Raw genomic sequence first — 57671 nt, 5'->3', positions numbered from 1 at the left:
TGGACGCCCCGATCGTCACCACCTACGCCGCCAAGGGCCTGGTCGACCACCCGCACGTCGTCCACGGACCGGTCCACCTGCCCGAGATCGGCGCGCTCTGGGACGAGGCCGACCTGGTCATCGGCATCGGCAGCGACTTCGACGGCATGATGACCCAGAACTGGCTCCAACCACCCCCTCCCCGGCTCCTGTCCATCAACGTCGACACGGTCCGCAACTACCCGCCGGACGTGACCCTGCGCGGCGACGCCCGGGTCGTCACCGAAGCGCTCGCCGGAACCCTCGACGCCCGCCCGGCCAACGGCACCGCGCAGCGCGTCGCGGACCTCAACGACCTCGCCCGCCGGGCCGCCGAAGCCGACGAACCGCAGGTCGCGGGTCTGCTCGACGCGCTCGAAGGGCACCGGGTGGTCGCGGACATGTGCGTCGCCGGTTACTGGATCGGCGGCTTCCACCGGGTCACCGCGCCCCGGCACCTCGCCTACCCGGTCGGGTGGGGCACCCTCGGCTTCGGCTTCCCGGCGGCGCTGGGCGCGGCCCTCGCCGGGCGCACGGTGGCCGTGTGCGGGGACGGCGGGTTCCTCTTCGCGTGCGGCGACCTCGCCACCGCCGCCCAGGAGCGGCTGCCCGTCACGGTCGTGCTGGTCGACGACGGCGGCTACGGCATGCTCCGCTACGACCAGGTCCAAGCCGGCCACCCGACCCACGGCGTCGACCTGCACACCCCCGACTTCACCGCGCTGGCTCGCAGCTTCGGCGTCGAGTCATCCACTGTGGACGGTTTCGGCGACGACTTCCGGAGCACGCTCGACAAGTACACCGACGCCGAAGGCCCCAACGTCCTGGTCGTGAAAGCGGAGTTGAAGCCGCCGGTGAACACGTCCCCGCGCTGGTACCGTAAGGTTCGAACATGAGTTCGAACCGCGTGTGGCCGCAGGCGGCGGCCGACGACGAATTGCGCCTGCTCACCGACTTCCTGACCTTCCTGCGCCTGACCGCGGTGGGCAAGGTCGAGGGCCTGAGCCGCGAGCTGGCGACCACCGCGCCGATCCCGACCTCCCCCGTGGTCACGGCGCTGGGCGTGATCAAGCACCTGATCGCGGTCGAGCGGTACTGGCTGTCCATCGAGGCCGGTGGGCGGGACGTCCCGGCGTTGTGGGGCAAGGACGCCGACGCCTCCTGGCTCGTCGAGGACCACGAGACCGTGGAGTCCGTCCTGGCCGACTACCGCGCCGAGTGGGAGCGTTCGGCCGAGGCCATCGCGGGTCTGCACCCCGGCGACCGCACCCGCGGCGACCACGACGGCAACGGCCGGACGCTCCGCTGGGTGCTGGCCCACCTGGTCCAGGAGACCGGCCGGCACGTCGGCCACCTCGACTTCCTGCGCGAACTGGCCGACGGCGAGAAGGGCGAGTAACCACCCGAGGGGTTGGCACCCGTCGAGGCGGGCACCAGGCTGGTGGCCATGAGCTACGTGTCCACGAACCCCGCCGACCTCAAGGACGTCGTCACCACCGTCGACCTGGTCGACGCGCAGGCGTTCGCCGCCGCCGCGCGGCGCGCCAAGCAGGCCCAACGCGACTGGGCGCGGGTGCCCGCGCCGGTCCGGGGCCAGGTGGTCGCCAACATCGGCAGGCTGGTCGAGGCCAACGCGGAGGCGCTGGCCCGGCTGGTCACCCGCGAGATCGGCAAACCGCTGGCCGAGGCGCGTGGCGAGGTGCAGGAGATCGCGGACACGTGCGCGTTCTTCGCCGGCGAGGGTCGGCGGCTCTACGGCCAGACCGTGCCGTCGGAGATGCCGGACAAGCAGCTGTTCACCTTCCGCAACCCGGTCGGCGTGACGGCGTTCATCACCGCCGGCAACTTCCCGGTCGCCGTGCCGTCCTGGTACATCGTGCCCGCGCTGCTGTGCGGCAACACGGTGGTGTGGAAGCCCGCCGAGTACTCCGCCGCGTCCGCACAGGCCTTCTACGACATCTTCGCGGCCTCCGGTCTGCCCGAGGGCGTGCTGAACATCGTCTTCGCCGAAGGGTCGGAAACGTTCCGCGGCCTGGAAAGCGCCCTCCAGCAAGGACTGGTGGACAAGGTCGGGTTCACCGGGTCGTCCGAGGTGGGCACGCTGATCGGCGAGCTGTGCGGGCGGCACCTCCAGTCGCCGTGCCTGGAACTGGGCGGCAAGAACCCGATGGTGGTGACCGAGGACGCCGACCTCGACCTCGCGGTGCAGGGCGCGTTGTTCTCCGGGTTCGGCACCGGCGGGCAGCGCTGCACGTCGCTGGGCACGGCGATCGTGCACGAGTCGGTGCACGACGAGTTCCTGCGCCGGTTCACCGCCGCGACCGAGGAGGTCGTCGTGGGCGACCCGTTCGGCGACGTGCTCTACGGTCCGATGCTGGACGGCAAGTTCGCCGTCTCCTACGAGAAGTACCTGGGCTGGGTCCGCGACCACCACCGCGCCCACGGCTCGACCGGCGTCGGCCGGATCACGGGGTCCAACCCCCGCAAGGGTTTCCTCGGCGACCCAGACGCGGGCCTGTTCTACCACCCGGTGATCGTGTCCGGCGTCCGCCCCGACGACGAGCTGTTCCTGCACGAGACGTTCGGCCCGATCGTCGGCGTGACCAGCTACCGCACGATCGACGAGGCCGTCGAGCTGGCGAACCTGCCCGGCTACGGCCTGTCCAGCTCCATCTACACCACCGACCCGAACAAGGTCTTCGCGTTCCGCACCGGCGTCGGCGCGGGCATGGTGAGCGTCAACAACTCCACCTCGGGCGCGGAGGCGCACCTGCCGTTCGGCGGGAACGGCAAGTCCGGCAACGGTTCCCGGCAGTCGGGCGTGTGGGTGCTCGACCAGTTCACCCGCTGGCAGTCGGTCAACTGGGACTACTCGGGCGCGTTGCAGAAGGCGCAGATGGACACGCTGTCGGTCGAGGCCGACCTGGGCTTCCGGCTGGACGGCTGATGGGTGTGGGCTCCGCGGCCGAAGGGCCGGGCCGCGGGAACGCGCTCGACGGGGTCGTCATCGCCGACTTCGGCCGGGTGCTGGCCGCGCCCTACGCCACCATGATGCTGGCCGACCTGGGCGCAGAGGTGATCAAGATCGAGCACCCGCGCGGCGACGAGACCCGTGCGTGGGGACCGCCGCACGCGCACGGCCAGGCCACCTACTTCCTGTCCGTGAACCGGAACAAGGTGTCCCGCACGATCGACCTGGCCACACCGGAGGGCCTGGCCGAGGCCCGGGAACTGGCGCTGGGCGCGGACGTGCTGGTCGAGAACTTCCGGCCCGGCACCATGCAGAAGTTCGGCTTGGACTACGAGTCGTTGAGTTCAGTCCACAAAGGACTTGTGTACTGCTCGGTGACCGGTTTCGGTGCGGGCAAAGGTGCGGCGCTGCCCGGGTACGACCTGTTGGTGCAGGCGGTCGGCGGGCTGATGAGCGTCACCGGGACGACCGAGCCGACCAAGGTGGGCGTGGCGCTGGTGGACGTGCTGACCGGCCTGCACGCCGCCGTGGGCATCCTGGCCGCGCTGCGCCACCGTGACCGCACCGGGGAGGGCCAGTTGGTCGAGGTGGACCTGTTGTCGGTGCTGTTGTCCAGCATGGTCAACCAGTCCGCCGGGTACACGCTGGCCGGCGTCGTGCCGGGCCTGATGGGCAACCGGCACCCGTCCATCGCGCCCTACGAGGTGTTCCCCACCGCCGACCGCCCGATGGTGCTCGCTGTGGGCAACGACCGGCAGTTCGAACGCCTGTGGTCCGCGCTGGACCTCGACCCCGATCCCCGGTTCGCCACCAACCCCGACCGGGTCGCGCACGTGGACGTGCTGGCGGACCTGCTGTCCGCCCGCCTGCGCACCCGCCCGGCCGCCGACTGGTTCGCCCTGCTCACGCCGCTGGGCGTGCCGTGCGGGCCGGTCAACGACCTCGCGGGCGCGGTCGATCTCGCCCAGTCGCTGGGCCTGGGCCCGACCGTCGACGTGGGCGGCCTGAACCTGGTCGCCAACCCCATCCGCCTGTCCGAAACCCCGGCGACCTACCGGTTGCCGCCGCCCAACCTGGCGGGTTGACCCTGCCGGCCATCGGGATTCCCGCGTACCGGTGAATTGTTTCGCCCGGCGGTGGTGTTCCTTTGGTCGCCACCGCCGGGGGCCTGGTTTCATCGCCCGGGACTCCCGGGAGGTTTCGTGGCCAAGCGTGTGCCGGGCGCGGTGGCGGTCGCCGTGCTCACCCTGACCCTGACCGCCGCGCCGGCGCGGGCGGCGGCGGTCGACTTCACCGGCGCGGTGGCGTTGAACAACTGCTCGGGGTCGGTGGTCCGCACCTCGTCGGCCCAGCCCTCCGACCCGGCCCTGGTGCTGACCAACGGGCACTGCGTGCGGATGCTGGACGTGGACGAGGTGGTGGTGGACCAGCCGTCGTCGCGCACGGTCACCCTGATCAACCGCGAGGGCACCGGGTCACTGCGGTCCGTGCGGGCCAACCGCCTGCTGTACGCGACCATGACCAGCACCGACGCGGCCGTGTACCGGCTCGACCTGACCTACGCCGACGTCGAGGCGGCGGGCTCGCGCGCGCTCGAACTGTCGCCCACGCGCCCGGCGGCCGGCGCCGACCTCCGCGTCGTGTCCGGGTTTTGGAAGACGATCTACTCCTGCGGGCTCGACGGGTTCGTGCACCGGCTGCGCGAGGACAAGTGGTCGTGGCCCGACGCGATCCGCTACACGCCGGAGTGCCGGACCAAGGGCGGCACGTCGGGGTCGCCGATCGTGGACGCCGGGACCGGTGTGGTGGTCGGCGTCAACAACACCGCGAACGAGAACGGCGAGCACTGCACGCTGAACAACCCGTGCGAGGAGGACGAGTCCGGTGCCGTGACCGTCCGCCAGGGGATCGGCTACGGGCAGCACACCTACCCGATCGTCCCGTGCGTCAAGCCCGGCGCGATCGACCTGACCGCGCCGGGCTGCACGTTGCCGCGCCCCTAGAAGCGTTCGGTGGCAAGCGCTTGCGCGGCTGCCACCGGGTTGCCCAGGTGGTAGTGGTCGACCGCCAGGTAGTTCGGCGTCTTGCGAGCGGCGGGTTCGCAGAAGCGGCGGGCGCGGTCGGCGAGCTTGCCGTTGTCGGTCGTGGCGGTGCTCGTGAACGGGACGTCGCGGAAGTGGTTCATGACGAACAGCGGGGTGAAGCCGGGTTCCCGCCTGGTGAGCGGGGTGTTCCAGCGGCTGTAGCAGGACCAGTCGGAGCTGCCCAGGCCCGGTCCCATCGACCAGTAGTTCTCCACCGTCCACTCCGACTGGTACATCACGCCGAAGCTGTCGCGCTGCGGGGTGTCGCCGGAGCGGGCGTGGTCGGTGAAGATCATGAGCCGCTTGTTGGTGGCGCGCAGGGTGTTCAGGGTCGGCCAGCCGGTCGTGCGGACGCCTGCCTGGTCGGGGCGGAAGAGGAGGTCGTCCAGGCCGTTGACGCGGGCGAGTTCCCTCTGGAGGACCGGCGCGGAGACGTAGTCCTCCAGGAAGATCGTGACGAACTCGGACGGGTTGGCGCGCAGGAAGTCCACGACCTTCTGGACGTCCACCCAGAGGGCGACCGGGCGGCTGACCCAGGTGCAGCTGTTGTGGCACAGGATCGCGCCGTCGGGGGTCTGGTGGATGTCGAGTTGGAAGCCGCGGACGCCGTCGGCGAGTTGCTGGGCGATGCCGCGCTGCTGGTTCGGCGCGAGGTTGACGAACGGCGGCGCGAAACCGCCGTCCACGCCGTTGGCGTAGGCGTTGTGGGCGGTCAGGAAGGTGATTTGGTCGAGGCGGCGGGTGCCGTCCTGCGGTACCGGGGTGCGCGTCGGGTGGACCGGAGTGAGGTACCAGAGGTTGTCGCCGGTGCCGACTTTCACCTGGTCGCCTTCGTGGATGAGGTAGCGGTCGGTGGTGCCGGGGACGCGCAGGCGGTGGCGGTCGGCGTCGGGTAGGACGTCCCACCGGGCGTCGGGGCTGTCGCAGGCCAGCATGACGGCTTGGTCACCGGATCGACCGAGGCACAGGGTGCCCTCTTTGAGTGTTCGACCACTCAAGGTCCACTGCTGGTGGTCTTCGTCGCCTTTGGGGCGGTGCTGGACGACCGACGTCCCGGACACGGCTGCGTTGAGGCCCGTCGTGACGCTTTGCAGGTAGACGAGGGTGTCGGCGGCTGTGGCCGGGGTGGCGGTGGTGAGCAGGAGCAGCGTCGCGAGTGCAGGGATGGCTCGCATCGGGCGTTCCTCTCGCTGGTTCGCAGGGCTCCCAGGATCGCCCACGTCATCGGTAACGCGAAAGAGGTTCACGTAATCTCGCCCCGAACGTCCCGCGCCGGAACGTCCTACGCTGGAACCATGAGCGAACCCTGGGGCGACACCGAGAAGATCCGGCGCATCCTGGCCGACTGCGAGACGTGGGCGATCGTGGGCCTGGCCGACCACCCGCACCGGCCGGCGTACGGCGTGGCGCGGTTCCTGCAACAGCACGGCAAGCGGATCGTGCCGGTGCACCCCGACGCGGAGACCGTGCTGGGCGAGCAGGGTTACGCGAAGCTGGCGGACATCCCGTTCCCGGTCGACTGCGTGGACGTGTTCCGCCGCTCCGAGGCCGCCGGCGAGTTCGCGGACTCGGCGGTCGCGATCGGGGCGAAGGCGGTGTGGTTCCAGCTCGACGTCGTGGACGAGGAGGCGTACGAGCGCGCCACCGAGGCCGGCTTGGACATGGTGATGAACCGCTGCCCCGCGATCGAGTGGCCGGCCAACGGTCCACAGTGACGACGAACCCGGTGCCGCGGCGCCGGCGGGACGGCTAACCTCGCGGTCATGCCGGTCGCCAAGCTCAACGGGATCAACCTGAACTACGACGTCCAAGGCTCCGGGGACCTGGTGGTCCTGATCATGGGAACCGGCAGCCCGGGCCGCGTGTGGCACCCGCACCAGGTGCCTGCTTTGGTCGCGGCCGGCTTCCGGGCGGCGACGTTCGACAACAGGGGCATCCCGCCGACGGACGAGTGCGCGACAGGCATGAAGATCGAGGACCTGGTCGCCGACACCGCGGCCTTGATCGAGCACCTGGGCGGCCCGGCCCACGTGGTCGGTACCTCAATGGGTGCGAGGGTGGCCCAGGAGCTGGCCCTGTCCCGCCCGGACTTGGTGAGGAAGGCAGTCCTCCTGGCCACCGCCGGCCGCAACGACCCCCTCCAGATCGCCCTATCTGAGGGCGAACGCGCCCTGCACGACGAACAGATCACCTTGCCCGGCCGGTACCACGCGGCGATGACAGCGGTCCTGAACCTGTCCCCAGCCACACTCCGCGACCCGATGGCGATCCGGGATTGGCTGGACGTCTTGGAGTACACGGGTTCGGCGGTCGGTGCCGGCGTGCGCGCGCAGATGGAGTTGGACGAGTTCGACAGCCGCTTGGAGGCGTTCCGGGAGATCAAGGTCCCGTGCCTGGTGGTCGGCTTCGCAGACGACCGGGTCCTGCCGGCGCACCTGGGACGCGAGGTGGCGGAGTCCATCCCCGGTGCCGAGTATGCGGAGGTCAAGGACGCCGGCCACTTCGGCTTCCTGGAACAACCAGCCGAGGTGAACCGCCTCCTGACCACCTTCCTGACCAGCTGACCGCCCCCTGCGCGCGATTCACCCGATCGAGCGACATACAGAATCCGCGACCAACCACCGACTCGCGCGTCCCGTAGAGAGAAAGGAACGCGGGCAGACCGGCCACCCCCACACCACCACAACCCAACCCACACCCACCCGCAGCCCCACCCACCCACAACCCGCACCCGCCAGCAGCCACACCAAGGTCCGCACCCGCCCGGCAGCCACACCCGCAAGCAGCCAGGCGCCACGCACTCCCGCCGGGAGCCAGGCACCCAGCGCGCGCTCCCACACCCGCAGCGTGCCTGAACCCGCCGCGCCCCCGCCCACCGTGGGCCTGCACCCGCCGGACAGCAGAAGCCGCGCTCACCCACACCCGCCCGCCCGAGCCGCACACTCGCCGCGCCCATCCGCCCGAGCCCGCCCGCCGCGGTCCTCACCAGCACCCGCGCCCCGCTCGCCAGCAGCCGCCTCCGCCCGTCGCAGCCGCGCCACGCCAAGCGCAGCCGCGCCCCCGCCCGGTCCCATCGCGCCCACGCGCGCATTCGCGGCTCCCACCGGCAGCTGCACGCTCGCCGCACCCGCCGGAGCCGCTGCACCCGTCCGCTCGCCGGAGCCGCGCACCGACGCACCCCGCCCGCAGGCACCCGCGCACCCACCCCACCCCGCCCAGGCCGCTCGTCGACACCGCCGCGCCCGCCGCGCCGCTCGCCGCACCTGCCCGCCCCGCCGCCACGCGCCGCCGCGCCGACAGCCGCTCCCGACCCTCGGCCCCACCCTGTGCATCGCCCCCATCCCCTTCCGCCCCAGCGCCCCACCCCGCCCGGCCCGACCGTATCGCGCGTGTCCCACCGGCGGCCGTGTCGCGCGTGTCCCACCGGCAACAACGGCCCCACCTGCACCCCAGACGTCGGGAACCGGCCTACCACAGCGCCGCAAACGCCGTTACCGTCGTTGCGACCTGCGGAAGGGGCACATGGACCACAGACGACTCGCCCGCACCTCGCGCACGATCGCGTTGATCGGCGTGGGCGGTGTGACGTGTCTTGTGTTGTTGCCCGTTGCCATCAACGCGGTTACCGGTGGGTCCGCGTTGCGGGTGCTCGGGCCGTACGCCGGCTGGTTGTGGCCGTCGTTGGTGTTGCTTGTCCTCGTCACCGCCGGGTTGGCCGCGTGGGAGCCGTTGAGTGCTCGGCTGGTGCAGCGGCGGCCTGCTCATCCTGCCAACCGGGTTGCGGCGCTGGACCGGGTCGAACGGTACGTCCGGGCTCGGGTGGACGGGTCGTTGGCGGTTCAGGTTCGGCTCAAGCTCGGGGTGGTGCCGCGGGTTGGGCCTGCCTTGCCTACGCGGATCCGGGCGCCGTTGGTCGTGGCGGGCGAGAGCGGGTGTGGGAAGACCTCGTTGTTGCTCGACCTCGCCGGAAGGCTGCTGGAACGGGCGCGTGCCGATCTCGGTTGGCCCGTCCCTGTCGTGGTGGACCTCGGAACCTGGAGGCCTGAGGACGACTTCGGCGACTGGCTGCTGCACGCGATCAGACGGCGGTACCGGATCGGGGTTCGGCTCGGGCGCACGTGGTTGCGAGAGCAGCGACTCACGATCCTCTTCGACGGGCTGGACGACCTCCCCGCCGAACACCGCCCCGAGTGCCTGCGCTGGATCACCGCCCTGAAACTGCCGCAGGTCGTGCTGTGCAGCGCGACCGACGACTACGAGAACCTCCCCCGCTACGACGTCGTCCACGTGGAACCGTTGCGCCGCACCGACGTCCTCGACCTGATCGCCGCCTGCGAACCCCGCCTCGACGGCCTGCACGAAGCCCTCACCAAGGACCCTGACCTGTGGGACGAGGTCCGCACCCCGCTCGCCTTCGACCTCCTCGCCCTCGCCCACCGCGCCGGTCGCGCGGAGTACCGGGGTGGCGTGCTGGACACCTACCTGGTCGAGTCCACCGCCCGGAGTCCCGAACGCACCACACCGACCCGCACGCTCCGCGCACTGCGGTTCCTCGCCCGCATCGCCCGCCGCCGCAACGACCTCCGCGCCCGCCACCGCCTGCCCCACCGCCGCGTCTGGCTGGACTTCGTCGACGACCCCATCACCTGGCGCCTGTTCCGACGCGCGACCCCGGGCGCGCTGGCGGGCCTGCTGGCCGGCACGTGCCTCGTCACCGCCCTGGAACTGGGCCTGCCCACCGCCCTCGCCGCCGCAGCCGCCGCCACCGCCCTGCGTCGCGGCCGGTTCGACGCCACGACCACCGACCGCCGGCGCGGCCTGCGCTGGGCGGTCACGGGCTTCGTCGCCGGCACCGCCACCGGCGCGGGACTGTCCATTGTGGGCGGTTGGCTCGGCGCCCAGGCGGCGCGGTGGCCGGCGTTCGTGACCTTCGCCCTGGTCCTGCTCGTCGCCTTCGTGATCACCCTGGCCCTCACCGGGGACCGCTACTGGGCCGTCGCCGGCGCCCTCGCCCCCACCGCCGTGATGATCTGGACCGGCCCCTCCGCGGACCTCCTCAGCGGTCTGGGCATCGGGCTGCTCACCGGCACCGCCGCCGGCCTGGTCACCGCAGGCCTGGCGAAGGTCTGGCGGGACCTCGACCGGCCCGCGGCCCGCGCCCTGCACTGGCTGCCGCTCGCCGGCCTGCCCGCCACCGCCCTGGCCGCCGCGCTCGGCGCGCCCCTGACCCTCCACGCCGCCCCGATCACCGGCCTGCTGATCGGCCTCGCCGTCACCCCCACCCTCCGCCCGCTCGACCCGATCGCCGAACTGCTCGCGAAGGCCCTGGCGCTGGACGAGTTCCCGTTGCGCCGCAAGGCGATCATCCAGTCCGCCCGCGACCGGGTCCTGCTGGTCGACGACAACCGCTTCCCGCACGCCCTGGTCCGCGACCACCTCGCCGACTGCGACCCGGTCGAGCTGGCCGCCACCGTCGAGCGCCGCCGCGACACCCTCAGGCCCAGCGCGTCCGCCCCCAAGGCTTGAACACCGACAAAGCGGTGTTGACCAGGTACAACGTCAACGACACGCAGCACGCGACCAGCACGTCCGCGCCCGCACCGGCCACGCCGTCCGCCGCGTCGCGCACCCCGGACCGCAGCGAGAAGAACGTCGCCACCACCGCGACCACGGTCAGCACGAACTTCACCAGCACCCACCGGTGCTTCACCAGCCCCCACTTCGTGCCCAGCGACAGCACGAGCCCGGTCACCAGCGCCCCCAACCCCAGCGGCAGCACCACGTAGTCGGCCAGCACCACCATCGGCCGGTAGTACCCGGACAGGGCCAGCGCGAGGTCGCCCACGGTCACCCCCAACCACCCGACGGACGTGACGACGTGCAGCAGCAACCAGGACTTGCGCGCAACAGGCTTCATGCGGGTCACGCTCCCGGAACCGACCCGGTCACCACGTCCGCCCAGCAGCGGCAAACCCGGCTACGCCCGCCGACGTAGCTCCTCCACCGCCGACAGGTTGCCGTCCTGGTCCAACGACCCGCGCCGCCGCCCGCGCCACCGCAGGAACAGCAGCGCCAGCACCGCGACCAGCACCGGCAGCAGCACGGACGCCCCCGACACCACCAGCAGCAACAACACCCCGGCCAGCGCGAACACCGCCGTGTACCGGGCCTTGCTGCGCCGGGGCAGCAGCCGCACGGCCGCCGCCGCGCCCACCACGTACACCGCCACGAACTGCGCGGTCGTCAGCAGCACCAGCACCCGCAGGCCCAGCCCGGTCACGCTGACGAACACCAGCACCACCAGCGACAAGCCCACCAGCACCGCCAGACTGCGCCGCGGCACCTCCCCCGCCACACTGCCCCGAGACAACCGCCGCGGGAACGCCCCGTCCCGGCTCAACGCCGCCCCGAGCTTCGCCCCGCCCGCGTAGTAGGCGTTCATCGACCCCACGGTCAGCAGCACGGCGGCCACCGCCGCGCACACCTTGAGGTTGCCGCCCAACGCCCGCGCCAGCAGCTCACCCAGCGGCGCGGGCGAGTCTGACGCGCCCTGCACGGACACCGTCACGAACGCGACCGACAGGTACAGCAACGCGACCACCACCACCGCGTACCCGGCCGCGCGCGGCAGGTCGCGTTGCGGTTTCCCGAACTCCTGCGACAGGTGCGCGATGGCCTCCCACCCGGCGAAACTCCACACCAGCAGCGCCGCCGCCGGACCGATCGCCGTCCAGCCGTGCGGCGCGAAGGGCTCCAGGTTCGCCAAGTCGGCCGACGGGACCGAGACCGCGACGGCGGCGAGGACGAGCAGCACCAGCAGGCCCGCGAGCACGCACTGCACCCGTCCCGACGCCCGCAGACCCGCCCAGTTGGTCGAGAACACCAACGCCGTCAGCACCAGCGCGGTGACCAGCTGGGTCATCCGGCCGCCGCCGACCGCGTCGGCCACGTACGACCCGGCGAACAGCGCGGAGGCGGTCGTGCCCGGCGGGACGGCGAAGAAGAAACACCAGCCCACCACCGCCGCCGCGCGCTCGCCGAACGCCAGCCGCGCGTACGTGGACACCCCGCCGGCGTCCGGGTGGCGGGCGGCGAGGGCGGCGAACGTGGCCGCCAGCGGCGCGGAGACCATTACCAGACAGACCCAGGCGAGCAGCGACGCCGGTCCCGCGACCTCGGCGGCCAATGCGGGCACGGCGATGACGCCGGTGCCCAGCACGGCTCCCACGTACAACGCGGTGCCGTGCACGACGGTCAACGCGGGACGCGTGCTGCCCATGACGTGACAGCTTTCCAAATTCGCGGCGACAGCCCAAGGTCTCGACCGTTATCCGTGCGTGCACAAACGGCTACGCTGCGGTGACGTGGGCAGACCACGGGAGTTCGACGACGCGGCGGTCGTGGACGCCGCGATGGAGGTGTTCTGGTCGAAGGGGTACGAGTCCACTTCGACGGAGGACCTGTGCGCGCGCACGGGTCTGGGCCGCGGCAGCCTGTACAACGCGTTCGGCAGCAAGCACGGGCTGTACCAGCGGGCGCTGCGCCGGTACGCCGAGGTGGGGTTCGGGGCGCAGGCGGAGATCCTGGACGGTCCCGGCGGGGTGAAGCAGCGCTTGCGCGCCTTGATGGTGGCGGTGATCGACACCGACCTCGGCGACCCGTCCAAGCGCGGATGCCTCGCGGTCAACGCCGCCGTAGACGCCGGTGGCACGGACGACGTGGTGGCTGAGCAGGTGCTGCGGCAGTTCTCGCGCTTCGAAGCGGCGGTGTGCGAGGTGATCGCGTGCGGCCAGCGGGACGGCGAGGTCGCGGCGGACGTGGATCCGCTGGTGGCGGCCAGGGCGTTCGTCAGCGCGTACTACGGGTTGCGGGTGCTGGGCAAGGTCGTCCGCGACCGGCGGGTGCTGGAGGACGTGGTGGAGGGCGCGCTGGCGCGGTTATGACGTCCAGCGCGTGGGGCGGGTCAGGCCGTGCGGCAGCTTGGTCGTGGCGTCGCCCTTCGCCGCGTCGAGCTGGACCTGGGTGACGAACAGGGCGCCGGTGAGGTCGGCCCCGGACAGCTCCGCCCCGCGCAGGTCCGCGCCGATGAGGTCGGCTTCGCGCAGGTCGGCCCCGCGCAGGTTCGCGCCGATCAGGTAGGCCCCGCGCAGGTCCGCGCCGCGCAGGTCGGCCTTGACCAGCTTGCGGCCGATGAGGTCCGCGTTCCGCTTGGACTTGCGGCCCTTGACGTGCCGGCGGGCCTGGTCGCTGGCCTGTTCCAGCAGCGTGGCGACGGCACGCCAGCGGGGGCCGACGTCCAGGCGTGCCAAGGTTTCGGGCTCTCCGGCGGTGAGCTCTTCGATCTCCCGGCGCGCCTTGTCGAGCTGCGCGTGGAGGTTCTTCTGGTCCAACGCGATGGCCTGGGTGAGGTACCAGAGGAGTTCGTGCAGTTCCCGCATGATCGGGAAGACGTCGAACATCAGCTCGGCGGTCTCCGGCGCGTCGCGCCAGCTGCGGCCCCGGAAGGTCACCTGGGCGACCTGCTGGCCCGCGCCGAAGCAGTCGTAGACCGTGCAGCCGGGGAAACCGTTCTGCCGCAGGCTGGTGTGGATGCCGCAGCGGAAGTCGGCCTGGAGGTTGCGGCACGGGGTGCGGGCGGGCTTGTCGATGGCGAAGTCCGCGGACTTGGCGAACGCCGGGACCACGCAGCACAACCCGAAGCACCGAGCGCAGTCGGCGCGCAGCTCGGTCATGTCGCCAACGTGTCCAGGATGTGCTGGCCGTACTTGGCGAGCTTGTTCTCGCCGACGCCGTTGATGGTGCCCAGTTCGCCCAGGGTGGTGGGCATGAGCGTGGCGATCTGGCGCAGCGTGGCGTCGTGGAAGATCACGTAGGCGGGGACGCCCTGTTCCTTCGCGGTGGCCGCGCGCCACGCCCGGAGCTTCTCGAACACCGGCTCCGCCTCGGGCGGCATCTCGACGGCGGGCGCCTTGCCGGGCTTGGCGGCGGCGGTCTTGGCGGCCTTGGCCTTCTTCTCCGCCTCGCGCCGCATCATGACCTTGCGGCCCTTGTAGAGCACCTCTTCGCTGGCGGGCGTGAGGACCAGCGTGGAGTACTCGCCTTCCACGGACAGGTAGCCCTGGGCCAGCAGCTGCCGGACGACGCCACGCCAGCCGCTCTCGTTCAGCTCGGTGCCGATGCCGTAGACGGAGAGCGTGTCGTGGTCGAACTGGATGACCTTGGGGGTCTTGCGGCCCAGGAGGATGTCGATCGTCTGGCCGGCGCCGAACTTCTGGCGGCGCTCGTTGCGCAGGCGGTAGACCGTGGAGAGCACCTTCTGGGCGGGGATCGTGCCGTCCCACGTCTCCGGCGGGACCAGGCAGGTGTCGCAGTTGCCGCACGGCTCGCCGCTCTGGCCGAAGTAGTTGAGCAGCTGGACGCGGCGGCACTCGACGGTCTCGCACAGCGCGAGCATCGCGTCCAGGTGCTGGTTGAGCTTGCGGCGGTGGGCCTGGTCGCCCTCCGAGTCCTGGATCATCTTGCGCTGCTGCACGACGTCCTGGAGGCCGTAGGCGAGCCAGGCGGTGGAGGGCAGCCCGTCGCGGCCGGCGCGGCCGGTCTCCTGGTAGTAGCCCTCGACGGACTTCGGCAGGTCGAGGTGGGCGACGAAGCGGACGTCCGGTTTGTCGATGCCCATGCCGAACGCGATGGTCGCGACCATCACCAGTCCCTCTTCCCGAAGGAATCGGGATTGGTTCTCGGCGCGGGTGTTCGAGTCCAGTCCGGCGTGGTAGGGCAGCGCTTTGATGCCGTTCGCGTTGAGGAATTCCGAGATCTTCTCGACGGAATTGCGCGACAGGCAGTAGACGATCCCCGCGTCGCCCTGGTGCTCGGTGGTGAGCAGTTCCAGGAGCTGTTTCTTCGGTTCGTTCTTGGGGACGATCCGGTACTGGATGTTGGGCCGGTCGAAACTGGCCACGAAGTGCTTGGCGTCGCCGAGGTTGAGCCGCTCGGCGATCTCCGCGTGGGTGGCCTGGGTGGCGGTCGCGGTGAGCGCGATGCGGGGGACGTCGGGCCAGCGTTCGTGCAGGTGGGAGAGGGCGAGGTAGTCGGGCCGGAAGTCGTGGCCCCACTGCGACACGCAGTGCGCCTCGTCGATCGCGAACAACGCGATCTTGCCCCGCTCCAGGAGCCGAACGGTCTGCTCCACCCGCAGCCTCTCGGGCGCGAGGTAGAGCAGGTCGAGCTCCCCCGCGAGGAATTCCGCCTCCACCAGCGACCGCTCGTCGTAGTACTGGGTGGAATTGAGGAATCCGGCCTTGACGCCCAGATCGCGCAGCGCGTCCACCTGGTCCTGCATCAACGCGATGAGCGGCGACACCACAACCCCGACCCCGTCCCGCACGAGCGAGGGGATCTGGTAGCAGAGCGATTTACCGCCACCTGTGGGCATGAGGACCAGCGCGTCACCACCACCGATGACGTGCTCGACGATCTCCTGCTGGTCGCCGCGAAAGGAGTCGTACCCGAACACCCTCCGCAGAACCTCATGCGAACCCACGAACCGATCCTAACGACCCCCACCGACAGTCAGCCGCACGCCCCGCTCGAACACATGTTCCCGATGCCACGCGAAGTACCCCGCCGACCCCGGGTGGTGCGCCCCCGCCACCCGCCCCGCAAGCTGCGCCAACTGCTCCGCCAACGCCCCTTCGACCGGACTGGCCACCACCGTCCCGTCCGCTCCGACGGTCACGTAGCCCAGTTCGAAGAGCCGGTCGCATCCCAGCGAACAGGCCAACATCGCCACGTTCCGCAGGTCGTTGCGCTCCTCGTCGGAACACTCGGCCCGCTTCTTGATGTGCGCGGCCACGAGCAGATCGACCGGCAACTCCCGCCCGCACAGCGCGCAGGTGCCCACCGCCGCGTCCCCGATCAGAACGTGCCGCAACGCCCCTTGCTCAACCCGATACTTGGCCACCGCCGTCCGGTCCAACACACCAAACTGCGGATCTGGCGCGACCGGCGCGTACCCGAGCGACACAGCGGCCGGCTTCTTGGTCACCACAGCCCGCGGCAAGGTCGCCAACACCGCCGCCACAAACGCACTCCGGTACCGCAACTCCTCAACGGAGGCCAACACCCGCCCCCGCGCGAACAGCTTGTCCAGCCCTTCCTGCACCCAAGCGACCGGCACCAACTTCCCCTGCGGCGACCGCCCGGTAGCGACCAGAACGTTCCGGGCATCCACCTCCAACACCCGGTTGACACTCCCGTCCACCGTCACGAGCTCCCGCCCCACCAACCGCTGCAACACGTCCCCGGCCTCCGGCGCCACCGGCACCGGCAACCCGACCCGCCGCAACAACGCAGGCTGATCCACGACGTCAGCGAGGTAACTCCCCCGCACCACATCCACGGCCTGCGCCCGAACCGCCGGGTCCGCCAACAACCGCGCAGCCCCTTCGGTAAACCCGGCAACCGCGTCCACATCCGCTGAGGTGGGAACGTCCACCACCCCATGCCGCTCCCACAGATCAGCGTCCGCGCCGAGGTGCCAAAACGGGTACTGCGGCGTATTCCGAGACGCCCCGAACTCGGCCAACACAGCACCGACCCCGTCACGAAAGTCAGGCCACCTGAACAGCCGCCCCCGCCCCGCCGCCAGCTGCCCGATCGCCCACAGCAACGCCAACGGCTCGTGGACAGTGGGCGACTCATGCCGCTGGTGGCGGTCGAGCGACCCCAAAGTCACCATCAACTTCTCGACGCGATCGCCCCACACCCGGTCTACGTGGAAGCTCGGTTCGCCCGGCGCATCATCCGTCAAACGCACGCGTACACGGTGCCAGACTGGTAGTTCTGGATCATGCAGGTGTACCGAGGCACGGTCGCGAAAGCGGGCGAAGAGCTGCGGCCCGGGGGTGACGCGTTCGTCCGGCGATGCGCGGAGGACTTCCGCCGGCGACGGGGTGAACTGCCCGGTGAGGCGGAGCTGCGCAGTTGGCGCAACAGCTGGCCGGTCCTCGTCGACGCCCTCGTCCGAGCAGGGCTCGGTGACCTCGCCCTCCTGCTCGAGTACGAACTGCCCAGGTCCTCCGAGCGGATCGACGCGCTGGTCGTCGGAGCGCGACCGGACGGTGGCCTGACCGGCGTGGTGGTGGAGCTCAAGCAGTGGGACCAGGTCACGGCCGCGGACTCGACCGAGGCGGAGACCCGCGGTGAGCGACGGGGTCACCCGTGCCTGCAGGCGGCCGGGTACGTCAGCCACCTCGAGCAGTGGCTCGCCGACGAGGTCCTGCGGCTGGAGTTCCGGGGCGCCGCGGTCCTGCACAACGCCGACGACCGGTCGACCGCCTTGCTCAGCGGAGCCGTCAAGGGGCGTGTGGGCAGCGGTGACGTGCCGGTGCTGGGACGCCGTGAGCTGGCTGAGCTGGCCCCGCACGCCTTGGCGGAGCTGCTGCGGTGCGGCGACCTGGCACCACCAGCCGAGTCCCGGCTGGCCGAGTTCCTCGCGCTGCGACCACAGCCGTCGGCCAAGCTGCTCGACGAACTCGACACCGTGCTGCGGCAGGAATCGCGGTTCCGGCTGATCGGCGCGCAGCAGGAGGCCCAGTCGCTGGTCTGGAAGGCGGCGACTGACGTGACCGCCAAGCGCAAGCGGGTGATCGCGGTGTCCGGTGGCCCTGGTACGGGCAAGACGGTGATCGCCATGCGGCTGGTGGTGGACCTCTCACGCCGGCAGACCGAGCCGAAGACCGAAGCCAGGTTCCTCACCCCGTCCGGCACCCTGCTGGCGCAGCTGAAACGCGCCGTAAAGCACGTGGACGGGGCCAACGGGATGTTCGGCCACCCAAAATCGCACCCGCCGGTCACGCCGGTCGTGCCCGTGGTGGACGAGGCGCAACGGCTCACGCGCGAGGACTGGCAGATGGAGCGACTCATGACGTGTGCTCCGGTCAGCGTGTTCATGCTGGACGAGCGACAGGTGATCCTGCCGGACGAGGGCTACCGCGTCGCCGAGCTGCGCGAGCTCGCGCGGCGGGTGGGGGCCGAGTTCCACCACGTCGAGCTGACGAGCCAGTTCCGCTGCGGCGGTTCCCTGGCTACCTCAACTGGCTCGACCGCCTGTTGTCGCCGGACAAGACGCCCGAGCCGTGGACCGAGTCGGACTACGACTTCGACATCGCGCGCGACCCGGACGACCTGGACGCCTGGATCCGGCACAAGAACGCCCACGGGTTCACCGCGCGCATCGCGGCGGGCTACTGCTGGACGTGGACCGAAGTCGACGCCAAGCAACCGCTGGTGGACGACGTCGTGATCGACTGGACCGACCGGAACGGCGAACGGCGGACGTGGCGCCGCCCGTGGAATGCCCACGTAGAGCACAAGGACCCGGCGGGCACGGTGATCGCACCGGGCCGCAAGTTCTGGGCGACGGACGCGGGCGGCCAGAACCAGGTCGGCTGCGTGTACACCTGCCAGGGCCTCGAGTACGACCACGGCGGCGTGATCATGGGCCCGGACCTCGTGCGGCGTGGCGGCGAGTGGGTGGCCCACCCGAAGGAAAGCCACGACAGCTGGGTCAACGGGCTCACCGCCGAGCAGTACCTGCCGTTGGCGTTGAACATCTACCGGGTGCTTGCCAGCCGCGCGATGTTCGGGTGCCGCCTGTACTCGACCGACCCTGAAACCCAGGCTTTCCTGCTCTCCCTGCGCCCGTAGCCGCTAGTCCGGGAAGTCGTTGTTCCACACCGGCTCCATGTGGATCCGCCGGGCCGCCGGGGCCGGGAGCCGTTCGAACCGACCCGGCTCCAGCCGGTACACGCAGTCGATGCGCACGCTGTGCAGGAGTTCCACGCCGCCGTGGTCGGGACGGGCGGGGAACAGCGCCGTCAACCGCACGACCCTCTCGGGACAACGCGGCGCGTAGTGCAGGAGTTGGGCCACCGCCTGACGGACGCGTTCCCGCGCGATCCCGCCCTTGGCCTCGATGACTTCCGCACCCTCGGGCCGGACGGTGTACATGTCCGAGATGCCCGACTCGGACCTGATCCGCTTGAACTCCACCTCGGGTTGTGCCTCGACGTACTCGGTCATCAGCAGCGACTCCGTTCGCCGGACGGTGATGTCGCGCGCTGTGCGGCCGTACGTGACCTCGGCGGTGAGGTGGGCTTCCAGCGCGACGACCATCCCCCGCTCCAGCTGCGATTCGACGTACTGCTGAGCGGCTTCTTCCGCGGCACTCGCCCGCCTGCCGAGCCCTTCGAGGACTTGGCGCACGAGAACGTCGTCGCTGACGACGCGGCCCTGCCGGAACGGTCCCACGAGCTCGCCGCCCGACACCTCCTCGAGTTCCCGGTAGGGGATCCGCAGTCCGTCGTCCAGTGTGATCAGGCTGTACACGTTGACGAAGGTGTCCGTGTCGCCCGGCTCCTTCCACAACTCGACGGCGAACGCCTTGTTGCGGAAGCTCGCGCCGACCTCGCCGATGGCCCCGATCTTGTTGTCCCAGGTGAAAAGGGCGACATCACCCTGTCGCACCTGCTTCATGGCCTCGTCGTGGTAAGGACGGGTGCCCCAGAACCGGGCGCGCCCGTCCGGGTGGAGACGGTTCAGCGCGGTCCGTTCACCGTCGAGCAGCTTCGACAGGTACCGGGCCTCACTGAACACCACTTCGTTGTGCAACGTCTTCACCCGATTCCGCTTGGCCTCGGCGTTCCGCACGGGTTGGATCAGCAATCGGGTCATCGCGGCAGGGCTCTCGGTCGGGGGACGATGATCGGATCGTCGCACAACGGCGGCCGCTCCGCGTGCAGACCTCCAAGCCCTCACCGCCGGGCCGCAATTCTGCGGCCAGTCACCGAGTTGCGGCGAACACCGAAGCCGCGTGGCACCTCGACGGCTGTCCGCGCGCTCACCTCGGCCCATACGCCTTAGGGGTATCCGAGGGCAGACGGCGCCACCACGACGCGCAACGACATCGAGGGCAACCCGCACACGGCGGTGCAGGCTGGCGCCATCTCGGGCGGTGTTCACTTCCACGCGTCCGCCACCGCGAACCCCGTGGTGCCACAGCAACTGCCCGCCGCGCCTCGCTCGTTCTCCGGGCGCGAGCCGGAACTCACCTCGCTCACCGAGGCCGTCGACGACGATGACCGGCACGGCACGACCGTCGCGATCTCGGCGATCGGCGGCATGGGCGGTATCGGGAAGACGTCGCCGGCGCTGCACTGGGTCCACCTCAACCGGTCCCGCTTCCCCGGCGGCCAGCTCTACGTGAACCTGCGCGGGTTCGACCCGGATGGCAAGCCGCTGGACCCCGCGGTGGCCGTCCGGGGGTTCCTCGACGCGCTCGACGTCGCGCCCTGCTCCATCCCCGCCGACCTCGACGCGGAGGCGGCGCTGTAGCGGACGCTGTTGGCCGACCGCCGGGTGCTGGTCATGCTCGACAACGCCGTGGACGAGCACCAAATGCTGCCGCTCCTGTCCGGCACCGGCACGTCCGCCGTGCCGGTGACCAGCCGCAACACGTTGAGCGGCCTGGCAGGCGCGCATGGGGCCCGATTGCTGTCGCTGGACGTGCTGAGCGTCGAAGCCACGACCGCGATGCTCGAGGGCCACCTCGGCGCGGACCGGGTGGCCGGTGAGCCGGACGCGGTCCGGGCCGCTCCCCGCCAGCGCCGTTGGCTCCTGCTAACCAGACGACCCCAGCTTCATCCGCTTCATCCGCGAACGAGACTCACCGCCTACTGTTGTTCGAGGGAAATACCGGAGACAGGAGTTCCCTCCGGGAGGTCTTTGACTTGCTTGTAAAGCTGACCGGTCAAAGACCAGTACACCTCGACGTCGACCACTTCAAGGTTGTCGTCATCATCAGTGCCACCGAGGAATGGTGGCGTGCGATAACCGACGCATTCGGCAAAGCCGAGCCGACGATCGTCGTGCGACGCCCGCCACTCCTCGAACCAGTCGACGGCGAGAGCGTCGGACGCGTAGTCCACCAACTCGACCTCGTGGAACTCGCGCAGGCTGACCGGTATCTGGTAGCGCTGGACTTCGGCGAGGCCGATCAGCTTGATCATCGGCTGCTCGTCGGAGTACGCGTCCGGGTCGAGCACGAAGTTCCGCCCCAACCAGTCGAAGGCGAAGGCGATCACGTTGGCGTATTCACCCGGGAAGGTGGCGCGGATCGTCCGCGTGGCAGCGCGGGAACTGACCTCCGAGTGAACCCGGTAGACGCCCGAGCCGAAGCTGCCGCCGCCCCACGTCCGCATCACATCGGCAAAATCCGGGATATCACCGCCAACATGCGGTACCCAGGGCGCGATCGGGGAGTCGACCGGCCCGTACTTGTTCAGGAACTTCTCGAACACGACCCGGCCTCATTTCTCGCAGATGGAAATACCACAGATCCGGGTACCGGCGGGCAGATGCCTGATCCGAGCATGGATCTGCGCACCAAGCGACCGGTTGACCGAACGATCCAGCGGACTCATGTTGTTCACGGTGTCAGCACCACCGAGTTGCAGGTCGGTCATGTGATCGACATCGCTTCCGTCCGGTACCGCGTTGCCATCACCACGGTACCGGGTGGAAGCCGACCTCGACCCCCTCTGCGGTTTGGAGACAACCAGGTCGACACCGTTGAGGTGCTCGACCTTGGCATCAGCCGCCGCGATCTGCTCATCGCTCCATTCATCCATGTAGGTGAGGTCGAGGTGAACGTCGTCTCCATCGCCGCAATTGTGCACAAGGACCGACGCGGATGCCACGACCACGTGGTACGTGTGGACCCCGGCGACGGTGAGGTCGTAGACAGGCTCGAACTGTACGAATGTTCGAACATCGACGACCTTCGGCTTCGTGCCATCCGCCGCGACGAGGTCGTGCCCCGCTTCGAGATCACCAACGGCGACGAACCCGTTCTCGCTGCCAACCCACACCGGGTGCCAAGAGGTCGCGTCGATCGTGCCGGTGGCGCCATCCTCCGCCGTGACGGTCAGGCGGGTCATGTCGCCTTCGTCGTCGTGCACGATGGCGCGAACGACCTCGCGGTCCGTGGTCTCGCCGGTCGACGGATCCGTGGCCTTGACCTTCTCGCCGATCTCCACTTTCTCGATCGGCTTCGTCGACCCGTCCGCCATCAGAACGAGCGTTCCGGCGACGAAGCTGTGCTTGAACAGGCAATTCGCCGGAGGTCGGTCGGCGGTCAGCTTGTTGAACTTCTCCGTGATCGCCGCCGACACCTTCTCGGTGATCGCCTGGACCCGACGCAGCACACCCTTCGCCTTGTCGATGATCTTCGCTAGCCGATTGACCGCCTTCAGCGCGTTGTAACCCGCCTCCAGGATCTTCCCGACCTTGCCCCAAGGCACCAAGCCCGTGATAACGCCCGCACAACCCCAGATGTCGCCCTTGGTGAAGCAGTCGACGATGTCGTTCCAGCCCGAGATGTCCTTCAAGACCTCCCAGGCGACCTCCTTGATGACGTCCCACTTGGTCTTGTGGGCGTCGGTGAGGGCGCGCTGGTAGTCCTCCCAGCTGATGCCCGCCTCGGCCAGACCCGCCCGGGTCGCTGCGTCGGCGTCGTTGGAGGCCTGCTGCCACGCCCGTTCACGCCACCGGTAATAGTTGCGTTCCTGGTCGTACGTGTCGTTGTTGTCGTCGAACACCGCCGGGTTGCGGCCGCACAGGACGCCGTCGGGGCCGCAGTCGCGGATCATGCCCGTCGGGTCGCTGAAAGTCACTGGGCTGTTGTTGGCGTACGCGTATCCGTTGAGCTGCTGCGGGTCGTTGTTGTCCATCACCGGGTCGACCGACAGGAAGCGGCCCGAGGAGGAGTCGTACAGGCGGGCGCCCACGCTGGTCAGGCCCGATTCGTCGTTACGGCCGCCGACGAAGCCCAACTTGTCCGGCCACGGCGGCACGTCGCCGCGCAGCGCGCCGTACGGGGTCTGGCGGCGTTGGGCGATCTCCATCGAACCGGCGGTCACCGCCAACTGGTTGGTGCCCTGGTGGTCGCCGACCATGTACTTCAGGCCCGTGACGCTGTTGCGGACCGCCACCACGTGGCCGTTGTGGCTGTACTGCCGCGTCCACGACGGTGTCGTGGTGCCCGTGTCCAGGCGGATCTCCTGGCCGAACACGTGCAGCGTCGTCGCCGACGGTTCGCGTGAGATCAGCCGACCACCGTCGGCGTCGTAGAGGTAGCGGGACTCCTTGCCGTCCGGGTTGACGATGCGGGAGACGTTGCCCTCGGCGTCGTACTCCAGCTTCTGCTCGTCGCCTCCGATCTTGCGGGACTTGGTGCGGCCCGTGTTGTCGTAGTCGAAGGTGTCCAGCGAGGTGCCGTTGGGGCCGGTCGTGGTGACCGACCGCGCGGTGTGCGGCTGCGGTGCGCCGGCCGCGGGGTAGGTGGTGGTGCGGACCGTGTCGCCGGCCGCCTTGTGCTGGGTCTCGGTCAGGCGGTTGCCCGTCTTGTCGAACGTCCAGGAGTTCCAGTACGGGGCCGCGCCGCCCAACGCCGTGGCCGAGCGGGTCTGGGCGCAGTCTCCGGACGACGGGGTCCACGCCTCGTTCATCCGGCGCAGGTAGTCGTAGGCGAAGCACTGGATGTCCGCCGGCCGTCCCTGCGGCGTGTCGGCGATGCGGGTGATGTTGCCCGCCTGGTCGTAGGTGTAGTTCCGGTCGGCGATCCGGCTGTCGGTCTGGGTCTCGCGGTCGACCTGCGTGCGGGTCAGCCGGCGTGAGCCGGTCTCGTAGGTGTTGGTGACCCAGACGTTCTTCGCCGCCGCGTCCTCGCTGCCGTAGACCTCTTGCAACACCTCGCCGAAGCTGGAGTAGCCGGTGTGCGCGACGTACAGCTCGTTGCCCTGCGTGGTGTTCGGCAAGCCGATGTCGTTGTAGTACGTGCCGACGGCCTCACGCGGGACGATCGTCTTCCCGCCGGACACCACCGCGTTGTACTGGGTGACGAAGGGCTTGCCCGTCGGCGTGTACGTCTGGCGCAGGGTGTAGGTCGTGCCGAGCACACCCTCCACGGTCGGGATCGTCACCGTCTCGCCGGTCGGTCGCCCAGCCGGGTCGTAGCTGTAGACCTTGCGCTCGTAGGCGTGGCCGTCGACCAGGCGGCGCGACAGCGTCGGGAGGCCGACACCGCCGGTCAGCGTGTCGTACTCCCACTCCGCCACCTTCTTGCCCGCGGTCGAGCCTTCGTAGCGGGCGGTCTGCCGGCCCAGGTCGTCGTAGCGGTTGGCGATCGTCCGGCCCTGGCTGTCGGTCGTCGACGCGATCTGGCCGAGCACCGTGTAGGTGGTCGTGCTGTGACCGGTGTCCGGGTCGTCGGTGGCGATGACGCGACCGCGCAGGTCGTAGGTGTAGCGCCAGACGTTGCCCGCCGGGTCGGTCACGGTCTCCAACTGGCCCGCGGCGGTGTATGTGTACTTCGTGGCGTCGTAGGGGGTGCCGAGGCCGTCGGTGTACTGGCGCTTCTCCAGTGCCCGGCCCTGCGCGTCGGTGATCACGGTCGTGGCAGTGCCGCCGCGCGGCGGAGTGGTGTGGACGCGGTCGCCGCCGTAGGACGTGACAGTCGACCATTGCTCCACGCCGAGTTTGCGGAAGGTCGCCTTCACCGGGCGACCCATGCCGTCGTACTCGGTGATGGTCTGGCCCGGCACCTCGTTGTCGAACGCGCCGGTCAGGGCGCCACTGGGGGCACCGCTGTTCCAGTAGACGCCGTTGGCCTTGTAAGGCAGGCCACGCGAGTCGTAGTAGGTGTCCGACACCTGGCGACCGCCGTTGGGCGCGGGCGACTGGGTCTGCCGTTCCCGCAGCAAGCCGTCGTAGAGCGTGTACACGGACAGGTACTGGTTGTTGTCCTGCAACCGCTTGCTGACGACGACACTGGCCTTGTCGTTGTTGTAGTGGTACTCGAACTCGGCGTCGGCCTTGGTGGTCGCCGGGTCGCGGCCGGGCGTCCAGGCGGCAGTCAGCCTGCCCAGCGGGTCGTGCTTGAGCGTGGCACGGCGGTTGTTCACGTCCGATGACGCGACCGAGGTGCCCCACGCCGGATTGAGGAACTCCCTCGACACGTGGCCCAGGGGGTTCGTGCTCGACATCTCCGTCAGCGGACCGTCCGCGGGCGTGTAGGTCGTCGTGGTCTTCTTGTCGTCGGCGTTGTGGACGTCGAGCGGCCGGCCATACTTGTCGTACGTCGCGCGCGACGCCATCACCCAGGACTGACCGGAGGCGTCCCACTTGTCGAGCACCTCTGCCTTGGTGATCAACCCGCGGGTCGGGGGCGTGCCGAGCGGCTGGTCGTCGTAGTAGGACCTGGCCAGGGAGAGGATCGTGGTCGGCGAAGCCGCGACTGAGCAGTCGCCCTTGACCGTCTCCACCTGGTGCGCCAGCGTCAGCAGCCGCAAGTCCTCGTTGCGCGCGAACGTCGAGGTCGTGCACGACTCGTCGCCGGGCACCGCGGTGTCGCCGTGGTCCTCGACCCGCCAGGCGATTCCTTCGGCGGTGAACTGCTTGTCCACTCTTGTGCGTCGCCAGGTCCCGTCGGACAGCTTCGTGCGCCCGCGGACGGAAGCGTTCCCGGTCACGAACGCCTTGTTGCCCGCGGCGTCGGTGGCGGTGGGGGTGTCGGGCAGGTACGGGTCGTTGACCGAGGCGGACACGAGCTCCCCGGCGTTGTACTGCCGGGTCTCGCGGACGAACCCGCGGAGGCGCTCGACGTCCTCGACGCGCTCCTTCTCGCTGTTCTCGGTCCACACGTCGCGGACGGCACCACCGGGTAGCCGGTCGCCGTCCATGCCCCGCTGGTACTGGACCTCGGTGACCGTCTGCGGGCCGGGGGTCTCGCCCTTGGTGGTGCGGACCGTCTCGTAGCCCCGCCATTGCGACCACGTCCGGCGCTCCGGGTCGGCGAATTCGTTCTCGTCGAAGTGCCACATGGGGTCGCCGATGTACGTGTACCGGGTCTTGACCAGCTGCGAGGCCCCGGTGCGGTCGTCCTCGACAATCGAGGCGACGACGTACTTGTGGAACCAGTGCAGCTCCGGCTCGCGCGCGCCGTCGGGCGCCCACCAGGTCGGGTAGCACCGCAGGTTGTTCGACTCCGGTGACGCCGGCATCCGGGAGCCGATCGCGCAGTCCGCGTCGGCGTAGGTGATCTGCGTGTGACTGCCCGCCTCGCCGGTGATGGCCTCGATGCGGTACCGCGTGATCGGCGGCCGGTGGTCCCCGCCGATGTCCACGCGGTTGGCCAGGGACCGATGCGAGAAGACCGTCGCCGGGAGGGCGGCGCTGCCCCCGACCAGTCCGGTGTGGACGATCGAGCGGAGGTTCAGCGCGGGGGCCAGGCCGTCACCGGTGGCCAGGAACTGGTGCTCCAGCGTCCACGAGTCGACGTCCTGGTAGCCGCCGGAGGCCTGCGCGACCCGCGTCACGACCTTCGTCAGGCGTTTGGTGGAGAAGAACGACGGCGTGAGCCGGTGGGTGCAGGACTCGCCGTCCTTGCAGATCTGGTCGAACGGGACGTCCGGCCACGACGACTTGGTGCCGTCGCCCAGCTGCGCCGGGTCGCAGGTGACCGTCGCGGTCGGCAGGCACCGTTCCGCCGTCTCGAAGTTCACCTTCGCCGCGGGCGCGGCGTAGAAGTTCTCGTCGCGCAACCCGTACTCGACGCGGTCCAGCCAGCCGCCCCGCACGTACGGGGTGCCCTTGGCCGGGTCGGAGTTGCGGCCGTAGTTGTTGATTTCCTGGTTGTAGTAGTACGTCGTGACGTTGCCGTGCCGGTCGATCGAGTAGTCCAGGTTCCACCGGTACGCCTGCCGGCACCAGGAGCCGTCGAAGTTCCCGAGCTGGTGGCAGGGCTCGACATCGTGGTTGCCGAACACCGGCGTGGTCCACGTCGACCGCGTCTCCGGCTTGCCCTCGGTCCAGCCGGGGAGCCGGTTGGCGCCCAGGAAGTACTGGGTGCCGTCGGTGGTGGTGACCTTCCAGTGCTCGCCGTTGTCGTCGCCGTTGGCCGCGCCGAAGAGCCGTTCGACCCGCGCGCCGTCGTCGTTCTGCGCACGCCACTCCTGCGTGCCCGGGATGTTGACCAGCTTCCCGGACACGCCGGCGAGGCTGATCGTCGCGTTGTCGGTGGCCCAACACTGGTCACCGGTCTTGGTCTGTCCGTTGTTGCCGCCCAGGTCCAGGCTGCACGGCTTGTACTGCCGCTCGACGTACCCGCCGGGCGACATGTCCCAGCCGTCGCCGACCCAGGAAGCCTGGTTGTTCGTGGACGAGGTGCGCCCGTCGAGGCTCTGCGCGGAGTACCCGAGGGCCACCGATGGGGCCGCGCCACCGATCGCCGGCGGAACCCGCAGCGGGTAGCTGTAGGTGAAGTCACCGGACGCGCCGCCGGCGGTCCAGGAGCCCGCCGGCGCCAGGGAGGTGGCCGCGAAGCTGCCCGACGGTCCGGAGGCGGACGCCACCGCCGCGAACACCGTCGGCGTGGACCCCAGCGTGGTGCGTCCGGTCAGCGCCCCGGCGGTGGTGTTGTTGGCCGCCGCCTCGACCGGTGTCTGGACTTGGCAGGCGGCCAGTGCGGGCGTGGTCACGGCGCAGGCGGGCAACTGCACGAGGCGCAGGCGCGACCCGTAGTCACCGCCGAAAGCCTTGGCGATCGCCTTGTAGTCGACCGTGAAGACCAACGGCAGGCCGGTGGCGCCGCCACCGTCCGCGAGGGTGAACACCAACGCGGAACCGACCCGATCGCGCACCTGCCCCTTGACGATCTTGCTGCCCGGCGGTGCCGCCGCGGCCAACCCCACGGCGAGCGGGGTGCCGGGAATTCGCAGGGGCGTGCCCGCCGCCTGCGCGGCCACCTGCGCCGGCGTGGTCCCCGCCGCACCGAGGTCGACCTGGCCGGACGCGGCGGCGGGCCAGTAGGTGGCGGGTTCCACCGGCTTCTGCACGACCGCGTTCGCCGCGCTGTCGAGCGGCACCGAACCCACTGTCACGGTCTGCGCGGCGACCGGGTTCTCCTTCTGGAGCGCCGGTAGCTCCCAGGAGTACTGGTTACCCGGAGCCGCGACGGCTTGCGCCGTGGACATCACCATCATCGACACGACTGCGAGCGCGACGGCTCTCCTGCCCGCCTTCTTCGCGGCAGCACTCATCACAAGCCCCTCGTGGCAAAGTCGAAACAGGTCAGATGTGCTGCGTGCCGAGTGCGAGGTCACGAACGGCGTTCGTGTCGAGAACCCCGGAGTAGATCCGGACGTCGTCGATGTCGCCTGCCCACACGTGTGAGACCGTGGTCCCCGAGGTGGCGCCGCCGATCGACAGCGGCGCACTGGAGTCGGTGGCGCCGGTGACACCACTGCCGTCGGGCTGGAGGAAAACGTACGTGGACTGCCGGACACCGTTGACGTACAACGACATCCGCCCAGCCGGCGCGTCGAAGGTCGCGGCGAGGTGCACCCACTCGTCGGCGACCGCGGGGTGGTCGGAGCGCGCGTTCCACACGGTCCTGATCGACCCGATCGACGGCCGCGACATGGAGAACTCCCACCCGCCGCCGACCAGGCCCAGATCGAACGGCCGGAAGTTGGTGGAGTCCATGCTCACCACGGTCCGCGTCCCGGTGGTGGAGCCGCTGAGCCGCACCCACGCGGCGACCGAGAACGAACGGTCCACCCGCATGACCGCCGGCCGGGGCACGCCCACCCGACCGGTTCCCGAGGCGTCGTAGGCGAGCCACTTCTCTTCCGGCGGTGACGTCGGATCCGCGGCTCCGGCCCACGTCGTACCACCCGAGCGCGTCGCGGTCACCCCGGTCACCTCGTCCCGCGCGGTGGTCCCGGTCCGCTCGTCCAACTGGTAGCGGGCGCGCGGCACGACGAGGTTCGCCTCCCTCGCGGCTTCCTCGGCGGTCAGGACCCGGTCCCACACCCGGACGTGGTCGATCACACCGGGCAGGTGGTTGGTGCGCGCTCCCTGCCACCGCGCCGCGCCGACCACGAAGCTCCCGGTGACCTTCCACAGCGGCTGGGTGGTGGAACCCTGGAACCTGCCGTCGACGTAGAGCAAGACGGTGGCGCGGTCGGGCTCGTAGACGCCCAGGACGTGGGTCCACACACCCGCCTGCGACGGTGTCGTCGAGGTCGCTCGGACGAAACCCAGTCCGTCCTGCCTCGCCGCGGTCATGGTCCACCGACCTTCGGCGTGCTGGAGGTAGAACGGGCTGTGCGACGAGTTGTCCTGGCCCGCGACCGTGTACGCGCCGGTGGTGTTGGCGAGCTTTACCCACGCGCCCACCGAGAAGGACCTCGACGTGTCGACCACCGCGCTGGAAGTCCCGGCGACAGCTGTCGTGCCGTTGCCCACGAAACCGTTGCCGGCGTAGCCCGCCCCAAACGTCCCGCCGCCGCTCAACGTCAGGGGGCGGTTGCGCCCACTGGTGTCCGCCGCGATCGTGCCGGTGGTCTCGTCCAGCTTCCACTCGCCGACGGGACCCGTGGGCGGCGCGACCTTGAACGTGTACGCCGCACTGGTCGCCGACCGGTTGTTCGCCTTGTCGTACGCCGCCACGTGCAGCACGTTCACGCCTTCGCGGTTCGGCGTGACCGGTACCGTCACCGTGCCGTCGGCCGTGGTGACGCCGGCGAACGTCGCGGCGGCGGTGTCGTCGTTGAGCGACCAGCCGTAGCGCGCCACGTCCATCGAACCGCCGAAGCCGGTGTTGCCGTTGACCCTGAAGGTGAACATGCCGGTCTTGCCGACAGTTCCGTTGAACCCCGTGGTCGGGTAGTCCGCGGAAGACACCAGTGGCGTGTTCGGCGCGACGGTGTCCACGATGAATTCGCAGTCACCCGACCGCGGCGATCGGACGCTGCCGTCGCCGGTGTACACCGACCAGTGGTAGAGACCGTTCTCGACCAACGTGCCCGCCGCGACCGGGACTTCCGCGAAGGAACCGGACGGCACGTCGTTGCGGACGAACTCGGTCAGCGGGTCATGGCCTCCGGACGGACCCCTCTCCACGAGGAACCCCGTGTCGGTGAGGATCCCCTTGTCCGGGTCCGTCACCTTCGCCCGCAGGCGCGGCGTCAGCGTGGCCACGTACGGGCGGTTCGCCCCGACTGCGCAGGCCAAGTGGTCGGTGGCGTTCGGCCCCCACGCCTCCATGCCGAGGTCGGTGGGGGTGTTCGGGTAGCTGTTGTAGTGGACCTGGAGGTAGGGGTTGAGGTCGAACCTGCGCCAAGACTCGTTCAATTCACCCTCGTACTTGGCCCGCAACCCGAAGGTGGTGAGGCCCCAACCGTAGTGCGCCGCGTCGCTCACGGCCCGGGTGACGACGACCTCCGCGCCTGGGGCCTCCGGGCAGAAGGTCGCGTTGTTGCGGTGGTTGAGCTCGCCCAGCGTGTAGACCCACCCGGGCTGTGCGGTCCACCTCGTGTCGGGGCCGATGGTCTCGGTGAGCCCGATCTCGGTCTCCGACGGCGAGCACGAGTAGGTGTGGATGACGTTCAGGCCCAGGGTCGCGCCGTGGATCTGCTTGCCGATCATGTGGGTGGTGTTCATCTGCACGTACGAACGGGCGACGCCGTTGTTGTTCGTATCCAGTTCGGCGGCGTTGATGAAACCGGCTTTGAGATCGGCGAACGCGCCATCGGTGCGGTCGAGGTCCCGCGCCTCGGGCCACTGGTCGATGACCACTACGTGGTGCGCTTTACCGCAGGTGTCGCACGAGTAGGAGGGGTCGATCACGACCGGGTAGGTGGTGGCCGGGTCCAGCAGGAACCGCTGGTCGGGCCGGACGGCCAGGGTGTCGCTCCCGACGTCTACGCCCAGTTCGGCGCGCCGGTCACCCGGTGCCGGGCCGTCGGTGTGGTTCGTGCCCGACCCACCCGTGGAGTCCCACATCGTCGAGGCGTCACCGCTGAACACGGTCGTGCCCTGAGAATCGGTAGCGACCAGCCGGCCGGCCTCGGTCTCGGGGCTCGACACCGTCACGTTCTTCGCGTGGTTCCGGAACGCGATGGCCACCAGGTCCGGATTCCGCGCCGCTTCGCGGGTCTTCACCACCAGGACCTGGCTGAAGCCGCGGATGCCTGCCTCGACCTTCAGGTCGACGTCCGGCAGCACGTCCGGGTAGGTCAGGGTGGCCCCGTCGGCTGTGGGGACGGGCAGGTCGCGCTGCCACCCCAAGCCGATCTCCCGCTCACCGTCGACGACCTTCGCCAGCAGCGAGGCGCTCGACCCGGTCCCGCCCGGCGAGAACACGGTCTCTACCGGGGCGGCCTTCGGCGCGAAGGTCCCGTCCGGACGCCGTTCCAACGTCAGGTCAACGGGGACCCAGCCGCCATCCCGCCTCACCCGCACCGGTTGTGCGTGCTGGGTGTAGGTCATGGTCCCGTCGGGGTTGGCCGTCAACTCCTCGGTCTCCGTGGTGGCCGAATCCACCCGAACCGGCTTCCCGGCAGCCTTCGCGTACCCGGCGGCCGTCGCCTCATCGGGCGCGGAATCCGGGACGACGGGTGCCGACCGCGCCACCCCGGGCGCGACGACGACGCTGAGGAAAAGCGCAGCAACAAACGCGCGCAGGGCAAAACCCCGCGCGACGACGCGCGATCTCACTAAAGCCCCCCAAGGCCGACGCAGTGCGGCCCACCGAAACGAGATTCCCGACCCCGTTGAGGACTATGACGGGCTGCACTCGGTTCTGCAGCGACCGAACGGGTCAATCACGCTCCGTGCTGGGTACCGGCGGACGTCGGCGCTATAGACGTGTACTTCCACCTCTGGGCGGTGGGGTCGGTCGAACGGCCGGTCGGGGTGGAGTCATCCGCGGAGAACAAGCTGCGGACTTCACCAGGTGCTTCCATGATCAAGGCAGGCTCGTCGCCGGCCGTGATCTCGAAGGTGCTCGGCACGGCGACATCGTCGACCCCAACCGCCCGGAGGAATCGGCTTGCAGCAGCGGTCGTCGTGTTCCGTGTTGGGTGTCAGCGGACGTCGGCGCCGTAGACGTGTTGCACCCTCAGGGTGATCAGGACGCGGCGGTCGGAGACCATCACCGAGCGGTATTCGGACCAGTCCGGGTGTTCGCCTGCTGCTGAGCGGTAGTAGGCGACCAGGGCGTCCACCTCTGGGCCGTGGGGGTCGGTGGACGGGCCGGTCAGGGTGGCCGTTCCTTCCGCCGTGGCCCAGGACCAGCCGTCGGCGCTGGTGACCTCCAGGGCTGCCCTTGGGTCTCGGCGGAGGTTGGTGGTCTTGGCCAGGCCCTCTCGGGTGGAGATGAGGATCGTGCCGGCCTCGCGGTCGTAGAACGGGGTTACCGGGGACAGTTGTGGGCGGCCGTCGGATTTGAGGGTTGCCAGGACGCCCAGGCGGCTTTCCGACAGGAGGGCGTGCGGGTCGAAAGAGGTCATGGACCGATCTTGGACGCTGACACCGGGGGTGACGCAAGTGTTCCGCTGAGGGCGAAGGGGTAGCCGGAGGGGTGGATGTCGGACTCTAGGAGGGTGACATGCAGCCGTTTCCGTTCGTGCCCTTTGTGTGGCGGGACCCGTCCTGGCTGGGTGAGCGGGACGCCGGGGCCGACACGACCGACGCGACCGACCCCGCCGAGCGGCCCGACACCGGGCTCATCGGGTACGAGGTGGAGGCCACCGACGGTGGGATCGGCAAGGTGGACGAGGACAACGCCCTCGTGCCCGCCGACTGCCTGATGGTCGACACCGGACCGTGGATCTTCGGGCACAAGGTCGTCCTGCCGGTGGGCACGGTGCACCGCGTGGACCACGACGAGCGCAAGGTCTACGTCGACCGCACCAAGGAGCAGATCAAGAACGCACCGGAGTACGAGCCGGACACCGACCCCGACGACTACCGCCGCCGCACTGGCGACTACTACACCGAAAGCTACCGACTGCTACCGCCGATGTTGTGACCCAACGAAGGACGTTCCGGCTCAGGCGAGTGCCCTTGCGAGAACTTGGGGGGGCGACGTTCTCCCGGTAGAAGCCGATGCGAGAACACCGGCCACCTCCACGACCCCGCGCGGGCCGGTGCCGCGGTCCTCACCAACGACAAAGTCCATCGTGGACGCGACTCCGCCGCGGCAGCCGGTGGAAAGCCCACGCCTGCCCGCCACGGCACGCGCAACGAGCTGTTCGGGATTTGCGCAAATGGCTCAGAGCCGAGAAGGGGCGCACGTGGCGCGGAACAAGATCAGCCCCTGACCGCACGGGGTGGGTCAGGGGCTGGTCGGCTGGAGTGCCCCCGGTGCGACTCGAACGCACACTGGACGGATTTTGAGTCCGCTGCCTCTGCCGATTGGGCTACGGGGGCCGGCGGTGTGCACTCTACTGGATCAGGGTGGTGGGGCCGGCGGGTGGGTTCAGGAACGGACCAGGCGGGTGATTGCGGCTGTTGCTTCGGCCAGCTTCTCCTCCGCCACCTCGCCGCCCTCGGCCACCGCCTGGGCCACGCAGTGCTTCAGGTGCTCGTCGAGCAGGCCCAGGGAGACCGCCTGGAGGGCCTTGGTGGCCGCCGAGATCTGGGTGAGCACGTCGATGCAGTACTCGTCGTTCTCCACCATCCGCTGGAGACCGCGGACCTGGCCCTCGATGCGGCGCAGGCGCTTGAGGAACGCGTCCTTGTCCGCTGTGTAACCGTGCATCGCTCCCGGCCTTCCCTACCCTGGGCGGGTACCTCGCCCTCCAGGATAGGCCACTCGACCGGGTGTGACGGGCACCACGCGGACCTCCGAAGGGTGGCCTCACATTTCGCGGGTGGTGGTTAACGGCTCGAAATGACCCGTCCGGGGGCATCAGTCACATTTTCGGTACGAAAGGTTAGGCGATATTCCTTCCGTGCACTATGGTGTCGACCGGAGCGTGTGGCGCAGAACAAGTCGACGGCAACACGCGCTATGCGAGCACACACGGAGGAACAGTGGCACAGCAGACCGTCGTCCAACTCATCGACGACCTCGACGGCAGCGAAGCCGCCGAGACCGTGACCTTCGCGCTGGACGGTGTGGAGTACTCCATCGACCTGTCCAAGGACAATGCGGAGAAGCTGCGCGAGTCCCTGGCGGACTTCGTCGCCAAGGCGCGTCGCGCCGGTGGCCGCAAGCAGCGCAAGGGCAGCGGCAAGAGCACGGTAAAGGCTGGTGACAAGGCCCAGGCCCAGGCCATTCGGGACTGGGCGCGCGCGCAGGGCCACCAGATCTCCGACCGCGGTCGGATTCCCCAGGGCCTGGTGGTGCAGTTCCAGGAAGCCCACGCGTCCTGAACGGCTCCGGTGTTTCCCCTGCGGTCGCCCACGGGTGGGCCGCAGGGGGAAACCGCTGGTCAGAGGCTTGACGAGGGATTCGCGCGGCCCGGAAAGGCCGTGTCGAGCAGCCGCAGGAGCGCGGTCGCCTTGACGGCCGTCTCCTCGAATTCCTCCGCCGGGTCGGACAGGGCGATGACCGCGCCGCCGACCCCGAAACTCACCTTGTCCCGGTCCACCACCAGCGTCCTGATGACGATGCTGAAGTCGGCCGTTCCGGACAGTGAGAAGTAACCGAGCGCACCCGAGTAGACACCCCTCGGTCCCGCTTCCAGCCCGTCGATGATCTGCATTGTCCGGATCTTGGGCGCACCCGTCATGGACCCGCCGGGGAACGCCGCCCTAACCGCCGCGACCGCCGAACTGCCCGGCCGAAGTGTCGCCCGAACGGTGCTGACGAGCTGGTGCACGGTCGCGTAGGTCTCCACCGCGAAGATCCTGGGCACCTCGACGCTGCCGACTTCCGCGCAATGGCCCAGATCATTGCGCACCAAGTCCACGATCATCAGGTTCTCGGCGCGGTCCTTCGGGCTGGTCGCCAAGGCTGTGCGCAAAGCTTCGTCGTGCGCGGGCGTCGTGCCGCGCGGGCGGGTGCCCTTGATTGGTTCGGATTCCACGACACCGCGCCGGTCCACCCGGATGAACCGCTCGGGTGAAGTGCTGAGCACCGAGAGTGCACCGAAACGGAGCAACGCCCCGAACGGCGCGGGGCTTTCCGCGCGCAGGAACCGGTAGGCGTCCCACGGGTCCACCGCGCCCCGCCAGGTCACCATGTTGGTCAGGCACACCTCGTAGCTTTCGCCCGCGGTGATGGCTTCCTGGCAGGCGTCGACCAACTTCAAGTAGTGCGCACGGCCGTGCCTGAGCTGGACGGATTCCGCGCGCGCCCGCACCGGCGGCACGACCGGCGGCTCGGTGAAACCGCCCAGGAACGCCGCTGTGCGGTCCAGCCAGCCATCCTCGTCGGACAGCGCCAGCAAGTACACGCGTCGCTCAAGGTGGTCGAAAACGACGGCCCGGTCGGCGAACACGAACGCCGCATCCGGCTGCTCCGAACGGTGGGTCGCCTCGCCACCGCACTCGGCCTTCAGCTCGTACCCCAGGTACCCGACCCAGCCCAGGGCGAAGTCGAACGGCACGTCCGGCGGCGCCACCCGCCACGCCGCCAGGTCGTCCTCCAGCCACGACAGGAACGGCCCGGTGTACTCGGCGTCGCCCACGCGCACCCGGCCGGTCCACACGTCGTAGGTCGCCACGCGCGCGAGCGGCCCGCCGGCGTCCCCCATGACCGAGAACCGGCCCCGCTCCCCCGCCAGGCTGCTGTCCAGCCAGAACGCGTCCCCGGAGGCCCCGTAGAGGGCCTGGAACACCGCTTCGGGGGACGGGTGGACGTCCAGCCGCCGCACCAGCACCTCGTGCGCCACGGGCGGCGCGGCCGGCGGTGGCGGCGGCTCGGGCGTGGCGGCGGAGAAGCCGCCGGTGAGATCGCGGAAGTTGGCCAGCAGGTCGTGGCCGTGCGCGGTGCAGATGGACTCGGGGTGGAACTGCACACCCCAGCTCGGCCGGGACCGGTGCCGCACGCCCATCAGGACGTCCTCGGAGTCCGACCAGGCGATCCGCTCCAGCTCCGGCGGCAGGTCCGTGACGGCCAGCGAGTGGTAGCGGACCACGGGCAGCGGCGACGGGAGCCCGGCGAAGACGTCCACCCCGGTGTGCCGGACGAGGTCCACGACGCCGTGCCGGGGGGTCACCAGCCCCACCGTGGCCCCGTGGGCCAGGCACAGCCCCTGGTGGCCCAGGCACACGCCCAGCAGCGGCAGGTCACCGTGGTCGACCACCGCGCGGCACAGGCCGAAGTCGGCGGGGTTCTGCGGGCGCCCGGGACCGGGCGAGATCACCACGTTGTCGAACCGGCGCAGGTCGGACAGCCGGAACCCCGGGTCGTCGTTGGTGATGACGACCGGCTCCCGCCCGTTCACCCGTGCCAGGTACTGGAACAGGTTGAAGGTGAACGAGTCGTAGTTGTCGATGAGCAGGGTCCGCATGGCAGAACGAGACGGTACCTGCCCGAACACCCGGATGGAGTACCCCCGGGGGGCCGGTCACCGGACCGGCCCCCCGGGTCCTCCCCGACTCAGTCCAGGTGGAACTTCGGGTCGGTGACCAGCGCCGAGAGCTGGTCGGCGGTGAACGGCTGCCCGGACAGCGCCGGGTGGCCGGTCCGGTAGAACTCCTTGGCCTGGCCGATCACGACCAGCGTGCCGTCGTCGTGCCGGTGGATCGCGACCTCGTCGAGGTCGTTGCGGTCCATCGGGCCGCCGCTGGTGGGCGTCGCCGTCACGTAACCGACCTGCTTGCCGCCGACGGTCCGCACCGCGCACTCACCGCTGCGGATCGCCCACGCCGCCTCGGCCGCCTTGCACGGCGAGTCGACGTCGGCGAACCGGTTGCCCTTGGTGAGCACCATGATCCACAGCTTGCCGACGCCGGACGTGCCCTGCTGGGTCACCGGGGTGGTGCCCAGGTACTCCCAGATCTCCTTGCCGCCGTCGTAGTAGTCCTCGAACTGCGACTGCGTGTAGCGCATCGGCCCGTACCAGGTCTCGCCCGGGTCGCCCGGGGGCGTCAGTGGCGTCTTGTCCACCGCCTGGAAGGTCGCCGGCAGCGACGCGCCCAGGTCGTTGAGCGCCTGGACGGACTTGTCCGCGCGCGGTCCGGAGCGGGCCGTGCGGTCGGTCTGCCCGTCGGGCCACTCCGGCTTGGTCTGCGACGGGTCCAGCGGGACGCTGGACGGCATCTGGGTCAGCGTCACCGACGGCCCCGTCACCGACGGCGGGGCCGGCGGCGCCGACGTGGTCAGCGGCGGCGCGCCGCCCGCCTCGGTGTTCGCACCACCGGTGAGCTGCGGCACCAGCACCGCACCGACGGCGATCGCCACCACGGCGAGCCCCGCCACCCCACCACCCCAGGCGGCCTTGCGGCGGCGCTGGGCCGCCCGTCCCGCCGCCACGGCCTCGGCCGGGCTCATCGGGGGCGGCGGGCTGCTCGCCACCACCGCGTCCTGCAACGCGCTCTTCAGCTCGTGCTCGTTCATCGCACCATTTCTCCCTGCTGCGGGGTGATCAGGCCGCGCAGCGTCTGCAGCCCCCGCGCGGCCTGGCTTTTCACGGTTCCCTCGGAACAGCGGAGAGCCCTGGCGGTCTCCTCCACCGACAGGTCCTCCCAGTACCTGAGGACGAGGACGGCGCGCTGCCGCGGCGGCACCTTGGCCAGTGCGTCCAACAGCACCAACCGGTCCTCCGCGGACCCACGACCGACGCTCGCGGCCTCCGGCGTCGTGTCGCTCACGCGCTCCTTGCGGAACCACCCGCGGCGCAGGTCGGACACGAACGTCCGGACCAGCGTCTGCCGGGTGTAGGCGTCGAGTGCCTCGTGCCGGTCCACCCGGTTCCACGCCACGTAGAGCTTCGCGAACGCGGTTTGCACCAGGTCTTCCGCACGGTGCCAGTCGCCGCACAGCAGGTACGCCGTGCCGCGCATGGCCTCGGACCGCGCCGCGAAGTACTCCGCGAACGCGGTGTCCCGATCACCCATCTGTCCTCCCCATCCCGCGGTACCGGGTTAGTCACGCGTCCGGAGGCCCGGCGGGTTGCATGCCGTTCACGAGTTTCGTGGAGACTGGTTTCGCAAGGGACACTGGGAGGCCGGGCGTTGTTGTTCTTGTTGATGTTCACGGTCGTCATGGGCGCCGCCCACTACTACGTGTGGCGGAAGGCCGTGCGGAACACGACCCGGCCCGGACGGGCGCGGCGGATCGGCACCGGCGTGGTCGTCGGCTTGTTCGTGCTGCTGATCGTCACGATGGTGGTCGAGTCGCCGCTGCTGGCGTGGCCGGGGTACTTGTGGCTGGCCAGCGTGTTCTACCTGGCCGTGCTCTTCGGTGTGCTGGAGGTCCCGCAGCTGCTGCTCAACCGGGCGGCGCGGCGGAAGGTGCCGGTCGCGGTGAGCGCGCCGGCGGCCGAACCGGTCGACGCTCCGGCCGAGCCGGTGGAAACGCCCGAGGACCCCGATCGCCGGTTGTTCATCGCGCGGTCACTCGCCGTGGCGGCCGGAGCCGTGACGGTGGGGACGATCGGCTACGGCATGACCCAGGCGCTGGGCGCGCCCCAGCTGAAGACGATCCCCGTGCACCTGACGAAGTTGGACCGGAGGTTTGCGGGATACCGCATCGCCGTCGTCAGCGACATCCACCTCGGCCCGCTGCTCGGCCGCGCGCACACCGAGCGGATCGTGCGGATGATCAACGAGCAGCAGCCCGACCTCGTGGCCATCGTCGGCGACCTCGTGGACGGCACCGTCGAGGAGCTCGGCGAGGCGGCGGCGCCGCTGCGCGACCTGGTGAGCACGCACGGTGCGTTCTTCGTCACCGGCAACCACGAGTACTACTCCGGTTTCGAACCGTGGCTGACCGAACTGGACCGGCTGGGCGTGCACCCGTTGCGCAACGAGCGGATCCGCGTCGAACGCGCGGGCGCGTCGTTCGACCTGGCCGGTGTGAACGACGTCACCGGCGCGACTTTCGAGGACGGCCCGAACTTCGCGCGGGCGCTGGAGGGGCGCGACCAGAGCACCCCCGTGGTGCTGCTGGCGCACCAGCCGGTGCAGGCCTACGAAGCCGCCAAGCACGGCGTGGACCTCCAGCTGTCGGGCCACACGCACGGCGGGCAGATGTTCCCGTTCCACCTCGCAGTGGGACTCCAGCAGCCCGTGCGGACGGGTCTGGAGGTGGTCGACGGGGTGCAGGTCTACACCACCAACGGCGCCGGTTTCTGGGGTCCGCCGGTCCGCGTCGGGGCCCCGCCGGACATCTCGTTGGTGGAGCTGCATCACAACTTCGCGTCCTGATAGGGCGATCTTCACCGAAACCGCTTAGAGTGGACGGCCGTGCCAACGTGCGGTTGCGGTTGCGGAGGGGGACCCCTAGCGAGATGAACACGAGCTTTGCCGGCCAACGGCTCGATCACGAGGCAACAGCTCGTATTCGTCGTTTCCTGGACCATGAGCAACCCGGCACGCCCTGCCTGGTCATCGACCTCCCCACGGTGCGCGAACGCTTCACCGCCATCCGAGACGCCCTGCCCGGGGTCGGGATCTTCTACGCCGTCAAGGCGAACCCGACGCCCGAGGTGGTCGAGCTGCTCGCGGCGGAGGGGTGCAGCTTCGACGTGGCGAGCCCCAACGAGATCGACCTGTGCCTGGAGCGCGGGGCGGCTGCGGGGACGATCTCCTACAGCAACCCCATCAAGAAGGCCCGTGACATCGCGTACGCGTTCGGTCGCGGAGTGCGGATCTTCGTGTCCGACAGCGAACAGGACGTGCGCGCGCTGGCCGAGCACGCGCCCGGTTCGTCGGTGATGCTGCGCATCCAGGTCGACAGCAGGGGTTCGACGTACCCGTTCGGGAAGAAGTTCGGCTGTTCGCCCGAGATGGCGACGGATCTCCTGCGGTTGGCGGGCGAACTGGGCCTGGTGCCGCTGGGCGTGGCCTTCCACGCCGGTTCCCAGCAGCTCTCCGTCGACGGCTGGGACGGCGCGATCGCCGACGCCGCCGAGATCACCGCGAAGCTGCGCGCCGAGGGCGTCGAGCTGAGCACGGTGAACCTGGGCGGCGGCCTGCCCGCCGGCTACCTGGACCCGTTGCCGCCGCTGGCCGAGTACGCCGCCGGCATCAAGGCCTCCCTGGCCCGCCACTTCGGCGAGTTCGCGCCGAAGGTGATGGTCGAGCCCGGCCGCGCGGTGGTCGCCGAGTCCGGTGTCCTGCGGTCCGAAGTGGTGCTGGTGTCGCACAAGTCCTATTCGGACGAACGCCGTTGGGTGTTCCTCGACATCGGCCGCTACGGTGGTCTGGCGGAGACGGAAGGCGAAGCGATCGCCTACCCGTTGCGAACCAGCCGCGGTGGTGTTTCCCTGGATGAGGGTCCCCGTGGCCCCGTGGTGATCGCCGGTCCGACGTGTGACGCGGACGACGTGCTGTACCAGAACACCTGCTACGAGCTACCCCTGGAGCTCAGGGCGGGCGATCACGTCGACCTGCTGTGCGCCGGCGCGTACACGGCGAGCTACTCCTCGGTGGCGTTCAACGGCTTCGAGCCGTTGGCCACGTACTGCGTGCGGTGAGCGCGCTCAAGGTTTGTTCGAAGCTTCACCCTCTTCTGAAGATGTTTGGAGTGATTGATGTCCGGACTCCCGTGCGAATCCGAGCCGGTTGGCTTGTTCGCAGGACAGCACGTGCTCGCCGAGCTGGAAGGTGTCAGCCCGGAGCTCCTCGACGACGAGAAGTTCCTGCGACACGCCCTCGGCGAAGCGCTCACCCAGGCTGATGCCACGGTGTTGGAGGTGGTCTCCAAGCAGTTCGAGCCGCAGGGGGTCACCGTGCTGGCCCTGCTGTCGGAGTCGCACGCGTCCATCCACACCTATCCGGAAGTCGGAGCGGTGTTCGTGGACGTGTTCACTTGCGGCACACGTGCCAAGCCCGCGCTCGCGGTGCAGCTCCTCGCCGAAGCGCTGGGCGCCCGCTCCGCACGCACGGACATGATCAGCCGGGGCACCCAGGTCCCCGCGCTCGTCGGTGAGGAGAAGGCGTGATCCGCGAACCGCTCGCGGCCGGTTTGACCCGCATCTGGGACGTCGACGAGGTCGTGGTCGACACCCAGACGAAGTTCCAGCACCTGGTGATCGCGCGCACCAGCCAGGGCCTGTCGCTGTTCTGCGACGACGACCGGCAGAGCACCGAGTTCAGCCAGCTGACCTACCACGAGGCCCTGATGGTCCCGGCCCTCCTGCTCGCGGACCGCGTGGACCGCGTGCTGGTCATCGGGTCCAGCGAGGGCGTGGTGTGCCAGATGGCCGTGGCCGCGGGCGCGTCGGTGGTCGACCACATCGACATCGACGAAGAAGCCGTGAAGCTGTGCGCCGAACACCTGCCCTACGGCTACACGCTGGAGGAGCTGGCGGCGGCGGAACAGGGTGACGGCCCGATCCGCGTGCAGTACATCGACGGCTACGAGTACATCCGGACGACGTCGGAGCGCTACGACATCGTCCTGGTGGACCTGCCGGACGAGCGCGAGGAGGAGGCGCAGCACAACCGCCTGTACGGCGAGGAGTTCCTGGCCATGTGCAAGGCCCTCCTCACGCCGGGCGGCGTGGTGGTCTCCCAGGCCGGCTGCCAGACGATGTGGCGCAACACCACGCTGAAGCGCATGTGGCAGCGCTTCAACGACGTGTTCGCGACGGTGGCGTACTACGGCTCCGACGAGCACGAGTGGGCTTACCTGTTCGGCCGCGCGGACGAGGTCACCGACCCGACCGCGCTGATGACCGAGCGCCTGAAGGAGTGCGGCTACCAGCCGGAGACGATCGACGACCTGGCCCTGCTGGGCAACTCGATCCCTCCGTACCAGGTCCGCAACGCCTGACCTGTTCTACCGCGAAGGGCCGCTTCCCGTTGGAGTGCAACGGGAAGCGGCCCTTCGTGCACTCCGCTCCACATCGCCGCCGCGCATCCATCGCCCGCCGCAAGCCCCGCACCACCCGCAAGCCCGCACCACCCGCAAGCCCGCAAGCCCGCTGGACCACCCACACACTCGCCGCGTGCTTTTCGCCGAAGGCGCTACGCCAAGCGCAGCGACCACGGGAAGGGCCTCGTGCTCTCCCCGTACGGCCTGGGCGCAGCCCAACCACAGATTTTCGGGTTGTGCAAGGGAAATGCGCGACGAAGGAGCTCCTTTCCCTTGCACAACCCGGGAATCTGTGGTTGCCTCCGGCAGGTCGTACGGGGAGAGCACGACGCCCTTCCCCCCGGGGGCCTGCCGCGCGGCGAGCGCCGCTTTTGATCTTTCGAGCGCTTCGCGCGTTGCGCGGAGCGCTCCCAAGCGCGAAGCGCGTTCGAGCTTGCGAGCGCGGAGCGCGTCCTGTTTGGACCCGCGAAGCGTGGGCTTGGGAAGCGAAGCGCGAGTCTAAAGATTAAAAGAGCCTCGCCGGCGGGCAGGCCGCCAAGGATGGACGGAAAAGAAAGGGCGGGGGCTTCTTCCGTCATCCCCGTATGGCCTGGCAAAGCCAACCACACTTTCCAGGGGTTGCCGCTAAAAATTTTGCTCGTCCCTCACAAAATTTTCGGCTGCAACCCCTGGAAAGTGTGGTAGCCCTTCGGGCAGGCCATACGGGGATGACGGAAGAAGCCCAGGTAGGAGTGTTGCTGCGCGAGCTACTTCGGGCGCCCTGCGGGCGCTGGTTAGGCCAGGGATCGCTTGAGGAAGTCGACCTGGAGGAGCAGGAGGTTTTCTGCTACCTGCTCTTGGGGGGTCATGTGCGTAACTCCGGAGAGGGGCAGTACTGTGTGCGGCCTTCCTGCTGCCAGTAGTGCTGAGGAAAGGCGCAGGGTGTGGGCGGCTACTACGTTGTCGTCTGCCAGGCCGTGCACGATCATGAGAGGGCGTTCTAGTTTTGGGGCGTCTGCGATCAGGGAGTTGGTGTCGTAGGTTTCCGGATTCTCGTCCGGGTGGCCCAGGTAGCGTTCGGTGTAGTGGGTGTCGTAGAGGCGCCAGTCGGTTACCGGGGCTCCTGCGATGCCGGCGTGGAAGACGTCGGGCCTGCGTAGGACTGCGAGTGCGGACAGGTAGCCGCCGTAGGACCAACCACGGATCGCGACTCGGCTCAAGTCCAAGTCCTCTTCTTGCGCTGCCACGGCGTGCAGGGCGTCTACCTGGTCCTCCAGGGTGGCGCCGGCGAAGTCGAAGGCGATGGAGCGTTCCCAGTTCGGGCCTCGGCCTGGGGTGCCTCGGCCGTCTACTACCAGGACTGCGAAGCCCTGGTCTGCCAGCCATTGCGAAGCCAGGTAAGCGTTTCGGGCGTACAGCACTCGCTGGGCGTGGGGGCCGCCGTACGGGTCCAGGAGGACTGGGAGCTTGGTGCCCTTTGTGTGGTCGCGGGGGTAGAGGAGGGCTGCTCGGAGGTTGCGTTCGCCTACTGTCAGGAGGCGGACTTCCGGGGTCAGTACCGGGGTTTCGGCGTGGGACGGGATTTCGTGAGTGCCTACCGTGACCTTCGGGCCGAAGTGGTCCAGGGTGCTGGAGGACAGGACCAGGGTGTTGCCGCCTCGGGCTGCTGCGTGCACGCCTGGTTCTTGGGTCAGGCGTTCGATCTTTTCCGCCGTTGCGCGGTAGACGTGGATCTGGGTTGGGTCGTCTGCGGATGCGGTGAGGAGGATGTCCTCGCCCACCTCGACGATCGAGCGGACCTGGATGTCCGTGGCCGTCCAGGGCTCGCCGTCTACCACCAAGGTGTTGGCGCCGTCTCGGGGGAGCACCTGGACCAGCTTGCCGTCCGGGGTCCACGCGGGGGTGCCTGGCACTAGTTCCAGCCACACGGGGTCGGTGTTGTCGGCCACGAGCTCCACGCCGTTGGCGTTCACGGCCAGGACCTGTACGTGGCGCTGGTCGCGGCTTTGGACCTGGAGGAGTGGGCGGCCGTGGGAGGACCAGCTTGCCGTGGTCAGGTACGGGAAAGTCTCGCGGTCCCACTCGACGGGGACGGTCGTGCCGTCCACGCCCAGGATGAAGACCTCGACCGTCGCGTTCGGGGTGCCGGCCGCTGGGTAGGCGATCTCGGTGGCCGAGGTGGCGGGGTTGGCCGGGTCGGCGATGTGCCAGCGCAGGACCGGGCTGTTGTCCACGCGGGTTGTCAGGACGTGTTCGCCGTCCGGGGAGAACCAGTAGCCCCGGTAGCGGCCCATCTCCTCCGCGGCCACGAACTCCGCCAAGCCCCACGTCACGTCCGGAGCATCGGGCTCGGCCAGTACGCGGTCCTCGCCCGACTCCAGGTCCACCACGTGCAGCGCGCCCGCGGTGACGTACGCGACGCGGCGACCCGTCGGGTCCAGGCGGGGGTCGATGACGCTGCCGGGCACCGGTAGTTCGCGCACCGCGCCGCCGGAGAGTTCGACCACGAACAGGCGGCCGGACAGGGCGAACACCGCCTGTCGGAAGTCGGCGTCGGTCGCGTAGGCCACGATGCCCGCGGCCTGTTCGCGGCTGCGTTCGCGGCGGGCCCGCTCCTCCGGGGACAGGTCCTCCGGGTCGGTCAGCAGGTCGTTCGGGTCGACCAGGAGCCGCTCGGTCCCGGTGGCGGTGTCGAACTCCCACAGGCCGTTCGCGCGACTCGTGGCCGCCGCGGTGCGCAGGAAGTACACGTGGCTGCCGTCGGGTGCGACGGTGAAGTTCCGCGGAGCGCCAAGGGTGAACCGCTGGGTGCGCGCTTGCTGGCGCGGGAAGGAGGTCTCGTTGCCCACTCCGACACCCTATTCCGGGCCGGGCGGCTAGTCTGCGGGCCATGCGTCTGGTGTGGCTCGCGGCGGCCCTCGTGGTGGCCGGTTGTTCGTCGCCCGACCGGTCGGACGACCGGTTCCTGCCGGACTCCACCAGTCCGCAGTCGGCGGCCGAGCTGGAGGCCAACGCCGGTGTCCGGCTGCCGTCGGGGACCGTGCTGCTCTCGGCGGCGCGCACGTCGCTCAGCGGCGGGCTGGAGAGCCGGGTGATGGCGCAGCTGCGGATGCCCGCCACCGCCGTGCCCCGGTTCCTCGCCGACAGCGGGTTCGGCGAGGCCGTGCCGGACCAGCGGACGGTCACCGACAAGGACTTCCCGGACAGCGGCACGTGGCACCCGGACAAGGCCGAGAAGGTCGCCGGGGTGACCGCGGGCAACCGCAAGGTCATGATCGACCTCGGCCACCCCGACGACGTGACCGTCTACGTGGTCACCTTTCAGCTCTAGGCGGCAAGGGGAAGAACCCGCTCGTCCGCTCGACGTACTCCCGGTAACCGGGCCGTCGCTGCACGATGTCCTTCTCCAGCAACGGTTTCCCGCTGCCCTTGGCCAGCAGCAACGTCATCACGACCGGGCTGACCACCAGCAGGAACCCCTCGGGCAGGGCGAACAGGAACAGGCCCCACCACACGCACGCGTCGCCGAAGTAGTTGGGGTGCCGGGTGTAGCGCCACAACCCCTGGTCCATCACCCGCCCCCGGTTCGCCGGATCAGCCTTGAACCGCGCCAACTGCCGGTCCCCCACCGCCTCGAACACGAACCCGACCGCCCACACCTTCTGCTGCGCGGGGATCGTCACGCCGGTCGCGCGCAGGCCCACGGGCGGGCTCGTGCCCAGGACGCGTTCGACGACGTCGGCGAGTCGACCGGCGGTGGTGACGACCACGGGCTCCTCCTCAAGGGGCTGGTGTCCGGACGTTCGCCGGCGACCCCTGTCTTGGTTCGGCGCTGAACCGCGGTCGTGACCGGGCCGTAATCGTCGGTGAGCGACCGACGCCACCGAGGAGGAGTTGAGTGTGATCCGACGAAACCGCATCGCCATCGCCGCAGCGGGTGGGATGGCGGCCGTGCTCGCGCTGGTCATGTGGAGTTCGAACGCCGCCGGTTTGCAGGGCACGAACGTCGCGCAGACCGAGCAGGTGGGCGCCGCCGCGCAAGCCGACTACGGGGACGTCCCACCGGCGCCTCCGGCCGAGGAGAACCCCGCCGAGACCCCCGCCGAGGTCGCCGCGGAGACGACCACCGAGGAGGCCCCGGCGGGCCAGGCCGCGCCCGCGCCGGCCGGCGTCACGCTGGTGGCCAAGAGCGTGCCGAAGATGGGCGACGTCGTGCAGGACGGCGACGGCCGCACGCTGTACCGGTTCGACAAGGACACGCCGAACCCGCCGAAGTCCAACTGCGAGGGCAAGTGCGCGGAGACCTGGCCGCCGCTGCTGGCCAACGGCGCGCCGAAGCTGGAGGGCGTCGACCCGGCGCTGGTCGGCACGGTCAAGCGGGCCGACGGGACCGAGCAGGTGACCCTGGCCGGCTGGGCGCTCTACACGTACTCCAAGGACGAGGCCCCGGGCCAGTGGAAGGGCCAGGGCGTGGGCGGCACGTGGTTCGTGGTGCAGCCCAACGGCAAGCGCAACGTGGAGTGCCTGCCGCCCGGCGTCCAGGCCCCCGCCGGTTCCTGAAGTCCACCCCTCGAAGAACAGGACCCCGGGCCTGGGGTTGGGCCGGGGGTCCTGTCGCGCGCGGAAACCCTTACAGGTTCGGGTAGAGCGGGTGCTTGGCGGCCAGCACCTCGACGCGCGAACGCAGCTCGGACAGGTCCGCCGAAGGCTGCAACGCGGTCGCGATGACGTCCGCCACCTCCGCGAAGTCCGCCGCGCCGAAGCCACGCGTGGCCAGGGCCGGGGTGCCGATGCGCAGGCCCGAGGTGACCATCGGCGGACGGGGGTCGTTCGGGACGGCGTTGCGGTTGACCGTGATGCCGACCTCGTGCAGGCGGTCCTCGGCCTGCTTGCCGTCCAGCTCCGAGTCCACCAGGTCCACCAGCACCAGGTGCACGTCCGTGCCGCCGGTCAGCACCTTCACGCCGGCCGCCGCCGCGTCGGGCTGGGACAGGCGCTCGGCGAGGATCTTCGCGCCCTCGACCGTGCGGCGCTGGCGGTCGGCGAACTCCGGGGACGCGGCGTGCTTGAACGCCACCGCCTTGCCCGCGATGACGTGCTCCAGCGGACCGCCCTGCTGGCCCGGGAACACCGCCGAGTTGATCTTCTTGGCGAGGTCGGCCTCGTTGGTCAGGATCACGCCGCCGCGCGGGCCGCCCAGGGTCTTGTGCGTGGTCGTGGTGACGACGTGCGCGTGCGGCACCGGGCTCGGGTGCAGGCCCGCCGCGACCAGGCCCGCGAAGTGGGCCATGTCCACCATCAGGTACGCGCCCACCGAGTCGGCGATCCGGCGGAACTCGGCGAAGTCCAGCTGCCGCGGGTAGGCCGACCAGCCGGCCACGATCAGCTTCGGCTTGTGCTCGGCGGCCAGCGCCTCGACCTCGGCCATGTCCACCCGACCGTCCACATCGGACACGTGGTAGGGCACGACGTTGTACAGCTTGCCGGAGAAGTTGATCCGCATGCCGTGGGTCAGGTGGCCGCCGTGCGCCAGGTCCAGGCCCAGGATCGTGTCACCGGGCTGGAGCAGCGCGAACATCGCGCACGCGTTGGCCTGCGCGCCCGAGTGCGGCTGCACGTTGGCGAACCCCGCGCCGAACAGCTCCTTGACCCGCGCGATGGCCAGCCGCTCGACCACGTCGACGTTCTCGCAGCCGCCGTAGTAGCGGCGGCCCGGGTAGCCCTCGGCGTACTTGTTGGTCAGCACCGAGCCCTGCGCCTCGAGCACCGACACCGGCGTGAAGTTCTCCGAGGCGATCATCTCCAGCGTGCCCTGCTGCCGGCGCAGCTCGGCGGCGACCGCCTCGGCCACCTCCGGGTCGAACTCCGCGAGGGAGGTGTTGAAGTGCTCGGACATGGTGGGGTTTCTCCCTACGAGTTGCGCTTGTAGAACGGCAGGGCGACGACCTCGACGGGCTCCTGCCTGCCCCGGACGTCGACGGACAGCTTGGTGCCGGGCTCGGCCTGCGCGGGCGGCACGTAGGCCATCGCCACGGAGTAGCCCAGCGTCGGCGACAGCGCGCCGCTGGTGACCTCGCCGATCGGGGCGCCCTCGGCGTCCAGCACGGCGTACCCGTGGCGCGGGGCGCGGCGGGACTCGGTCTTCAAGCCCACCAGCTTGGCCTCGACGCCCGCGCCGGCGACCTCGGCCAGCGGCTCGCGGCCGACGAAGTCGCCGGGCTTGTCCAGCTTGACCACGCGGCCCAGGTTGGCGTGGTAGGGCGTGCGGGAGGTGCTCAGCTCGTTGCCGTACAGCGGCATCCCGGCCTCCAGGCGCAGGGTGTCGCGGCAGCCCAGGCCGGCGGGCCGCAGGTCGTGCGGCTTGCCCGCGTCGAGGAGCGCCTGCCACACGTGCGGGGCGTCGGCCGGGTCCAGGAACAGCTCGAAGCCGTCCTCGCCGGTGTAGCCGGTGCGGGCCAGCAGCGCGGGCTTCCCGGCCACCTCGGTCGGGTAGGAGGCGTAGTACTTGACCGTGCCCAGGTCGGTCTCGGTGAGGCCTTCGAGGATGGCGACCGCGTTCGGCCCCTGCACGGCCAGCAGCGCGTAGTCGGTGGACTTGTCCTCGACGGTCGTGTCGAAGCCCTCGGCGCGCTCCTGGAGGGCGGCGAAGACCACCGCCGCGTTGGACGCGTTCGCCACGACCAGGTACTCCTGGTCACCCGTCCGGTACACGATCAGGTCGTCGATCACGCCGCCGTCGGCCTGGCAGATCATCGTGTAGCGGGCGCGGCCGACGCCGATCGCGCTCGCGTGGCCGACCAGCGCGAAGTCCAGCGCGGCGCCCGCCTGCGGGCCGGTCAGGACGATCTCGCCCATGTGGGTCAGGTCGAACAGGCCCGCCGACGTGCGCACGGCGTGGTGCTCGGCCAGCTCGCTGTCGTAGCGCAGCGGCATCCGCCAGCCCGCGAAGTCGGTGAACTGGGCGCCCAGCGCCTCGTGCTCGGCGTGCAGCGGCGTCCGGCGGGTTTCCACGGGGTCCTCCCTGGGGGCGGGCACGGCAGGGTCGCCGACCGGGTCGGTCGGCCTGCCGCTACGAAGGATGACACGGTCCATCGAGACTCCTCGTTCCGAGTGAGCCTCCCCCTCTGTCATGAGCCTGAGAGCTTCGCCGCGGTCCCGCACGTCGGCGGGTGCGCGGCTTGCACCGTGGGCGAGGCGCGGTGCGCCTGCTTTCCAGAGTTGCCTTCGTCGGGCGGTAGCTGTGCCTGAGAGATTCCGGGGAGGAGTTGCTCCTTCGGCGCCCCTGGGACGGGGACTCTCCCGCGCGACATCGACGGCCGTGTTCAGTTGGTACCGCCAGACGCTAGTTGTGCCTGGTAGGGCCAGTCAACACGGGCACGGTCAGAGCGCCCGCTCCAGGCGGACGCTCTCCACGACCTTGCGCTCGGCGTAGAAGGACACGAACGGGATCGTGCCCGCGAGCAGCACCAGGGCCGTGCCCTTGAGCGACCAGCGCGCCTTGAGCGCCAGGTCGACCGTGATGACGAGGTAGATCGCGTACAGGAAGCCGTGGACCGGGCCGACGACCTTCATCATCCCGTCGGCGTCGCCCACGTACTTGACCAGCATCGCGGCCACGAGCAGGAGCAGGCCCACACCGACCACGTAAGCCATGAACCGGAACCGGCCCAACGCACCGCTCATCGCCCTACCGACCGCCTTCGCTCTAGCGCTGGTCCCGCGCGTTCAGCTCCCGGAGGTAGCGGTTGTAGGCCGCCAGCTCGTCGTCCTCGTCGTCGTGCGCGGGTGTCCTGACGGGGTCCACGGTAACGACCGGCTCCGACGGCGCGGCCACCGGCTCCTGACGAGCGTCTTCGGCCTTGCGCTGAGCCGCGAGCCTGCGCATCCGCCACACCATGAAGGCGGGGAACAGGCCGAACAGGGGCCACTGGAAGACGTAGCCGAGGTTCTGGAACGTGCCACCGGCCTCGGAGAACCGCTCCCACTGCCAGTAGGCGAGACCGCAGCAGACCACCAGCGAGAGCAAGCACACAACGGCGATCGCCACACGTTGGGGGGTGATGAGACCGCTGCGCACGGCTCCAGGGTACTTCGAGCCACCGACGAGGCGGCGCTCAGCCGGAATGGGCTCCCCGCACAGGAGCCCGCCCTCCCGGTTCGCGCTGGTCCCGACCACGCCGCGCCCTCACCGCGCGACGCCCTTGCGCCGCGCCACGCTCGCGCGTGGCGCGCCCGACATCACGCAACGCCGTCCCGGCGCTGCCGCTGCAACCTGGCGACACACCAGGCCGCCGCACTGCCCCGACGCAGGTGCTGGAGCACCGTCATCGGTCCGAGCCGACGTCCCAGGTCGGCGGGCGTGAGCCCGGCGGCCCGGTAGTCGAGGGCCCGCTGGTCCAACGGGCTGATGCCCGCGTCCCACCACGCCTCCGCCTCGGACAGGTCGCCCACGAGCTGCCAGTAGCTCGCTGCCGCGGCGAGCAGGACCTCGGGCACCTCGGGCGCCCGCTTCCGCATCGCCGCGACGTAGGCCGGGTCCGCGGACTCGACCTTCACCAGGCCGCGCGGTCCGCCGTTCGCCCGCTGCACGGGGATGCCCGGCGCGGACGGCGGGGCCTCGGCCAGCCACTCGTCCTTGATCCGGTTCACCTCGCGCAGCTCGGCGTCGTCCGAGCGCTCGGCCGCCCACTGCCGCAGCAGCTCGTCGACTCCGGAGTCCTCGACCATTCTGCCTCCTCGTCGGTCGAAGATCAGCCAATGCAGCGCACCGTATTAGCGGGTACCGACAACCGCTAGACCCCGGTTTGTCGAAAACCCTGTTACCAGCACGTTATAGCCCTCATTCCACCCAGACGGTCCAACGGAGGAGACCGGCCATCACGGATGGTGAGCAGACCACGGGCACTACGTGAGGTGGACTAGTTGAACAGGCTCCGCACGAACGTGATGATCGACTCGGCGCCCTGGCGGAGCCACCCGAGGGCGGTCTTCACCGCCTCGGCGGACTGGTCGGGCTGGGTGATCAGGAGGAACAGCAGCAGCGCGACGGCCGCCAGCGTGACCACCTTCTTGACGTTCACTGGTGCCTCTCCGTCCGTTCACAGGTGCGCGGCGACGGGCCGCGTGCCCGCCGTGTTCGCCCACATGGTCCCTCATTCACCCGGACGATGAGCCCACAACGCGCCGCGATCCCACGACCGGGCGTCATGGAGGCCCACTGCCACGCCTGACCGGTGACCCACATCACCCGAACGGCCGATCAAGAGCCCCTCGGCACCCGCCGATGACCAGGGTGCGGGCCACTCGCCCCACACCCCCAGGCACGGACTACCGAGGTTCCGCACATCGTCGGCACATCCCCAGCACATCCTGAGCACATCACCCGCTTGCGCGACGCACGCACGGTGTGTCATTAGGCCGAGGTACGGCCGTCCCATTTTCCGGCACCACTCCCGGCGATTTGTCGCACCCTTTTCGCGTTAACCCACGACACCGGATCGTCGTAGTTCCGCAATATCGGCTTCACCCAGTCCGAGGGACCCCAGCACCTCGTCCGTGTGGCGCCCCGCCGAGGGCGGCGCGGCGGGCGTCCCGGCCGGCGTGCGGTCGAAGCGCGGCGCGGGTCCGGGCTGGGCCAAGCCCCCGACCTCGACGAACGTGCCCCGCGCGCGGTTGTGCGCGTGCCCCGGGGCCTCCTCGGGCGCCAGGACGGGCGCCAGGCACGCGTCGGTGCCCTCCGCCAGCGCCGCCCATTCGTCCCTCGTCCGGGTGGCCACCGCCGCGGCGATCCGCGCCCGCAGGGCGGGCCACTGGGCCGGGTCGTGCCGGCTCGGCACGTCGGACTCGGTCAACCCCAGCAACGCCAGCAGATCCGCGTAGAACTTCTCCTCCAGCGCGCCGACGCTGACAAACTTTCCATCCGCTGTGGCATAAACGTCGTAGAACGGCGCGCCGCCGTCGAGCAGGTTGGCGCCCCGCGGCCCGCTCCACGCCCCGGCGGCCTTCATGCCGTGCAGGAACGTCGTCAGCAGCGCCGCGCCGTCCACCATCGCCGCGTCCACCACCTGCCCGCGCCCGGACCGCTCCCGCTCGTACAGGGCCGCGAGGACGCCCAGCGCGAGCAGCAGCCCACCGCCGCCGAAGTCGCCGACGACGTTGAGCGGCACGGTCGGCGGCTGGTCGGCCCGCCCGATCGGCTCCAGCGCGCCCGCGAGGGCGATGTAGTTGATGTCGTGGCCCGCCCGGTCGGCCAGCGGCCCGTCCTGGCCCCAGCCGGTCATCCGGCCGTAGACCAACCGCTGGTTGCGCGCCAGGCACTGGGCCGGCCCGATGCCCAGCCGCTCGGTCACGCCCGGCCGGAAGCCCTCCACCAGGACGTCGGAGCGCTCCACCAGCTTGAGCACCACCTCGGCGCCCTCCGGCCGCCGGATGTCCACGCCGATGGACCGCCGCCCGCGCCCGAGCACGTCGCCGGGCACCCCCGGCCCGCCGGACACCCGGTCCACGCGGACGACGTCCGCGCCCAGGTCCGCGAGCACCATGCAGCCGAACGGCGCGGGCGCGAGCCCGGCCAGCTCGACGACCTTCAACCCCGCCAGCGGCCCGCCCACTAGAGCGACCTCGCGATGATTTCCTTCATGATCTCGTTCGTCCCGCCGTAGATCTTCTGCACGCGGGCGTCCGCCCAGGCGCGGGCGATGGGGTACTCGGTCATGTACCCGTACCCGCCGAACAGCTGCACGCACTCGTCCACGACCCGGCACAGCCGCTCGGTGGACCACCACTTGGCCATCGCCGCGGTGGGCACGTCGAGCTCGCCCGCGAGGTGCGCCTCGATGCACTGGTCCACGAACGCCCTGGTCACGCGGGCCTCGGTGGCGCACTCGGCGAGCGTGAACCGGGTGTTCTGGAACTTGATCAGCTCCCGGCCGAACGCCGTGCGGTCCTTGACGTAGTCCACGGTCAGGTCCACGGCGGCCTCGATGCCCGCGATGGACGCCACGGCGATGATCAGCCGTTCCTGCGGCAGCTGCTGCATGAGCTGGATGAAGCCCTGCCCCTCGGAGCTGCCGAGCAGGTTGGCGGCGGGCACGCGGACGTCGTCGAAGAACAGCTCGGCGGTGTCCTGGCCCTTCAGCCCGATCTTGTCCAGCACCCGGCCGCGCCGGAACCCGGTCGCCTCGGCGGTCTCCACCACGAGCAGGGAGATACCGGTCGCGCCCTGGCCGGGGTCGGTCTTGGCGACCACGATGACCAGGTCGCACTGGGCGCCGTTGGTGATGAAGGTCTTCGAGCCGCTGATGACGTACTCGTCGCCGCGCCGGGGGGCCCGCGTCTTGATGTTCTGGAGGTCCGACCCGCCGCCGGGCTCGGTCATCGCGATGGCGCCCACGGACTCACCGCTGGCGAGCTTGGGCAGCCAGCGGTGCTTCTGCTCCTCGGTGCCGTAGGAGTTGATGTAGTGGGCCACGATGCCGCTGTGCACGCTGTTGCCCCACGCGCTGTCCCCGACCCGGGCCTGCTCCTCCAGCAGCACGGCCTCGTGCGCGAAGGTGCCGCCGCCACCGCCGTACTCCTCCGGGATGGACAGGCACAGCAGGCCCAGTTCGCCCGCCTTGGTCCAGAACTCCCGGTCCACGTGCTTCTGCGCGGCCCAGCGCTCGTGGTTCGGGACCGATTCCTTCTCGAAGAACGTCCTGGCGAGCCGGCGGAGCTGGTCCAGGTCGTCCGTCATCCACGGTGAACGGCGAGTAGGCATGCCTCGACGGTCCCACCGCGGGCGGCCACCCGCCATGACCGCCGCACCCACAGTCACCGCAAGATCGTGAGCGCAAATGTCACAGCCCGTGCGCGACACTGCGGGCATGAAGCTCCGCAGGCTGTCCCCGCGGGACTGGGCCACCTGGCGCGACTTGCGGCTCACCGCGCTGGCCAGCGACCCGCAGGCGTTCGGCTCGACCCTGTCCCGGGAGCGGGACTACGACGAGGACCGGTGGCGCGAGCTGCTGCACCCGAAGTGGGGTGTGAAAGTGGTGGCCGAAGCGCCGGATCCGGTGGGACTCGTCGCGGGCGTGCCCCACGAGGACCACGACGATGTGCTCTACCTGTACTCCATGTGGGTGAAACCGTCGTTCCGGAAGAGGGGTGTCGGCGAGGCCCTCGTCCGGGACGTGGTGGCCTGGGCGCGGGAGCACGGGTGGCGGCGGGTGCAGCTGCGGGTGTTCCGCGGCAACCTCGCCGCGCGCCGGCTCTACGAGCGGCTCGGGTTCTCCCGCGTCGGCTCCCCGGACGGCTCCTCGGACGGCTCCGGCGGCGAGGTGATGCAGCTGGCCGTGAGCTAATAAGTCACTCCGCGCGGTCATGGGCTTGGGCGTCCGCGCTGCCTACCGTGGGAGCATGAGCGAAGCCTTGATCTTCGACGCGGTGCGCACACCGCGTGGCAGGGGAAAGCGCGGTTCGCTGCACAGCGTCAAGCCGATCACCCTGGCCTCCGGGGTGCTCGACGCGCTGGCGCGGCGCAACGACCTGGACACGTCGGCGGTCGACGACGTCGTGCTGGGGGTCGTGTCGCCGGTCGGTGAGCAGGGCTCGGACATCGCCCGGACCGCCGTGCTGGCGGCCGGGTGGGACCTGCGGCCCGCGGGTGTGCAGCTCAACCGCTTCTGCGCGTCCGGCCTGGAGGCGGTGAACCTGGCCGCGGCGAAGGTGGCGTCCGGGTTCGAGGACCTCGTGGTCGCGGGCGGCGTGGAGTCGATGTCGCGCGTGCCGATGGGTTCCGACGGCGGCGCGTGGGCGGCCGACCCGGAGACCAACCTGCGCACGAGCTTCGTGCCGCAGGGCATCAGCGCGGACCTGATCGCCACCCTGGAGGGCTTCAGCCGCGAGGACGTGGACGCGTGGGCGCTGCGGTCCCACCAGCGGGCCACGTTGGCGCGGGACAAGGGGTACTTCGAGAAGTCCCTGGTGCCGGTGGTCGACCAGAACGGGACGGTGGTGCTCGACTACGACGAGGCCATCCGGCCGGAGACCACGCTGGAGGGCCTGGGCGGGCTGAAGCCGTCCTTCCAGTTCCACGGCGACCTGGGCTTCGACGCCGTGGCGATCGACCGGTACCCGACCGTCGAGCGCATCCGGCACGTCCACACGCCCGGCAACTCGTCGCAGATCGTGGACGGCGCGGCGGCCATGCTGATCGGCAACGAGCGCGCCGGCCGCGACCTCGGCCTGACCCCGCGCGCCCGGATCGTGTCGGTCGCGGTGGTCGGCACCGAGCCGACGATCATGCTCACCGGTCCCGCCCCGGCCACCCGCAAGGCGCTGGAGAAGGCGCGGCTGTCGGTGGAGGACATCGACCTGTTCGAGATCAACGAGGCGTTCTCGTCGGTGGTGCTGAAGTTCCAGCGCGAGCTGGACCTGCCCGACGAGAAGGTCAACGTCAACGGCGGCGCCATCGCGATGGGCCACCCGTTGGGCGCGACCGGCTGCATGATCCTGGGCACCCTGCTCGACGAGCTGGAGCGCCGGGACCTGCGCCGGGGCCTGGCCACGCTGTGCGTGGGCGGCGGCATGGGCATCGCGACGATCATCGAGAGGGTCTGACGGTCTGATGGCTATCCACTTCGAGCGCGACGACGAGGGCATCGTCACGCTGACTATGGACATGTCCGGCTCGGCGAACGTCATGAACGCCGAGTACCACCAGGCTATGGGCGAGGCCGTGGCGGCGGTCGAGGCGGTGAAGGACGAGATCGCCGGCGTGGTGCTGACGTCGGCCAAGAAGACGTTCTTCGCCGGCGGTGACCTGAACCTGCTGGTGCGGGTGACGCCGGACAACGCAGCGGAGGCGCTGGGCTTCCTGGAGGACATGAAGGGGCAGCTGCGCCGGCTGGAGAAGCTGGGCAAGCCGGTCGTGGCCGCCATCAACGGCAGCGCGCTGGGTGGCGGGTTCGAGATCGCCCTCGCGTGCCACCACCGGGTGGTGCTGAACGACGACCGCATCAAGCTTGGACTACCCGAGGCGACTTTGGGTCTGCTGCCCGGTGGTGGTGGCGTGACGCGGATGGTGCGGCTGCTGGGCGTGCAGCCCGCGTTGCCGTTGTTGATGGAGGGCAAGCAGCTCCGGCCGGAGCGGGCTTTGCAGGCCGGGATCGTGCACGCGCTGGCGTCGTCGAAGGAAGACCTGATCGCCCAGGCGCGGGCGTGGATCAAGGCCAACCCGGCGCCCGTGCAGCCGTGGGACCAGCCCGGGTACGTCGTGCCGGACGTGAAGTTCGGCGACCCGAACGTCTACAGCTTGTTGGCGGCTGCGCCGGCGGTGTTGCGCAAGAAGACGCACGGCGTTTATCCGGCCCCGGAGAAAATCCTGGCGGCGGCCGTCGAGGGTGCGCTGGTCGACTTCGACACGGCGTTGAAGATCGAGGGCCGGTACTTCGTGGAGCTGGTCACCGGGCAGGTGGCCAAGAACATGATCGGGACTTTCTGGTTCCAGCTCAACGAGATCGGGGCCGGCGGGTCACGTCCGTCCGGTGTGGACGCTTCCAAGGTGACCAAGGTCGGTGTGCTGGGCGCGGGCATGATGGGCGCCGGGATCGCGGAGGTGTCGGCCAAGGCCGGCATCGAGGTGGTCCTGAAGGACGTGACCCTGGAGGCGGCGACGCGTGGGGCGGCCGGGAACCCCGGGATCACGCCGACCGATTCGGACGACGACCTCGCCGGGTGCGACCTGGTCATCGAAGCGGTCTTCGAGAACCGCGAGCTGAAGAACAAGGTGCTGCCGGCGGCCGAGGCGGCGGCGCTGCCGGACGCGGTGATCGCGTCGAACACGTCGACGCTGCCCATCACCGGGCTTGCCGGGGCGGTGAAGGACCCGACGAAGTTCATCGGCCTGCACTTCTTCTCGCCGGTGCCGAAGATGCGCTTGGTGGAGATCATCGTCGGCGAGCAGACGTCCGACGAGACGCTGGCACGGGCGTTCGACTACGTGTTGCAGATCGGCAAGACACCGATCGTGGTGAACGACAGCCGGGGCTTCTACACGTCCCGGACGTTCGGGACGTACGTGACCGAGGCCGTGTCGATGGTGGCGGAGGGCGTGCAGCCGGCACTGATCGAGAACGTGGCCAAGCGGTCGGGCATGGCGGTCGGCCCGTTGGCGGTGTCCGACGAGGTGACGCTGACGTTGCAGCTGAAGATCCGGGACCAGACGCTGGCCGATGATGCTGCGGGGGCTGGGATCCTGGGCGACCACCCGGCGTTCAAGGTGCTGGAGGAACTGGTCGCCGAGGGGCGGACCGGGAAGTCCGGCGGGGCCGGGTTCTACGAGTACCCGGAGGGCGGCAAGAAGTTCCTGTGGCCGGGACTGGCGCGGTACGGGCGGCCGGACGCGGGGGTGACCGAACAGGACGTCGAGGACCGGTTGCTGTTCATCCAGTCGCTGGAGACCGTGCGGTGCTTGGACGAGGGTGTGCTGCGGTCGGTGGGTGATGCGAACGTGGGCAGCGTGTTCGGGTTCGGGTTCGCGCCTTGGAGTGGGGGGACGTTGCAGTTCATCAACTCGTATGGGTTGAGTGAGTTCGTGGAACGGGCGGACTACCTGGCTGACACGTATGGGGAGCGGTTCCGGCCTACTGCTTCGTTGAGGGAGCGGGCGGCCAAGGGCGAGAAGTTCTGACAGACGCCTTCGCTTTTCGCGCTCCGCGCGCTCTTCGCGCGCGGAGCGCGCGGTAGGTGTTACCTACAAGTGGAGGGCCTCGGTTCCCCCACCGTATGGCCTGCCCGA

45 protein-coding genes, 1 tRNA gene, 2 pseudogenes and 2 riboswitches (1 of these 50 running past the window's edge) are annotated in these 57671 nt (G+C 70.0%); of the genes and pseudogenes, 22 read left to right on the top strand and 26 right to left on the bottom strand.

What is annotated here, in order from left to right:
- The 5 genes from WBN91_RS19805 to WBN91_RS19785 all read left to right on the top strand — a co-directional run.
- A protein-coding gene (locus WBN91_RS19805; protein WP_337725285.1) for a thiamine pyrophosphate-binding protein crosses the window boundary here: on the top strand, nucleotides 1-914 show its 3' portion. 673 nt of this gene lie to the left of the window's left edge; the window shows 914 of its 1587 coding nt (coding positions 674-1587); its start codon lies off the left edge, out of view; the stop codon is at nucleotides 912-914.
- Nucleotides 911-1417, top strand: a complete 507-nt coding sequence (locus WBN91_RS19800; RefSeq protein WP_337725286.1) for a DinB family protein — start codon at nucleotides 911-913, stop codon at nucleotides 1415-1417. The genes WBN91_RS19805 and WBN91_RS19800 overlap by 4 nt, the downstream gene beginning before the upstream one ends.
- A 48-nt stretch (nucleotides 1418-1465) precedes the next feature.
- The gene (locus WBN91_RS19795; RefSeq protein WP_337725287.1) at nucleotides 1466-2965 is read left to right on the top strand and encodes an aldehyde dehydrogenase family protein; all 1500 of its coding nucleotides are present in this window, start codon (nucleotides 1466-1468) and stop codon (nucleotides 2963-2965) included.
- Nucleotides 2965-4074: a CaiB/BaiF CoA transferase family protein gene (locus tag WBN91_RS19790; RefSeq protein ID WP_337725288.1), complete on the top strand. Its 1110-nt coding sequence runs from the start codon at nucleotides 2965-2967 to the stop codon at nucleotides 4072-4074. Before WBN91_RS19795 ends, WBN91_RS19790 begins: the two co-directional genes overlap by 1 nt.
- 117 nt (nucleotides 4075-4191) lie before the next feature.
- Nucleotides 4192-4992, top strand: coding sequence for a S1 family peptidase (locus WBN91_RS19785; RefSeq protein WP_337725289.1), 801 nt, complete (start codon nucleotides 4192-4194; stop codon nucleotides 4990-4992).
- On the opposite strand, the gene WBN91_RS19780 is transcribed toward WBN91_RS19785, so the two are convergent.
- Entirely contained in the window at nucleotides 4989-6248 is a 1260-nt protein-coding gene (locus WBN91_RS19780) for a PI-PLC domain-containing protein (RefSeq protein ID WP_337725290.1), read from the bottom strand. The two genes, WBN91_RS19785 and WBN91_RS19780, sit on opposite strands and share 4 nt — an antisense overlap.
- Before the next feature lie 120 nt (nucleotides 6249-6368).
- Here WBN91_RS19780 and WBN91_RS19775 point away from each other — a divergent pair, with 120 nt between their 5' ends.
- The 3 genes from WBN91_RS19775 to WBN91_RS19765 all read left to right on the top strand — a co-directional run bounded on the left by WBN91_RS19775 (nucleotide 6369) and on the right by WBN91_RS19765 (nucleotide 10599).
- A complete protein-coding gene (locus WBN91_RS19775) occupies nucleotides 6369-6788 on the top strand; it encodes a CoA-binding protein (RefSeq protein ID WP_337725291.1) in 420 nt (139 codons plus the stop codon).
- A 48-nt stretch (nucleotides 6789-6836) separates the two neighbouring features.
- On the top strand, nucleotides 6837-7637 hold the full coding sequence (locus tag WBN91_RS19770) for an alpha/beta fold hydrolase (protein WP_337725292.1): 801 nt from the start codon (nucleotides 6837-6839) through the stop codon (nucleotides 7635-7637).
- A 958-nt stretch (nucleotides 7638-8595) separates the two neighbouring features.
- Entirely contained in the window at nucleotides 8596-10599 is a 2004-nt protein-coding gene (locus WBN91_RS19765; RefSeq protein WP_337725293.1) for a hypothetical protein, read from the top strand.
- On the opposite strand, the gene WBN91_RS19760 is transcribed toward WBN91_RS19765, so the two are convergent.
- Both WBN91_RS19760 and WBN91_RS19755 read right to left on the bottom strand, forming a co-directional pair.
- Entirely contained in the window at nucleotides 10568-10990 is a 423-nt protein-coding gene (locus WBN91_RS19760; RefSeq protein WP_337725294.1) for a hypothetical protein, read from the bottom strand. The genes WBN91_RS19765 and WBN91_RS19760 overlap by 32 nt on opposite strands.
- Before the next feature lie 60 nt (nucleotides 10991-11050).
- Nucleotides 11051-12352, bottom strand: a complete 1302-nt coding sequence (locus tag WBN91_RS19755; protein WP_337725295.1) for an APC family permease — start codon at nucleotides 12350-12352, stop codon at nucleotides 11051-11053.
- A gap of 85 nt (nucleotides 12353-12437) precedes the next feature.
- Between WBN91_RS19755 and WBN91_RS19750 the strand changes: the two genes are divergently transcribed.
- A complete protein-coding gene (locus WBN91_RS19750; protein WP_337725296.1) occupies nucleotides 12438-13016 on the top strand; it encodes a TetR/AcrR family transcriptional regulator in 579 nt (192 codons plus the stop codon).
- Here the strand turns inward: WBN91_RS19750 and WBN91_RS19745 are convergent.
- From WBN91_RS19745 to WBN91_RS19735, 3 genes are read right to left on the bottom strand one after another with little or no spacing between them, the layout of a single operon-like run.
- Nucleotides 13011-13805 (bottom strand): pentapeptide repeat-containing protein, encoded by a 795-nt coding sequence (locus WBN91_RS19745; protein ID WP_337725297.1) that lies wholly within the window; start codon nucleotides 13803-13805, stop codon nucleotides 13011-13013. The genes WBN91_RS19750 and WBN91_RS19745 overlap by 6 nt on opposite strands.
- A complete protein-coding gene (gene recQ, locus WBN91_RS19740) occupies nucleotides 13802-15613 on the bottom strand; it encodes a DNA helicase RecQ (RefSeq protein ID WP_337725298.1) in 1812 nt (603 codons plus the stop codon). The genes WBN91_RS19745 and recQ overlap by 4 nt, the downstream gene beginning before the upstream one ends.
- A 9-nt stretch (nucleotides 15614-15622) precedes the next feature.
- Nucleotides 15623-16888, bottom strand: coding sequence for an HNH endonuclease (locus WBN91_RS19735; protein ID WP_337725299.1), 1266 nt, complete (start codon nucleotides 16886-16888; stop codon nucleotides 15623-15625).
- Nucleotides 16889-16921: 33 nt separating this feature from the next.
- Here WBN91_RS19735 and WBN91_RS19730 point away from each other — a divergent pair.
- Nucleotides 16922-18780 (top strand): annotated as a pseudogene (locus WBN91_RS19730) (DNA/RNA helicase domain-containing protein).
- Between the two features lie 3 nt (nucleotides 18781-18783).
- Here the strand turns inward: WBN91_RS19730 and WBN91_RS19720 are convergent.
- Nucleotides 18784-19806: a hypothetical protein gene (locus WBN91_RS19720; protein ID WP_337725300.1), complete on the bottom strand. Its 1023-nt coding sequence runs from the start codon at nucleotides 19804-19806 to the stop codon at nucleotides 18784-18786.
- 315 nt (nucleotides 19807-20121) lie between these two features.
- On the opposite strand from WBN91_RS19720, the gene WBN91_RS19715 reads away from it, so the two are divergent.
- Nucleotides 20122-20466: a hypothetical protein gene (locus tag WBN91_RS19715; RefSeq protein WP_337725301.1), complete on the top strand. Its 345-nt coding sequence runs from the start codon at nucleotides 20122-20124 to the stop codon at nucleotides 20464-20466.
- A gap of 338 nt (nucleotides 20467-20804) precedes the next feature.
- Here WBN91_RS19715 and WBN91_RS19710 read toward each other — a convergent pair whose 3' ends face one another.
- The 4 genes from WBN91_RS19710 to WBN91_RS19695 form a co-directional block, all read right to left on the bottom strand.
- A complete protein-coding gene (locus WBN91_RS19710) occupies nucleotides 20805-21431 on the bottom strand; it encodes a T6SS immunity protein Tdi1 domain-containing protein (RefSeq protein ID WP_337725302.1) in 627 nt (208 codons plus the stop codon).
- A 9-nt stretch (nucleotides 21432-21440) separates the two neighbouring features.
- Complete coding sequence (locus WBN91_RS19705) at nucleotides 21441-28229, bottom strand: RHS repeat-associated core domain-containing protein (protein ID WP_337725303.1); 6789 nt, start codon at nucleotides 28227-28229, stop codon at nucleotides 21441-21443.
- Between the two features lie 31 nt (nucleotides 28230-28260).
- Nucleotides 28261-31692, bottom strand: coding sequence for a LamG domain-containing protein (locus WBN91_RS19700; RefSeq protein WP_337725304.1), 3432 nt, complete (start codon nucleotides 31690-31692; stop codon nucleotides 28261-28263).
- A 368-nt stretch (nucleotides 31693-32060) separates the two neighbouring features.
- Nucleotides 32061-32486 carry a PPOX class F420-dependent oxidoreductase gene (locus tag WBN91_RS19695; RefSeq protein WP_337725305.1) on the bottom strand — a complete coding sequence of 142 codons (426 nt, stop codon included), beginning with the start codon at nucleotides 32484-32486 and terminating at the stop codon, nucleotides 32061-32063.
- 98 nt (nucleotides 32487-32584) lie between these two features.
- On the opposite strand from WBN91_RS19695, the gene WBN91_RS19690 reads away from it, so the two are divergent.
- Nucleotides 32585-33007 (top strand): PRC-barrel domain containing protein, encoded by a 423-nt coding sequence (locus WBN91_RS19690; protein ID WP_337725306.1) that lies wholly within the window; start codon nucleotides 32585-32587, stop codon nucleotides 33005-33007.
- A 327-nt stretch (nucleotides 33008-33334) separates the two neighbouring features.
- Here the strand turns inward: WBN91_RS19690 and WBN91_RS19685 are convergent.
- Nucleotides 33335-33408 (bottom strand) — tRNA-Leu (locus tag WBN91_RS19685).
- Nucleotides 33409-33457: 49 nt separating this feature from the next.
- The gene (locus WBN91_RS19680) at nucleotides 33458-33739 is read right to left on the bottom strand and encodes a metal-sensitive transcriptional regulator (protein ID WP_337725307.1); all 282 of its coding nucleotides are present in this window, start codon (nucleotides 33737-33739) and stop codon (nucleotides 33458-33460) included.
- A 275-nt stretch (nucleotides 33740-34014) separates the two neighbouring features.
- On the opposite strand from WBN91_RS19680, the gene WBN91_RS19675 reads away from it, so the two are divergent.
- Nucleotides 34015-34356 carry a histone-like nucleoid-structuring protein Lsr2 gene (locus WBN91_RS19675; protein WP_121227072.1) on the top strand — a complete coding sequence of 114 codons (342 nt, stop codon included), beginning with the start codon at nucleotides 34015-34017 and terminating at the stop codon, nucleotides 34354-34356.
- Between the two features lie 59 nt (nucleotides 34357-34415).
- On the opposite strand, the gene pabB is transcribed toward WBN91_RS19675, so the two are convergent.
- From pabB to WBN91_RS19660, 3 genes are all read right to left on the bottom strand, one after another.
- Nucleotides 34416-36440 carry an aminodeoxychorismate synthase component I gene (gene pabB / locus WBN91_RS19670; protein WP_337725308.1) on the bottom strand — a complete coding sequence of 675 codons (2025 nt, stop codon included), beginning with the start codon at nucleotides 36438-36440 and terminating at the stop codon, nucleotides 34416-34418.
- An 89-nt stretch (nucleotides 36441-36529) separates the two neighbouring features.
- Nucleotides 36530-37489 (bottom strand): hypothetical protein, encoded by a 960-nt coding sequence (locus WBN91_RS19665; RefSeq protein WP_337725309.1) that lies wholly within the window; start codon nucleotides 37487-37489, stop codon nucleotides 36530-36532.
- Complete coding sequence (locus WBN91_RS19660) at nucleotides 37486-37989, bottom strand: SigE family RNA polymerase sigma factor (RefSeq protein WP_337725310.1); 504 nt, start codon at nucleotides 37987-37989, stop codon at nucleotides 37486-37488. Before WBN91_RS19660 ends, WBN91_RS19665 begins: the two co-directional genes overlap by 4 nt.
- 117 nt (nucleotides 37990-38106) lie before the next feature.
- Here WBN91_RS19660 and WBN91_RS19655 point away from each other — a divergent pair, with 117 nt between their 5' ends.
- The 4 genes from WBN91_RS19655 (at nucleotide 38107) to WBN91_RS19640 (ending at nucleotide 41872) form a co-directional block, all read left to right on the top strand.
- On the top strand, nucleotides 38107-39300 hold the full coding sequence (locus tag WBN91_RS19655; protein WP_337725311.1) for a metallophosphoesterase: 1194 nt from the start codon (nucleotides 38107-38109) through the stop codon (nucleotides 39298-39300).
- 83 nt (nucleotides 39301-39383) lie between these two features.
- On the top strand, nucleotides 39384-40571 hold the full coding sequence (locus tag WBN91_RS19650) for a type III PLP-dependent enzyme (RefSeq protein WP_337725312.1): 1188 nt from the start codon (nucleotides 39384-39386) through the stop codon (nucleotides 40569-40571).
- 57 nt (nucleotides 40572-40628) lie between these two features.
- On the top strand, nucleotides 40629-41039 hold the full coding sequence (gene speD / locus WBN91_RS19645; protein WP_121227062.1) for an adenosylmethionine decarboxylase: 411 nt from the start codon (nucleotides 40629-40631) through the stop codon (nucleotides 41037-41039).
- Nucleotides 41036-41872, top strand: coding sequence for a spermidine synthase (locus tag WBN91_RS19640; protein WP_337725313.1), 837 nt, complete (start codon nucleotides 41036-41038; stop codon nucleotides 41870-41872). Before speD ends, WBN91_RS19640 begins: the two co-directional genes overlap by 4 nt.
- An 815-nt stretch (nucleotides 41873-42687) precedes the next feature.
- On the opposite strand, the gene WBN91_RS19635 is transcribed toward WBN91_RS19640, so the two are convergent.
- A complete protein-coding gene (locus WBN91_RS19635; RefSeq protein ID WP_337725314.1) occupies nucleotides 42688-44742 on the bottom strand; it encodes a S9 family peptidase in 2055 nt (684 codons plus the stop codon).
- A gap of 41 nt (nucleotides 44743-44783) precedes the next feature.
- On the opposite strand from WBN91_RS19635, the gene WBN91_RS19630 reads away from it, so the two are divergent.
- Nucleotides 44784-45224 carry a hypothetical protein gene (locus WBN91_RS19630; protein WP_337725315.1) on the top strand — a complete coding sequence of 147 codons (441 nt, stop codon included), beginning with the start codon at nucleotides 44784-44786 and terminating at the stop codon, nucleotides 45222-45224.
- Here the strand turns inward: WBN91_RS19630 and WBN91_RS19625 are convergent.
- Nucleotides 45208-45552, bottom strand: a pseudogene (locus WBN91_RS19625) (DUF1295 domain-containing protein); the annotation flags it as partial. The gene WBN91_RS19630 and the pseudogene WBN91_RS19625 sit on opposite strands and share 17 nt — an antisense overlap.
- Before the next feature lie 241 nt (nucleotides 45553-45793).
- Between WBN91_RS19625 and WBN91_RS19620 the strand changes: the two are divergent.
- Nucleotides 45794-46453, top strand: coding sequence for a hypothetical protein (locus WBN91_RS19620; RefSeq protein WP_337725316.1), 660 nt, complete (start codon nucleotides 45794-45796; stop codon nucleotides 46451-46453).
- A gap of 70 nt (nucleotides 46454-46523) precedes the next feature.
- On the opposite strand, the gene glyA is transcribed toward WBN91_RS19620, so the two are convergent.
- From glyA to WBN91_RS19580, 8 genes are all read right to left on the bottom strand, one after another.
- Nucleotides 46524-47789 carry a serine hydroxymethyltransferase gene (glyA, locus tag WBN91_RS19615; protein ID WP_337725317.1) on the bottom strand — a complete coding sequence of 422 codons (1266 nt, stop codon included), beginning with the start codon at nucleotides 47787-47789 and terminating at the stop codon, nucleotides 46524-46526.
- A 14-nt stretch (nucleotides 47790-47803) separates the two neighbouring features.
- Complete coding sequence (gene gcvT, locus WBN91_RS19610) at nucleotides 47804-48985, bottom strand: glycine cleavage system aminomethyltransferase GcvT (protein WP_443217755.1); 1182 nt, start codon at nucleotides 48983-48985, stop codon at nucleotides 47804-47806.
- A 25-nt stretch (nucleotides 48986-49010) separates the two neighbouring features.
- Nucleotides 49011-49114, bottom strand: a riboswitch (glycine riboswitch).
- 1 nt (nucleotide 49115) lies between these two features.
- Nucleotides 49116-49205, bottom strand: a riboswitch (glycine riboswitch).
- A 68-nt stretch (nucleotides 49206-49273) separates the two neighbouring features.
- Nucleotides 49274-49576: a DUF3817 domain-containing protein gene (locus WBN91_RS19605; protein WP_337725318.1), complete on the bottom strand. Its 303-nt coding sequence runs from the start codon at nucleotides 49574-49576 to the stop codon at nucleotides 49274-49276.
- Nucleotides 49577-49598: 22 nt separating this feature from the next.
- Complete coding sequence (locus WBN91_RS19600) at nucleotides 49599-49970, bottom strand: hypothetical protein (RefSeq protein WP_337725319.1); 372 nt, start codon at nucleotides 49968-49970, stop codon at nucleotides 49599-49601.
- Between the two features lie 161 nt (nucleotides 49971-50131).
- The gene (locus tag WBN91_RS19595; protein ID WP_121227042.1) at nucleotides 50132-50620 is read right to left on the bottom strand and encodes a helix-turn-helix transcriptional regulator; all 489 of its coding nucleotides are present in this window, start codon (nucleotides 50618-50620) and stop codon (nucleotides 50132-50134) included.
- A 191-nt stretch (nucleotides 50621-50811) separates the two neighbouring features.
- Entirely contained in the window at nucleotides 50812-50973 is a 162-nt protein-coding gene (locus WBN91_RS19590; protein ID WP_170199802.1) for a hypothetical protein, read from the bottom strand.
- Between the two features lie 399 nt (nucleotides 50974-51372).
- On the bottom strand, nucleotides 51373-52503 hold the full coding sequence (locus WBN91_RS19585; protein WP_337725320.1) for a CaiB/BaiF CoA transferase family protein: 1131 nt from the start codon (nucleotides 52501-52503) through the stop codon (nucleotides 51373-51375).
- Complete coding sequence (locus WBN91_RS19580; RefSeq protein WP_337725322.1) at nucleotides 52503-53651, bottom strand: acyl-CoA dehydrogenase family protein; 1149 nt, start codon at nucleotides 53649-53651, stop codon at nucleotides 52503-52505. Before WBN91_RS19580 ends, WBN91_RS19585 begins: the two co-directional genes overlap by 1 nt.
- A 106-nt stretch (nucleotides 53652-53757) precedes the next feature.
- On the opposite strand from WBN91_RS19580, the gene WBN91_RS19575 reads away from it, so the two are divergent.
- Genes WBN91_RS19575 through WBN91_RS19565 form a run of 3 tightly spaced genes read left to right on the top strand, consistent with a single transcriptional unit; the run spans nucleotide 53758 to nucleotide 57563 of the window.
- Nucleotides 53758-54234, top strand: a complete 477-nt coding sequence (locus WBN91_RS19575) for a GNAT family N-acetyltransferase (protein WP_337725323.1) — start codon at nucleotides 53758-53760, stop codon at nucleotides 54232-54234.
- 55 nt (nucleotides 54235-54289) lie between these two features.
- Nucleotides 54290-55492, top strand: a complete 1203-nt coding sequence (locus WBN91_RS19570) for an acetyl-CoA C-acetyltransferase (RefSeq protein WP_337725324.1) — start codon at nucleotides 54290-54292, stop codon at nucleotides 55490-55492.
- Between the two features lie 7 nt (nucleotides 55493-55499).
- Nucleotides 55500-57563: a 3-hydroxyacyl-CoA dehydrogenase NAD-binding domain-containing protein gene (locus WBN91_RS19565; protein ID WP_337725325.1), complete on the top strand. Its 2064-nt coding sequence runs from the start codon at nucleotides 55500-55502 to the stop codon at nucleotides 57561-57563.
- The last annotated feature ends 108 nt before the right edge of the window (nucleotides 57564-57671 follow it).

Origin of the sequence: Saccharothrix sp. CCNWYY140, from assembly GCF_037401995.1 — a bacterium.
Classification (GTDB): Bacteria; Actinomycetota; Actinomycetes; order Mycobacteriales; family Pseudonocardiaceae; genus Actinosynnema.
The sequence above is the reverse complement of the archived record's forward strand: the minus strand, read 5'-3'. Positions and strand labels throughout refer to the sequence as shown.

Coding starts and splice junctions, on each gene's coding strand:
- WBN91_RS19765 (WP_337725293.1), top strand. CDS start 8,596: ATGGACCACAGACGACTCGCCCGCACCTCGCGCACGATCGCGTTGATC.
- WBN91_RS19695 (WP_337725305.1), bottom strand. CDS start 32,486: ATGACCTCTTTCGACCCGCACGCCCTCCTGTCGGAAAGCCGCCTGGGC.
- WBN91_RS19745 (WP_337725297.1), bottom strand. CDS start 13,805: ATGACCGAGCTGCGCGCCGACTGCGCTCGGTGCTTCGGGTTGTGCTGC.
- pabB (WP_337725308.1), bottom strand. CDS start 36,440: ATGCGGACCCTGCTCATCGACAACTACGACTCGTTCACCTTCAACCTG.
- gcvT (WP_443217755.1), bottom strand. CDS start 48,985: ATGGACCGTGTCATCCTTCGTAGCGGCAGGCCGACCGACCCGGTCGGC.
- WBN91_RS19650 (WP_337725312.1), top strand. CDS start 39,384: ATGAACACGAGCTTTGCCGGCCAACGGCTCGATCACGAGGCAACAGCT.
- WBN91_RS19705 (WP_337725303.1), bottom strand. CDS start 28,229: ATGAGTGCTGCCGCGAAGAAGGCGGGCAGGAGAGCCGTCGCGCTCGCA.
- WBN91_RS19595 (WP_121227042.1), bottom strand. CDS start 50,620: ATGGTCGAGGACTCCGGAGTCGACGAGCTGCTGCGGCAGTGGGCGGCC.
- WBN91_RS19760 (WP_337725294.1), bottom strand. CDS start 10,990: ATGAAGCCTGTTGCGCGCAAGTCCTGGTTGCTGCTGCACGTCGTCACG.
- WBN91_RS19680 (WP_337725307.1), bottom strand. CDS start 33,739: ATGCACGGTTACACAGCGGACAAGGACGCGTTCCTCAAGCGCCTGCGC.
- glyA (WP_337725317.1), bottom strand. CDS start 47,789: ATGTCCGAGCACTTCAACACCTCCCTCGCGGAGTTCGACCCGGAGGTG.
- WBN91_RS19795 (WP_337725287.1), top strand. CDS start 1,466: ATGAGCTACGTGTCCACGAACCCCGCCGACCTCAAGGACGTCGTCACC.
- WBN91_RS19780 (WP_337725290.1), bottom strand. CDS start 6,248: ATGCGAGCCATCCCTGCACTCGCGACGCTGCTCCTGCTCACCACCGCC.
- WBN91_RS19580 (WP_337725322.1), bottom strand. CDS start 53,651: ATGCCTACTCGCCGTTCACCGTGGATGACGGACGACCTGGACCAGCTC.
- WBN91_RS19570 (WP_337725324.1), top strand. CDS start 54,290: ATGAGCGAAGCCTTGATCTTCGACGCGGTGCGCACACCGCGTGGCAGG.
- WBN91_RS19605 (WP_337725318.1), bottom strand. CDS start 49,576: ATGAGCGGTGCGTTGGGCCGGTTCCGGTTCATGGCTTACGTGGTCGGT.
- WBN91_RS19630 (WP_337725315.1), top strand. CDS start 44,784: ATGCGTCTGGTGTGGCTCGCGGCGGCCCTCGTGGTGGCCGGTTGTTCG.
- speD (WP_121227062.1), top strand. CDS start 40,629: ATGTCCGGACTCCCGTGCGAATCCGAGCCGGTTGGCTTGTTCGCAGGA.
- WBN91_RS19800 (WP_337725286.1), top strand. CDS start 911: ATGAGTTCGAACCGCGTGTGGCCGCAGGCGGCGGCCGACGACGAATTG.
- WBN91_RS19790 (WP_337725288.1), top strand. CDS start 2,965: ATGGGTGTGGGCTCCGCGGCCGAAGGGCCGGGCCGCGGGAACGCGCTC.
- WBN91_RS19690 (WP_337725306.1), top strand. CDS start 32,585: ATGCAGCCGTTTCCGTTCGTGCCCTTTGTGTGGCGGGACCCGTCCTGG.
- WBN91_RS19775 (WP_337725291.1), top strand. CDS start 6,369: ATGAGCGAACCCTGGGGCGACACCGAGAAGATCCGGCGCATCCTGGCC.
- WBN91_RS19575 (WP_337725323.1), top strand. CDS start 53,758: ATGAAGCTCCGCAGGCTGTCCCCGCGGGACTGGGCCACCTGGCGCGAC.
- WBN91_RS19565 (WP_337725325.1), top strand. CDS start 55,500: ATGGCTATCCACTTCGAGCGCGACGACGAGGGCATCGTCACGCTGACT.
- WBN91_RS19755 (WP_337725295.1), bottom strand. CDS start 12,352: ATGGGCAGCACGCGTCCCGCGTTGACCGTCGTGCACGGCACCGCGTTG.
- WBN91_RS19665 (WP_337725309.1), bottom strand. CDS start 37,489: ATGAACGAGCACGAGCTGAAGAGCGCGTTGCAGGACGCGGTGGTGGCG.
- WBN91_RS19660 (WP_337725310.1), bottom strand. CDS start 37,989: ATGGGTGATCGGGACACCGCGTTCGCGGAGTACTTCGCGGCGCGGTCC.
- WBN91_RS19720 (WP_337725300.1), bottom strand. CDS start 19,806: ATGACCCGATTGCTGATCCAACCCGTGCGGAACGCCGAGGCCAAGCGG.
- WBN91_RS19770 (WP_337725292.1), top strand. CDS start 6,837: ATGCCGGTCGCCAAGCTCAACGGGATCAACCTGAACTACGACGTCCAA.